General features: G+C 31.3%; 34 protein-coding genes and 1 pseudogene. 27 read left to right on the top strand and 8 right to left on the bottom strand.

Going from position 1 to position 40488, the window contains the following annotated elements; all coding sequences use genetic code 11:
- Nucleotides 1-355 precede the first annotated feature (355 nt).
- The 14 genes from H3T96_RS11735 (at nt 356) to H3T96_RS11670 (ending at nt 16903) form a co-directional block, all read left to right on the top strand.
- Entirely contained in the window at nt 356-3694 is a 3339-nt protein-coding gene (locus H3T96_RS11735; RefSeq protein WP_144092834.1) for a M23 family metallopeptidase, read from the top strand.
- A 10-nt stretch (nt 3695-3704) separates the two neighbouring features.
- Complete coding sequence (locus tag H3T96_RS11730; RefSeq protein ID WP_144092832.1) at nt 3705-4733, top strand: hypothetical protein; 1029 nt, start codon at nt 3705-3707, stop codon at nt 4731-4733.
- A gap of 60 nt (nt 4734-4793) precedes the next feature.
- Complete coding sequence (locus H3T96_RS11725; protein ID WP_144092830.1) at nt 4794-5816, top strand: hypothetical protein; 1023 nt, start codon at nt 4794-4796, stop codon at nt 5814-5816.
- A gap of 60 nt (nt 5817-5876) precedes the next feature.
- Entirely contained in the window at nt 5877-6899 is a 1023-nt protein-coding gene (locus H3T96_RS11720) for a hypothetical protein (protein WP_144092828.1), read from the top strand.
- Nucleotides 6900-6959: 60 nt separating this feature from the next.
- On the top strand, nt 6960-7991 hold the full coding sequence (locus H3T96_RS11715; RefSeq protein WP_144092826.1) for a hypothetical protein: 1032 nt from the start codon (nt 6960-6962) through the stop codon (nt 7989-7991).
- 199 nt (nt 7992-8190) lie between these two features.
- Entirely contained in the window at nt 8191-9225 is a 1035-nt protein-coding gene (locus H3T96_RS11710) for a hypothetical protein (RefSeq protein WP_144092825.1), read from the top strand.
- 149 nt (nt 9226-9374) lie between these two features.
- A complete protein-coding gene (locus H3T96_RS11705) occupies nt 9375-10397 on the top strand; it encodes a hypothetical protein (protein WP_144092823.1) in 1023 nt (340 codons plus the stop codon).
- A 325-nt stretch (nt 10398-10722) separates the two neighbouring features.
- Nucleotides 10723-11466, top strand: a complete 744-nt coding sequence (locus H3T96_RS11700) for a hypothetical protein (protein WP_144092821.1) — start codon at nt 10723-10725, stop codon at nt 11464-11466.
- A 107-nt stretch (nt 11467-11573) separates the two neighbouring features.
- Nucleotides 11574-11987, top strand: coding sequence for a hypothetical protein (locus H3T96_RS11695; protein ID WP_144092819.1), 414 nt, complete (start codon nt 11574-11576; stop codon nt 11985-11987).
- Nucleotides 11988-12404: 417 nt separating this feature from the next.
- Entirely contained in the window at nt 12405-12812 is a 408-nt protein-coding gene (locus H3T96_RS11690) for a hypothetical protein (protein WP_144092817.1), read from the top strand.
- Nucleotides 12796-13509 (top strand): tetratricopeptide repeat protein, encoded by a 714-nt coding sequence (locus H3T96_RS11685; protein WP_186279278.1) that lies wholly within the window; start codon nt 12796-12798, stop codon nt 13507-13509. The genes H3T96_RS11690 and H3T96_RS11685 overlap by 17 nt, the downstream gene beginning before the upstream one ends.
- A gap of 202 nt (nt 13510-13711) precedes the next feature.
- Nucleotides 13712-14254, top strand: coding sequence for a hypothetical protein (locus tag H3T96_RS11680; RefSeq protein ID WP_144092813.1), 543 nt, complete (start codon nt 13712-13714; stop codon nt 14252-14254).
- Between the two features lie 143 nt (nt 14255-14397).
- Nucleotides 14398-15165 (top strand): hypothetical protein, encoded by a 768-nt coding sequence (locus H3T96_RS11675; protein WP_144092811.1) that lies wholly within the window; start codon nt 14398-14400, stop codon nt 15163-15165.
- Nucleotides 15166-16348: 1183 nt separating this feature from the next.
- Nucleotides 16349-16903 carry a YbhB/YbcL family Raf kinase inhibitor-like protein gene (locus tag H3T96_RS11670; protein WP_198248655.1) on the top strand — a complete coding sequence of 185 codons (555 nt, stop codon included), beginning with the start codon at nt 16349-16351 and terminating at the stop codon, nt 16901-16903.
- A gap of 109 nt (nt 16904-17012) precedes the next feature.
- Here H3T96_RS11670 and mmuM read toward each other — a convergent pair whose 3' ends face one another.
- The 4 genes from mmuM to mfd all read right to left on the bottom strand — a co-directional run bounded on the left by mmuM (nt 17013) and on the right by mfd (nt 24470).
- Entirely contained in the window at nt 17013-17954 is a 942-nt protein-coding gene (gene mmuM, locus H3T96_RS11665) for a homocysteine S-methyltransferase (protein WP_144092809.1), read from the bottom strand.
- Nucleotides 17944-19344: an S-methylmethionine permease gene (gene mmuP, locus H3T96_RS11660; protein WP_144092807.1), complete on the bottom strand. Its 1401-nt coding sequence runs from the start codon at nt 19342-19344 to the stop codon at nt 17944-17946. The genes mmuM and mmuP overlap by 11 nt, the downstream gene beginning before the upstream one ends.
- Nucleotides 19345-19430: 86 nt before the next feature.
- Entirely contained in the window at nt 19431-20981 is a 1551-nt protein-coding gene (locus H3T96_RS11655; protein WP_144092805.1) for a DUF945 family protein, read from the bottom strand.
- A 27-nt stretch (nt 20982-21008) separates the two neighbouring features.
- A complete protein-coding gene (mfd, locus tag H3T96_RS11650) occupies nt 21009-24470 on the bottom strand; it encodes a transcription-repair coupling factor (RefSeq protein WP_144092803.1) in 3462 nt (1153 codons plus the stop codon).
- A gap of 159 nt (nt 24471-24629) precedes the next feature.
- Here mfd and lolC point away from each other — a divergent pair, with 159 nt between their 5' ends.
- From lolC to lolE, 3 genes are read left to right on the top strand one after another with little or no spacing between them, the layout of a single operon-like run.
- Nucleotides 24630-25832: a lipoprotein-releasing ABC transporter permease subunit LolC gene (gene lolC / locus H3T96_RS11645; protein ID WP_144092840.1), complete on the top strand. Its 1203-nt coding sequence runs from the start codon at nt 24630-24632 to the stop codon at nt 25830-25832.
- Complete coding sequence (lolD, locus tag H3T96_RS11640; protein WP_039126359.1) at nt 25825-26529, top strand: lipoprotein-releasing ABC transporter ATP-binding protein LolD; 705 nt, start codon at nt 25825-25827, stop codon at nt 26527-26529. The genes lolC and lolD overlap by 8 nt, the downstream gene beginning before the upstream one ends.
- Nucleotides 26530-26535: 6 nt before the next feature.
- On the top strand, nt 26536-27780 hold the full coding sequence (gene lolE / locus H3T96_RS11635; RefSeq protein ID WP_198248658.1) for a lipoprotein-releasing ABC transporter permease subunit LolE: 1245 nt from the start codon (nt 26536-26538) through the stop codon (nt 27778-27780).
- 59 nt (nt 27781-27839) lie between these two features.
- Here lolE and H3T96_RS11630 read toward each other — a convergent pair whose 3' ends face one another.
- The gene (locus H3T96_RS11630; RefSeq protein ID WP_144092799.1) at nt 27840-28574 is read right to left on the bottom strand and encodes a rhomboid family intramembrane serine protease; all 735 of its coding nucleotides are present in this window, start codon (nt 28572-28574) and stop codon (nt 27840-27842) included.
- Between the two features lie 51 nt (nt 28575-28625).
- A complete protein-coding gene (locus H3T96_RS11625; protein ID WP_144092797.1) occupies nt 28626-29120 on the bottom strand; it encodes a GNAT family N-acetyltransferase in 495 nt (164 codons plus the stop codon).
- Between the two features lie 512 nt (nt 29121-29632).
- Between H3T96_RS11625 and H3T96_RS11620 the strand changes: the two genes are divergently transcribed.
- The 7 genes and pseudogenes from H3T96_RS11620 to H3T96_RS15125 form a co-directional block, all read left to right on the top strand.
- Nucleotides 29633-29818, top strand: coding sequence for a hypothetical protein (locus tag H3T96_RS11620; protein WP_144092795.1), 186 nt, complete (start codon nt 29633-29635; stop codon nt 29816-29818).
- Between the two features lie 252 nt (nt 29819-30070).
- Entirely contained in the window at nt 30071-30850 is a 780-nt protein-coding gene (locus H3T96_RS11615) for a DeoR/GlpR family DNA-binding transcription regulator (protein ID WP_039126414.1), read from the top strand.
- A 332-nt stretch (nt 30851-31182) separates the two neighbouring features.
- A complete protein-coding gene (locus H3T96_RS11610) occupies nt 31183-32325 on the top strand; it encodes a glycerol dehydrogenase (RefSeq protein ID WP_039126369.1) in 1143 nt (380 codons plus the stop codon).
- Between the two features lie 11 nt (nt 32326-32336).
- Complete coding sequence (dhaK, locus tag H3T96_RS11605; protein WP_144092793.1) at nt 32337-33326, top strand: dihydroxyacetone kinase subunit DhaK; 990 nt, start codon at nt 32337-32339, stop codon at nt 33324-33326.
- 12 nt (nt 33327-33338) lie between these two features.
- Nucleotides 33339-33917, top strand: a complete 579-nt coding sequence (dhaL, locus tag H3T96_RS11600) for a dihydroxyacetone kinase subunit DhaL (RefSeq protein WP_039126374.1) — start codon at nt 33339-33341, stop codon at nt 33915-33917.
- Between the two features lie 15 nt (nt 33918-33932).
- Entirely contained in the window at nt 33933-34328 is a 396-nt protein-coding gene (gene dhaM / locus H3T96_RS11595; RefSeq protein ID WP_144092791.1) for a dihydroxyacetone kinase phosphoryl donor subunit DhaM, read from the top strand.
- Between the two features lie 479 nt (nt 34329-34807).
- Nucleotides 34808-34987, top strand: a pseudogene (locus tag H3T96_RS15125) (hypothetical protein); the annotation flags it as partial.
- Between the two features lie 283 nt (nt 34988-35270).
- Here H3T96_RS15125 and H3T96_RS11585 read toward each other — a convergent pair.
- Nucleotides 35271-36176 (bottom strand): LysR family transcriptional regulator, encoded by a 906-nt coding sequence (locus H3T96_RS11585; protein WP_144092789.1) that lies wholly within the window; start codon nt 36174-36176, stop codon nt 35271-35273.
- A 503-nt stretch (nt 36177-36679) separates the two neighbouring features.
- Between H3T96_RS11585 and H3T96_RS11580 the strand changes: the two genes are divergently transcribed.
- The 3 genes from H3T96_RS11580 to H3T96_RS11570 all read left to right on the top strand — a co-directional run bounded on the left by H3T96_RS11580 (nt 36680) and on the right by H3T96_RS11570 (nt 39075).
- Entirely contained in the window at nt 36680-37408 is a 729-nt protein-coding gene (locus H3T96_RS11580; protein WP_039126378.1) for a hypothetical protein, read from the top strand.
- Between the two features lie 233 nt (nt 37409-37641).
- Complete coding sequence (locus H3T96_RS11575; protein ID WP_144092787.1) at nt 37642-38277, top strand: hypothetical protein; 636 nt, start codon at nt 37642-37644, stop codon at nt 38275-38277.
- 372 nt (nt 38278-38649) lie between these two features.
- Nucleotides 38650-39075 carry a hypothetical protein gene (locus H3T96_RS11570; RefSeq protein ID WP_144092785.1) on the top strand — a complete coding sequence of 142 codons (426 nt, stop codon included), beginning with the start codon at nt 38650-38652 and terminating at the stop codon, nt 39073-39075.
- 779 nt (nt 39076-39854) lie between these two features.
- Here H3T96_RS11570 and H3T96_RS11565 read toward each other — a convergent pair.
- Nucleotides 39855-40436, bottom strand: a complete 582-nt coding sequence (locus H3T96_RS11565; protein WP_144092783.1) for a YigZ family protein — start codon at nt 40434-40436, stop codon at nt 39855-39857.
- Nucleotides 40437-40488: the final 52 nt, after the last annotated feature.

Raw genomic sequence — 40488 nt, 5'->3', positions numbered from 1 at the left:
GCTACTACTCAGAAATCAATTTTTAACTGGTATTGCGTTAATTTATTACTGTCATTACTAAGTTATCTATCTAATTTAAATTAAAAAACTTTTTTCAAAAAAAGATTGCAAATTATACGAGATAAGGTATTTTTATAAACCATTTTAGATTACTTTTATCACAAATTAATTTAAAAGAAATATAATTTATTGGCTATTCTAATTATATTCATGTTTAGTCTAAATAAAAAATAATACTAAAAATGGCATGTAAGGTATCAAAGAATAATAATCCTAGATTTAAAGATCTCCTTAGTGTTGCCATATTGTGTTTAAAAATAATTATTATAATATTTTGTAGGTTAAGGAATGAGCAATGTCATTGTCAGCAGTAAAAGAATGGAAATTTCCAGTTATTATTAATAGTAAAAAAGATCTTACAGTCAATAATTATTACAGTGCCTTATTGAAAGCGTCAAAAGGATTTTATCCAATTAGTATTAATCAGCTTATACATATGGGCATTCACTTTGATAAAACAGTACTTAAAGAATTAGGTGATGAAAACGAACGACAGGTTCATTGTATTGCCGATGGTGAAGTAGTTGCTTATCGAATTAATGATAACTATCAAAATATTAGCTATGGAGATACAGTTGCTTTCTACTCAACAGGTTTTGTTTTGGTACGTCATCTACTCGAAATGGAGCGAGTTGAAGAAAAAACAGAATCAACAGAGCCTGATACCGAAAATAGTTCAACAACAGAAAAACCTGCAGAAGATAATTCTCCCGCATCTTCTGCTTCTAAGACAAATGATACTGCAACTTCTACTAATTCAACGGCAGATAAAGCTGATACTACATCAGAAAATACCCCCACTGAACCGGAAAAAGAAAAACTGCCGCCGCATCAACTCTATTTTTATAGCCTTTATATGCATCTGGCCGATACTGCTTTTTATGATAAAAATTCTAAAACGTCAACACCTTCATTTTGGGAACAAGATATTTATCGTGTTCTACCTGACCATAAAGAATTGAATAAGGTAGAAGGATTATGTATTCGCGATAAAGCGGACAATTCAAAAAATGACAGTATATTAGCGGTATTACAAGTCGGTACCAAAGTAAATTTAAATCTCAATTTACATGACGAAAATCATAATTGGTATGCTGTTACAAGTTTAGCGGAAGGTTATTCCTCTATTCCCGAGTTAAAATCAATCAAACACACTCAAGGTGAGGCTCAAACAGACATTTTAGGTTGGATTTTTATTGGTAAAGAGATGACCTCGCAAGAATTTGAGATTTTAGAATTAAATGAGCACAAAAAACTTCTTTCAGGTCAATCTACAGAGCTTAGCATACTAACAAAAGAGTTTAATGCTACATGTGCAAGTTCTAAAGGATTAAGAGTTCGAAAAGATAAAAAAATCTTATCAATGCTACCTGGAGGAACCCAAGTTAAAATATCGGGAAATAAAAAAGCAAAACATTTTGTTGAGTTAACTGAAGTGATTCGGGATGGTAAACCCACCATTCCTTTACCAAAGGAAAACACAAAAATTTGGTTTGATTGCCTTGAAAGAATTTCCCGAGGAAAAGAATACAATGAAGTGGTTGTATTAGATACACCATCTCCAATAAAAGCTGGTGATTTGATTGGGCATATTGGGCATGACCATACCCCTAAGATATCACTTTCTCAGAACAACACTGAAATTAAATGCGAAACCAACTTGCATGTTGAATGTTTTACCTGTGATGACCTGCCTAACTTTATTGCACTAACTCAAGCAGAAGCCAGTAAGCTTCCTGAGGAAGAGAAGACCTTATTAGGTATTTCGAAACAAGCAAAACTACTTAAATCACCGAAAGATGCAGACACAGACGTGGGGCAACATACTGAGATTAAAGTAATCAGTAAAGATATCAATGTCAAATGGTTACAAATCGAAATCACCGCATCCAAAACTAAGAAAAAAACAGTATGGATAGAAAATAGTGAAGAGATATCAAAAAGCATAAATGCAAAGGGTAATATCTCTTTAGCGACTGATAAAAAAGCCTGGAGTGAATATCCATTACAGGCAAGCGCATTAGCGAATAATAGTTCGATTATTGATACTCCATTATTACTTGATATTAATAATGGAGTCTTTAAAAAGTTGAGTCATCGAGCTATTGATAAAGATGGCATATTATGGATTTTTATAGAGCATGCTCTTGATAAAAATAATGCTCCTATCCGTGGTTGGTTAGCCATAAATAGTGAAGGCGTAAAAAAAGTGAGTTGTTGGGATTGGTTTGATTTTAAGCTGATAGAAGAAAAGGCGACTACAAAAGAGTTTTATTTAGATGTTAAAAAGTCTTTATCTAGAGATAATACATCTCTTGGATCCTATAAACCGACGTTAAAAGAGACGTTAACAATTTTAGATAGGCAATATCATTTAGACCAAAAAAAATATGCCAAGATAGATGCAAAAAGTTTCAACGGAATCACGGATAAACCACAATTATCATCGGCACTTTCACGTTTACTGATTAAGAGCGAAAGTGAATGGTATAGTGAAATTGATGCACAAGGCAAAATACCCAAATGGGACGCCTTAGATAGTGAATTTAACGAGAAAGCAAAAAAAGTCTTGAGCTATTTAGAAGATGGTGATTCGGCAAAATGTGATGCTTATATAAGTACATTAGCAGAAAATGAACGAGAATCGGTAAAAAGAGGATTAGAATTAAAACGTCGAGAATTGCAGGCACAAGGAATCAATAATAATAAAACAATCCAAGATTTTTGTTATACAGAATTAAAACAAAAAGTAGCGCTTTGGGATAATGAAAAAGAAAAGATAAAAAAAATGTTATGGTGGGATGATGTTGCAAAAGGTTTAGCAAAACAAAACCAACAGAACAAATCAGAACAATCCAAAACGAACAATGAAAGTAATTCTTCAGATATCACGCTACCAGCTACTTTAAATCTTGATGGTCAGGCAAGTTTTATACACCCGATGATGTTAATTAACTATTTTAAAATTAAAGCCAGCCCTTGGCATGAACCTTTAAAAAATCCGCAACGGACTCGTTATAACAGTTCTAAAGACGATAGACCTTGGAATGGTGCTTATGGGCTTGTCAGAAATGGAGGTGAAAGAGCTCATGCTGGTTTAGATATATTTGCACGCATTGGAACCCCTTGTTATGCTTGTTTGGATGGTGAAATTGTTAAATTTGAGGATCAAGGTGATTATGGCAAAGTAATTGTGTTAAAAGTGAAAGGTGATGATTTACGTGCATCAAGAAATAATTATACATTAGAGTTTTCGGGTAAAGAAAAAAATGAAATAACTCAAGCAGTTGATTTTGATATAAATAGTGATTATTTTTATATTAGATATTGTCATGTACATGATACTAAAAAAGTACCAGGAATAAAAGTTGGCAGCAAGGTTAAAGCAGGTGATCATATTGGATATACATCTGACACAGGTAATGCAAAAAACCTTCCAAATACACATTTGCATTTAGAAATTGCTATGAAGCCTCGTTATAATCGATCTTTAGAGAAAAATGAGAAAGATAAACGAAAAATGAGTTTAGGTTATAAAATAAACCCTGCTTTCTTTGTCAACCTAAATCCAATAGATGAAGCAGATCAAAAAGACGCTGTAAAAAAAGGTAATAAATATTATAAACAAAATTAAAGGCAAGGATATGAGTATTTTAAAATCTATATTAATAATTGTTTTGCTTATTCCGCAAGTAACAGAGGCAATCTATCGAGTTTACAACGGAAATATGGGGGGGGATAAAGTTGAATTTTATTTGTTGGCCACACCTGATAGTAACTTTGATATTACTTATATTAAAGACAAAACATATGAAGTTGGAGATATAGGAGGACCTCAAAAAAAAGAAAACGATTATCATTTTAAAAACTTTACAACGATTGATACAGATAATGATAGTGATACTTTAATTATTAAAAATTTTGATTTTAGTTTAAACAAGGTAAAATCAGAAAGTAATTATTTATTTGGGTATTCAGAGAAATTTGGTGATTTTAAATTAAAAAAAGAATTTGAATATAATGTTTTTGCTGAAAACGGTTATGAGCTAACTCGAGTAGAATCTAAACAGTTATTTGATAATACTGAGTTTGAAAATATCGAATTTTTACAAAGAAGCTCAACCAAAGATTTTTATTTTAAAGTTATATTATCCAAAAAGAAAAAAGAAGATATTAAAATTACTGGCATCAATGTTTACAGTAAAAAAAATGGGGAGCTATTACAAACCATAAAGAATTCAAAAGGGTATGTTTTTTATACATTTCATGCTATACAAATTGGTGATTTTGATTTTGATGGTAATGAAAATGATTTTTTTCTTCAGGGTGCCGAGTCCCACGCCGCTAATGTCCCGCAAATATATTACGTCTATGATGAGTCACAAAATAAATATATTGAAGCGAATTTAGAAGGATATTCGATTCAGTTTGATTCAGAAAATAAAATAGCAACCAGTACAAAAACATGTGGTGATGTTTTTGTTGACCCAATGTTTTTTACCAAATTAAATAAACAATATCTTTTTAATAAAAACAAAAAAAAATATTATTACCAAGATCAATACTGCATTTCTTATGAAAATTCTGAGGAAAAATCTATTCATAAAAAATGTACTAAAAAAGAAAGATTGGATTGCGAAAAAGCTGTGGTAGAGGTTGGAGAGGAGCCTTAAACAAAATATTTAACTTGTTTAAGGTAGATAACTTATTAAAAAACTAAGACAAATATCATAATGAATACAATAAAATATATACTGATGATAGTTTTTCTTATTCCGCAAGTAACAGAAGCGGTCTATCGTGTCTACAGCGGAACTATGGGAGATAATAAAGTTGAATTTTATTTGTTGGCCACACCTGATAGTGACTTTCATGTTATTTTTATTGAAGATAAAACAAAGAAAATTGAGTATATGGGTGGGCCAAAAAAAATAAAAAACGACTATTATTTTGAAAATTATACAACGATTGATACAGTTAATAATAATGATACCTTAATTATTAAAAACTTCGATTTTGGCTTAAATCAGGTGAATTCAGAAAGCAATGAATTGTTTGGCTATTCACAGATATTTGGTGATTTTGTATTAAAAAAAGAATTTGAATATAATGTTGTTACTGAAAACGGTTATGGGATAAATCAAGTAGAATCTAAAAAATTATTTGATAATATTGAATTCAAAAATGTTGAATTCTTACAAAGAAGCTCAACCAAAGATTTTTATTTTAAAGTTATACTTTCCAAAAAGAAAAAAGAAGATATTAAAATTACTGGCATCAATGTTTACAGTAAAAAAAGTGGGGAGCTATTACAAACCATAAAAAATTCAAAAGAGTATATTTTTTATACATTTCAAGCTATACGAATCGGTGATTTTGATTTTGATGGTAATGAAAATGATTTTTCTCTGAATAATAGTGAATCTTATGCCGTCAATGTCCCACAAATATATTACATCTATGATGATTCACAAAATAAATATATTGAAGCGAATTTAGAAGGATATTCGATTCAGTTTGATTCAGAAAATAAAATAGCAACCAGTACAAAAACATGTGGTGATGTAATTACTTATTCATCTAATGTTTTATTAAAAGAATTATATTATTTTAATAATAAAGAAAAAAAATATACTTATATAGATAAGTATTGTGAAGCAATTCCAGATGGTGTTAATTATTATTTAAGACAATGTACCAAAAAAGAAAGACTGGATTGTGAAAAAGCTGTAGTAGAGGTTGGAGATGAGCCTTAAACAAAATATTTAACTTGTTTAAGGTAGATAACTTATTAAAAAATTAAGACAAATATCATAATGAATACAATAAAATATATACTGATGATAGTTTTTCTTATTCCGCAAGTAACAGAAGCAGTCTATCGTGTCTACAGCGGAAATATAGGGGATGATAAAGTTGAATTTTATTTGTTGGCCACACCTGATAGTAACTTTGATATTACTTATATTAAAGACAAAACATATGAAGTTGGATATATAGGAGGACCTCAAAAAAAAGAAAACGATTATCATTTTAAAAACTTTACAACGATTGATACAGATAATGATAGTGATACTTTAATTATTAAAAATTTTGATTTTAGTTTAAACAAGGTAAAATCAGAAAGTAATTATTTATTTGGGTATTCAGAGAAATTTGGTGATTTTAAATTAAAAAAAGAATTTGAATATAATGTTTTTACTGCAAACGGTTATGAGCTAACTCGAGTAGAATCCAAACAGTTATTTGATAATACTGAGTTTGAAAATATCGAATTTTTACAAAGAAGCTCAACCAAAGATTTTTATTTTAAAGTTATATTATCCAAAAAGAAAAAAGAAGAAATTAAAATTACTGGCATCAATGTTTACAGTAAAAAAAATGGGGAGCTATTACAGACCATAAAAAATTCAAAAGAGTATGTTTTTTATACATTTCATGCTATACAAATTGGTGATTTTGATTTCGATGGTAATGAAAATGATTTTTTTCTTCAGGGTGCTGAGTCCCACGCCGCCAATGTCCCGCAAATATATTACGTCTATGATGATTCACAAAATAAGTATATTGAAGCGAATTTAGAAGGATATTCGATTCAGTTTGATTCAGAAAATAAAACAGCAACCAGTACAAAAACATGTGGTGATGTAATTACTTATTCATCTAATGTTTTATTAAAAAAATTATATTATTTTAATAATAAAGAAAAAAAATATACTTATATAGATAAGTATTGTGAAGCTATTCCAGATGGTGATAATTATTATTTAAGACAATGCACCAAAAAAGAAAGACTGGATTGTGAAAAAGCTGTAGTAGAGGTTGGAGATGAGCCTTAAACAAAATATTTAACTTGTTTAAGGTAGATAACTTATTAAAAAACTAAGACAAATATCATAATGAATACAATAAAATATATACTGATGATAGTTTTTCTTATTCCGCAGGTAGCTGAAGCAATCGATCGGGTCTACGTTGGAAATATGGGGGATAGAAAAGTTGAGTTTTATATTAGTGCTATATCCGAAAATGACTTTGATATAATTTATCTTGATTATAAAACAAAAACAATTAGTTATTTAGGTTTGGCTAGAAAAGGAGATGATGGTTATCATTTTAGATACAACATAAATGATAATTTGGATACAAAAGATGAAATGTTTATTAAAGATTTTGATTTTGGTGAAAACCAAATAAACTCTAAAAATAATTATTTAGTCGGTTCATCGCAAACATTTGGTGATTTTAAGTTGGAAAAGAAATTTGAATATAATTTATCTTGGCCATTAATTGATAATTCGGATAAAAAAAAGCTTAATGAGGCAAAACAGCTTATTAAAAATACTGAATTCAAAAATGTCGAATTTTTACAAAGAAGTTCAACCAAAGATTTTTATTTCAAAGTATTATCATCTAAAGAGAAAGAAGATTATATTAAAATTATTGGTATCAATATTTACAGTAAAAAGAATGGCGAATTATTGCAAAGTATAAAAAGTTTAAAGGGATATCCTTTTCAATCTTTTAATGTCCTACAAATCGGTGATTTTGATTTTGATGGTAATGAAAATGATTTTTTTCTTCAAAATGCCGAATCTCATGCCGACAATGTCCAACAAATATATTACATCTATGATGAGTCACAAAATAAATATATTGAAGCGAATTTAGAAGGATATTCGATTCAGTTTGATCCAGAAAAGAAAACAGCAACCAGTACAAAAACATGTGGTGATGTTTTTGTTGATCCAATGTTTATCAAATTATATAAACAATATCTTTTTAATAAAAACAAAAAAAAATATGATTATCAGGATCAATACTGCATTTCTTATGAAAATTCTGAGGAAAAATCTATTGATAAAAAATGTACTAAAAAAGAAAGACTGGATTGTGAAAAAGCTGTAGTAGAGGTTGGAGATGAGCCTTAAACAAAATATTTAACTTGTTTAAGATAATTAAGTTATTAAGAGCTCCATTAAAATTGTGATTGATCAGATAAATACCTAAGAGATAAAAGAAAGATATGAACGAACTACATAGCAGTGGAGTAATGAAAAATATTCCAAACTGGAATCACAAAATAAACTTTGTCCCGTCGAAAAAATAATCTCATATGGAATTATTTAAATGATAAATTTAAAAAAAGTTTTATTTATTATGATGGTGTTTTTTTCTAATTTTGCATTAGCTAATTACACTATTTATGAGGGTACAATTGGAAAAAATAAGGTGGAGCTTTATTTTGATGCCTTTTATGACAATGATATAAATATTATTTATCTTAATAATGATTCTTTTGAGCCAAAGCAACTTGATAATATTCATAATGCTCAAATTGAAAATGGGTTAGTTTTCAACGTTCCTAAAACTAATTTTGGTGAAGATTTTATAGATACCATAGTAATAAAAAACATTGATTTTAATAAGGATCGCTCAATAATCTTGAATCAAAATTTAGAAGGTTATTCTAAAAAATATGGTGATTTTAAATTAGTTAGAAAATTTGATTATGAATTTACATATAATGATGATAATAATTTAAAATTAAAGAATAATATTGAATTTGAAAAAGAAGAAATTATACAAAGAGAATCAACCAAAGATTATTATTTTAAAACACTTGTTTCAAAGAAGAAAGGAGAGTTTCTAAAAGTTGTTGGAATAAATGTTTATCGTAAAAAAGACGGTAGCTTACTTCAAACAATCAATGATTTGAAAGATTTTGGTTTTCTTTCGTTTACTAGTATATATACAAATCGCGATGCCAATTTTGATGGGAAAGATAACGATTTCTATATTTCTAAATCGAAAGAGAGTATCAACGATAGTAATGTAATTGATGCGTATTTTTCCTATGATGAAAAACAAAACAAATTTGTTTATCTAAATTTGACTGGACGATTTATTACCTTTGATTCAGATAAAAAAACCGCAAAAAAAGAGAAAATATGTCCTATAAAAACGGCAATGACAAGGGCTACTATTACAGATTTGTATGAATATTCAGATGATAAAAAATACACTCTTACTAATTCAAAATGTGAATTAATTAAATACTCGGAAAACGGAGAAAAAATTCTACTTTCACGCGCCTGCAATAAAAAGGAGAAACTTTTTTGCCAAAAAGCTAGCGAATTACTGATAGATGAATATGCGGATTAAACACCATATTATAGAAATGCCTATTTTAAAATAGGCATATTAGAGAACAATCAAATTGTTTAAAGGTGTTAATTATAAAAGATGAATAACAACAATTAGTTATCTTTTGTGCTGTTTAAGTAATTTAATAAGTTAAGATGAATTAAATAATGAAAACAATAAAATATATAATGATGATGGTTTTTCTTATTCCGCAAGTAACAGAGGCCATCTATCGTGTCTACAGCGGAAATATGGGAGATAATAAAGTTGAATTTTATTTGTTTGCCACATCTGATAGTAACTTTCATATTATTTATATTGAAGATAAAACAAAGAAAATTGAGTATATGGGGGCTCCTAAAAAAATAGAAAACGACTATCATTTTGAAAATTATACAACGATTGATACAGTTAGTGGTAAGGATACCTTAATCATTAAAAACTTTGATTTTAGCTTTAACAAGTTGAACTCAGAAAGCAATGAGTTGTTTGGCTATTCACAGATATTTGGTGATTTCAAATTAGAAAAAAAATTCGAATATAATGTAGAATGGGAAAATGGTGATGATAGAAATTGGAAAGATTCTAAACAATTATTTGATAATATTGAATTCAAAAATGTTGAATTTTTGCAAATGAACTCAACCAAGGATTTTTATTTTAAAGTCGTATTATCCAAAAAGAAAAAAGAAGATATTAAAATTACTGGCATCAATGTTTACAGTAAAAAAAATGGGGAGCTATTACAAACTATTAAAAGTTCAAAAGGGTATATTTTTCATACATTTCAAGCTATACGAATCGGTGATTTTGATTTTGATGGTAATAAAAATGATTTTTCTCTGAATAATAGTGAATCTTATGCCGTCAATGTCCCACAAATATATTACATCTATGATGATTCACAAAATAAATATATTGAAGCGAATTTAGAAGGATATTCGATTCAGTTTGATTCAGAAAATAAAATAGCAACCAGTACAAAAACATGTGGCGATGTAGTTATTTATTCATCTAATGTTTTATTAAAAAAATTATATTATTTTAATAATAAAGAAAAAAAATATACTTATATAGATAAGTATTGTGAAGCTATTCCAGATGGTGTTAATTATTATTTAAGACAATGTACTAAAAAAGAAAGACTGGATTGTGAAAAAGCTGTAGTAGAGGTTGGAGATGAGCCTTAAACAAAATATTTAACTTGTTTAAGGTAATTAAATTATTAAGAACTTCATTAAAATTGTGATTGATCACATTATTAACTAAGTAAATATCTAAAAAATAGAAGAAAGGTATGGATGAACTGCATAGCAGTGGAGTAATGAAAAATATTCTAATCTTGAATCAGTTAATAAACTTTGTTCCGTCGATAAAAATAATCTTATATGGAATTATTTGAATGGTAGAAATTGAAAATAATTCGTATAAAGTATTTTTTTAAAATAAATAAGCTAGGCAACTATTTAACTAAAAAAGGATTAGTAAATACCTTAATCAAGGCAAAATACAATAATGAAATTTAAATTAATATTAACTATCTTTTTGATGATTTTTTTTGGAAATTCATATGCTGAAAAAGTCACATTTAATATCGATCATAATGTGGTTAACCGCGCAAAATTTAATCCCGAAATCGAAAAAGATTTTATTGAACTTTATCAAAATAATAAATTAATTACAAAAATTCCAAGTTTTGATGAGGATGCTGGAAATCATGTCGAGAAAATATTAACTCGATATGATGAGGATAATATCATTAGGGTGATTACTCATTTCCCTGATCGAGGTCATTTTAAAATATATTATGATATAGGATTTAATAAAAATAGAAATTTATTTACGCTAAATAAAGTAAGTTTCGAATCACAAGTGTGGTCATCGGATACAGATGTTACCACTATTTATTGTTACCATCAAATCAATCAAGAGCTAAATGAGTTAATGAATGATGATGATTGGTTTCATAAAATACGGCCTACCTATTATGGATGGGAAAATGGTACAGTAAAAGGGAATTGTATTGTAAGCAATAAAGTAGTTGATTACGAAAATTCTTACAATATTATTATGAAATCCCACCTATTTGATAAACCCGATAAAAATAATATGACAAATATGTATTTGATCAAGGGAGATATCGTTGATTTAGTACGATCACAAAATAATTTTTATGAGATTAATTATACAACAAAAAAAAATAAGATAATTAAAAAATGGCTTCACTGTTCTGCTATTGATGCTTGTATCAAAGATTAATAAAACAACATACACGGCACGAAAAAACATTTGAAACTAAAATTGACATTGTTGCCAATCCTGAGTTGACTAAATAGAGTTGATGATTGTTTAAAGGTAAAGATTGAATGAAAATTAATTGTATATTCAAAATACTTTTTATTTTATTGTTTCTGTTTAACTTTAATTATTTACATGCATTACCTAAAGAAGGCTGTTGGACTGAAGAAATCTATACAGATAATAATGAAATACCCTATAGTATTTTCTCAATAGAGTTAAAATTTGAGGATAATGACAAAGTTAATGGCGAAGTATGTTCAATTATTCAGTATGGTAATAAAAATGATTGTCCTATTCTTTTTTCTTCTACCTTAATTGACAATAAAATTAAAGTTCATTTTGATAGTACTTTTGGCGGTATAAATGGTTTAGCGGTTATAACAATTCAAGGTAATAATTTAAGCTGGGATTTAATTAATGCTCCTGAAGGTGAATATTATCTTGTTAAAAAAGCATTATTACTTCCAGAAAAAAACTAATATTAGAAAAGCTTTAGAGTAAATCGCTAAGGAGATATTCACTTATTGTTGCGATTTTTTATTTCAAAAGAATTTACAACTTTTACAGTATTAATTGCTAACAAATTGGTTTAACAGTTATATAACATAGTACAAATTTAATATTGATATCGTAAATAACAGATTGTTTATTATAATTATTTTTAATGAAAACTATTGTTTAAGTTAAATAATAATCTATTGATTCTGTTTTATAAAATGGTTACCTATCCATCCGTGAGCTGACTAATCACCTCGATGTGGATAAATTCATTCTCGATAAATGGACATGAACGGGTATCAAATAAAATTAGCTATTTAAAACTAGTAATTTAATACTGTCAGATGATAGTTATTTCCCAAAATATTTTATAAGGAAGATTATAAGGATATTACATAATGAAAAGAATAATTTTTTTATCACTCATTCCACTATTCTTGTTTGACAATGTTTTTGCCAATAATCAAAAAGAACACATTGATATTCGTGCAGCACGGTCAGCCGCTAATCATAGTGGTCCTTTTTGTTACTCTTTACGCATTATTTATTATCCAAATGGTCAAACTAAAGAACAGGGTTGCCAAGGGCATTATAATGCGACAGGTATTTCTGTAGGTAATTGGTATGAATATGATTTATTAGGTATGCCTGTTCGCACGAATTATTATCATCCTGATGAGTTTGGCAAAGATTATAAGATTATTACAACTTATGATAAAAATGGTAAGGTATTAACTAAAAAAATATATAATTATGATGATTTATATGAAACAGAGGAAGAAGAACTTAATGAAATACCTCAATAAAAAATTTATTACAGCAGTCGGATTAACTTGCATTTTGTTGGTAATAAATCTTGCAAAGGCTGATATCGATAACGAAAATAATTTAATCATTAAAGCAGAAAATGGAGATAAGGTTGCTCAGTATCATTTAGCAAATTTGTTGTTATCGAAAAACGTTGATGGAAAATATAATGATAAAATTTTTTATTGGTATCAGCAATCAGCAGAACAAGGATATGCTGAAGCTGAATTTGCTTTATCTGTTATTTATTCAGAGCGCGGTGATTCTAAACAATCGCTTATTTGGTTAGAAAAAGCCGCAAAACAAAATCATACAAAATCTCAATATAAATTAGGCATAGATTATCTATTTGGATTTGGTGTTGAAGTAGACAATTCAAAAGCATTATATTTTTTAGAAAAATCGGCTCAACAAGATTATATACCCGCCCAAGTTGAATTAGGTAATTTATATTTAACAACTGGTGGATTGGGTTCAGATTTAGATAGCTACAAAAAAGGGGTTTATTGGTATGAAAAAGCAGCGCAAAAAAATAATGCGTTTGCTCAACTTAACTTAGGTATTATTCAAATGGCTCAATCAAATTACCAGCAAGCATTATTGTGGCTTAATCAAGCTTGCAAAAATGATTTAACCGATGCTTGTCAACTGGCTTCTAAGATTAAGACCAAAAAAATACGCTCTAAAAATAGATAATTGCCTATTTGATTTTCAGAGAAAGGTAAATATTTCTAGAGATTTATCCAAGTTGATAAAAAAATATTTATAAATAATCATTAACAATTTAATTATGAACGTTGTTGGTGACAAGGCTGAATCTAACAAATTATATACAAAGGATAATTATCTATATTCCCTTGTTTTAGATGGTAATCCTCATAAAAATTAAGGCAATTCTATGAAATTTCTAGTTTTAATTTTATTGATTTTCCCTAAATTACTATTAGCCCAAGAGGTATTTATTGATTCTTCAAATAAGGAATATTTATATTTAGGAAGTACACAAAATAATGAACAGAGTTTTATGGATTTAAACACAGGAACGATAGATTGGATAAATAAAGCCAAAGTAGAACAAATGCAACAGATAGATATGTTATCACCAACAGAATTTTGGAATAAAGTTACCAATAATTCAATCGGGTTTTATGCAAGTGGCTATGAACCATTTTGGAATGCAAAAATAACTAAAAATAGATTACAGTTTCTTCATTTGAAAGAAGACAACATAGCAATAAAAATCGATATAAAAAACTCTGCTATAACAGATAATTTTGTCGCTTTTTTTCATTCAAAAAATGGTGTTATTGGATTAATCCGAGCTCTTAATAAGGAATCTAAATGTGAAATCAATATTGATGAACCTGATTCAATATATGAAATTTTTATAAACTATAAAGGTCAAGTTTTTGAAGGCTGTGCTTATTTAGATAAATTATGAGAAATATTTTAAATATTATACCTAATGGATAAAATATTGAGATCAAAAAAACTTTTTTGTAATAACATTATATCGTTAATTATAAAAAACAATAAACAAAGACAAGTAAGGATTTGTTCAGCAAGGATTTATTAGGAAAGCATATGTTTCGTTATTTTTATTTATTAACTTTTCTATTTTTATCATTTATTTCATTTTTAACAAAAGCCGATCATACTAAAACTTGGATTGTATCAAAAGTATACATTAGCGATACAATCCATACAAAAAAAGTAACTTCAGATGATCCAATATATCTTTATAGAATATTTGAATTAGATGAACATAGTATAAAAACGAATATTTTTTCAGATAGTAATATTGAAACTTGCTTAAATTATAAGATTAAAAAATTTAAGATTAATTTTGATGACTTACTCAATAATAATATGGCAAGAAATAAAGATGAAATTTTAACAGCAAAATCTTTTGATATTGAAATAGAGCAACCAATAAATCAAATAGATATTTTTTGTCCCAATATCAATGAAACTTGGACACTTTATGAGAAAAAAAAGAATGAATATTTAATAATAAATACTTATGATTCAATCTTAGAGTTAAAAAGCATAGAAAAAGAGAACGTTAAACCTAGTTTTTCTTGTCATAATGCCAAAAAATTATCTGAAAAACTGATCTGTCAAAATATGTATCTTTCTGGGTTAGATAAAAGTATTCATGATATCTATTTCAATATAAGAAAGGATTATATCTACAATGATTCTTTACAAGAGTTCGGGGAAATTAACAACAGACAGAAAGAATTTATCAGAAAAAGAGATTTATGTACTGACGAAAAATGTTTAATAGATATTATGTCTGAATACACTATTGAGTTACATAATGATATGCCTTTAATCACACCTTATTAATACTAAGCAGGGGAGCTTTTAAAAGATCAGCAAATTATCTGGTAGATTGGGTGAATTTAGATTACATATTACCTAATAAAATAATCAATGGATTAACAGAATCAAAAACTAGAACATCGAGCTAGAATATCACTCTACAATCATATTATTTTATCTCTGTTCATAATTAAATTTAATTCTGTCAATTATGTTTTTGCAAAACAAGATAGCGAAGATTTGACTAAAAATCTTAATTCTTTTCCTGTTCAATTGAATTGAAGAATGGAAAATGTAAATTTTGCTAATCATTTTAAACTAGATGATTATGGATGTGGTTCAACATTTTGTTGAAAGATAACCAAGCTATTAACGAATGAAGTTATGGAATTATCCAATATTTATTTGATTGAAAATGATTATAGTGAAAATCAATTTTCAATTGAATATCATTTGAATTTTAGTTTAATTGTTAGTTACGAACTTTTAGAAAATTATATTAAAAATCAAAATGATGATGCCTTTGAAAAAAGTATTATAATTCCACTAATAATAGATTAAATTTGTTAATAGTATTTAAATTCATTACACTGAAGTTTATACTAAACCATAATAATAATTATGATGACACTTTTATTATTTTTGCCTTATTTCATTAAGATGCAAGCGTAAGGAAAAATAATACAGCTATCCTATTGAAAAGCAAAACAATAAACCTTTATTTATTCTATTAATGCGATATGAATTTCAAGATAATGCTTATTGGTCTTTCATTCGCGATGATGCTTTTTAAATCTATCATAATAAGAAAACTACATTACAAACTTCATTATATTGGTTACAACATTAGTTAAAAAGTACGTATTATCATTTTAATATCGTAAATAATAAAATTTTAACAACATAACACTATGTTTTTAAAAAATAAATTAATACAAACGATTTATGCCAAAATAGAAAATATTAAATAATAAAATAAGTAATGATAAAAAATGAAACGGTATAGACATCTGAATATTTTTTACAAATATACCGTTGTAATTAATATGTTTATCTAACGCAAATAATTATATAAATATTAAAATAACAAACTAATTATTATTTTAAATAAATCAAAAAAATAATATTTATCTTTTCATAAACAACGTTTATAGTATCCACAAAATTTAATTGTATTAATTTAATAAAATAATATATAAGGATTCATATGAATATGATTAATAAACTAAAACCGATAATGTGTTGTGCCTTAATGTTAGGGTCTGCGAGCTGTTTAGCATCCGAAATGCAGTTAGCTGTTCCTGATCTTGTCAAAGATGGTTTTACTAATAAATTTATTTATAATCAATTCGGTTGCCAAGGAGAAAATATATCACCCAATATTTCGTGGCATAATGTACCTAAAGATGCAAAAAGTTTAGTAGTAACTATGTATGATCCTGATGCGCCGACGGGCTCTGGCTGGTGGCATTGGACAGTAGTTAATATTCCTGTTGATGTAACTGCACTTAAGCGTTCTGCTGGTAATAACCCTGATCTATTACCTAAAGGTAGCCAAGTGGTGCGTAATGACTTTGGGGTAGCGAGTTACGGCGGCCCATGTCCTCCTGAAAAATCTGACCATCGTTATCAATTTACATTATATGCACTTGATATTGATCATATAGACGTAAATGAACAAACTACACCAGCGTTAATTGGATTTATGGTTAATTCGCATTTCATTTCTAAAGCAACGGTAACTTATAATTACTCACGATAAAAAATTTAATTAATTATTGAATAACAACTACCGAATTAATATAAATTCGGCAGTTGTTAGGTTGTTTTACATAAGTACTTATATAGGGATAGTTGTGGACAAAATAAAGCTATTTTTTATTTAATAATTGATGAATTTCAACAATATCTTCTGGGGTTGTTTGGCAACAACCGCCGATTAATTTGGCACCTAATTTTATCCATGTATCTAACTGATTGGCAAAAGTACAGTTGTGATGATGATTTTTATGCCATTGTTTGGTGGTAGGGTCATACTCCTCGCCTGAATTAGGATAAACAATCAACGGTTTACTGGTTAGTTTACTTAGTACTCCTAAAGCAGGTGTAACTTTTTCTAGGGCGATGCAATTAATGCCAACACTGACAATTTGCTCAATGCTATTTAGATATTCAATAACCTCTGTTAATGGTGTTCCGTCGCTAATATGTTGTTGATCTTTTAATGTCAATGAAAACCAGCAATTAACCATTGGAAATTGTTGTATTAATTTAACCAAAGCTTTAATTTCCAAAAATGATGGCATCGTTTCACAGGCTAAAATATCTACACCTGCATCGATAAGTGCTGTAACCCGATCTTTATGAAATGCAATAAATTCACTCTCGCTAAGCTGATAATCGCCCGTGTATTCCGAGCCATTGGCAAGATAAGCGCCATATGGACCAACGGAACCGGCAATTAAGAGAGCTTTATCCTGTTTTATATCGTTTAGATATTGCATTTTTGCTTGTTGGGCTAATTTTACGCTGGTTTTAATTAATTTGATGGATTCTTCCAGCTCAATCCCTTTTTGGGCGAATCCCATTGGCGTTGCTTGATAGCTCGCAGTAATGGCGCAATCGGCACCAGCTTTAAAATAATCATAATGTACTTGTTGAATTAATTCAGGCTGTTCAATTAATACTTTGGCTGACCATAGATTGTCATTAAGATCGCAGCCACGACGTTGCAGTTCACTTGCTAACGCTCCATCAATGATCATGTATTTTTTCTGTTCTAAAATCAGTTTTATAGGATTATTATCTTTCATGATTTCTAACTTGTTTTTTCAATGCTTGGGTTAAATGATGAACAATAAAGCAAACAATCACAAACGGAATGCCACAATATAGCGCAATACGTTGTTCAGGATCAAACGCTAAACCGATACAAGCAACTAGACAAAGAATAAAACCTAAAATTGGCACAAATGGATATAATGGAGCTTTAAATTTAAGGTTTTTTTGCTCGGATGTAGATAATTGTTTTCTATAAAAATAGTGAGAAGCACAAATACTTAACCATACCGCTACAACTGCAAATCCAGAAATTGCCGTTAAAGCAACAAATACGGTATTAGGAGCAATGATACTTGAAAATAGAGCTAATAATCCTCCTAACATACTGACAGCAATAGCTGTTGTTGGGATTCCTTTATTGGTTAATTGAGCAAAGCATTTTGGTAACGTACCTTGATTTGACAGTGACCACAACATGCGGCCTGAAGCATAAAGTCCAGAATTTGCTGCGGATAAAATCGCAGTTAAAATTACAAAGTTAAAGATATCAGCAGCATAAGGAATGCCAATATTTTCAAATACCATCACAAACGGACTAGTCACAACGCTAGCTTGTTCCATTGGTAAAAGTGCAGCTAATACAAAAATGGTGCCAACAAAAAAGATGATTAATCGGAAAATAGTGGTTTTTATGGCTAACGGAATTGATTTTTCAGGGTTATGGGTTTCACCCGCAGCAATACCAATAAGCTCTGTTCCTGAAAATGCAAAGTTTACCGATACCATTGTCATGACTATTGGGATTATGCCATTAGGGAACCAACCATGATCAGTAATGTTGTGTAAGAATGGCGCAGGCATATCATTTTTCATTGGAATAAAACCAAATATAGCCGCCGTACCAGCAATAATAAATACGACAATGGTGATGACTTTAATTATTGAGAACCAAAATTCACTTTCAGCAAAAAATTGTGCTGTAATAATATTTAGTGCAAAAATCACTAAACAAAAAATTAAACACCAAACCCATACTTGAATATCTGGGAACCAGTATCGCATACACATGCCCGCAGCAGTTAAGCTTGAACCTAATGCAACAGTCCAAGTTAACCAATATAACCAAGCAACTGTATAGCCAGTAGCGGGACTGATAAAGCGCGAAGCATAAGTATGAAAGGCCCCTGTTTCAGGCATGGCAACAGCTAACTCACCCAAGCATAACATGACCAAATACACCACTAACGCACCAATTAAATAGGAGATTATTGCACCAACTGCACCAGCAGTGGCAATAATGTATCCAGTATTAAAAAATAACCCAGTACCAATTACGCCACCTAAAGATAGCATAATTAAGTGTCGGGTTTTCATGGTGCGTTTGAATTGATTTTTATTTTTGGGTATAGAATGAGTATTCATAAATATATTATTTTTAGCGTTTAAAGGTTAATATTCCGTCAGTGAAACTGACGGAAAAGGCTAATTGAATTGTTCACTTTAATTTATTAAAAATTATAAAAGAAATCTTTCTTTGACATGATTTCACCATTGACTTGAACTTCATCACTATCTTTGGTGAGACTGATATCTGAAAAAATACCGTCGGTTTGACCATTATTGAAAACAAAAAATGGTATGTTACCCAAAAACATTTCAGTACTTAACTTAATGTTTGATTTGACGCTTCTAACATGTTGTTCAGTAACTTCACTGTATTGAGGGTTTTCGAATTGTGCATAAAATCGAGCCATAACATCAAATGGAGCTTCAACTTTTAATTTAAATGTATCTATTCTTTCATCAGTATCTTTTCCGGTGTCATCTCCACTGTTAAGAATATAATTTAAATCGTTAATATCTAGAACAAAATTTATATTAATATCACCCGCATCATTATGCCAGTTGAACTTATTAAGTGTGAGGGTTGTATTAAATGGCATGTCCTCAACAAAGTCTTCTAAATCATCTAAATAGTCCATATAAAATCCTTTAAAAATATCTTTCTTGTCGAAACCTTTAAAGTTTAAATCTAATGAACCATTACCTAAGTTTTGTTTGCCATAGATAATTGAATCAACACTTGTGAATAATGATCCATCAACCGCGTGGTTTTTGGGGTTTAATTCCATTTGCTGGTTTAAAACGAATTTATTCAATTCAATGTTATTAACTGCATTAGATGTACTTCTATTAGTTGATACAGTTAATCGATTAATTTCACTTTGATCACTGATCTTATAGTCTTTATAATTAACATTTCCTTTGGAAGTTAAATCATTAAAATCAATATCGGTATAGGAACCATATTCAATACTTTTCATTTTTAAACTACTTATATTTATATCATAGTCAACAGTAGTTTTATTTTGTTCTGGTTTAAATGACATATTTAAGCCATTGAAAGAAATCACGTTATTTGGATCTATTACAAGATTAAGTTTATCAAGAGATGCTTGCATCGTTAGGTCAGATTCATTATTTTGCTTTTCAAATACAATATTCCATTTACCTAATTCAAATATACCGTCATCCTCAATAAGATCAAAGTCGGAATGGGTTAGTTTGATGCTTTCAGTTGCTAATTTAACGGTAAGATAATCGCTGTAACTTAAACCAGCATGACCAGAAATATAAGGTTTATTGCCAGCTAATTTCCATAGTGTTGGATTGGTTTTTTCGGTTATAGCAAATTCTAACCAAGCTAACTGAGGGGAAAATGAACCATTAGCAAGGGCGGCTAAAGGGAAAGGTCCGTGATGAATGGTTGCATCATCATCATATAATACAATAACAGAACCATCATCATCATTAATTATTTGGTTTTTTTGTGTCAAGGTGACTTTAAGATGTGTTTTGGTCGAAAATATCCCTTTTTCATCATTATTATGTGAAATTTGTAGATTAAACATTTGTTGACTACTGTTAACCTGCTGGGCAAACACAGCTAAGTCAGTGTCCAGGTTTTCTTCGATTAAGTTTCCGGTATGCATTGAGGTGCCAATATATCCGAATGCTAATATTGCAATAACTCCTGTCGCTACTATACTTTTTTTCATCTTAATTCTCTTTTTATAGTTTATCCATTATAATTCTTGGTGGTTAGAAAAATCAGCCAACAAATTTTTAATATATTCAATACGATTACTTCGTTCTAATTGTGAACTCAGCAATTTTAATCGATTTGCGCCCTCAAGGCGATAATTTTTTGGTGATTTTTGAATCATTTCAATTAAATAATCCACAGAAATTTTATTGTTTTTACCAAATTCAATAAAACCACCTTTTTCACCAAATTCAATTTTAGTGATCCCTAATTTGCTTGCCTGATAACGAATTTTAGTTGTTTCTAATAAAAATAGTACGGCATCGGGTAGCTTACCAAACCGATCACGCATTTCGATTTGTATATCTGTTAATTCGTCAATTGCTTCAATGCTAGCAATCCGTTTATATAACGACAGTCGGGTATTAACATCAGGAATAAAATCGTCAGGGATCAAAGTTGGTAAACGTAATTCAACTTCGGTTTGCTGGTTATTAAGAAGCGATTCAAGGGTTGGTTCTTTACCTTCCTTAAGTGATTTAACCGCATCATCAAGTAATTCAATATATAGATTAAAGCCAATCGTTTCTATTTGACCACTCTGGTCACTGCCCAATAATTCTCCCGCACCCCGAATTTCAAGATCATGTGTTGCTAAAGCAAAACCTGCACCTAAATCTTCAAGTGATGCAATAGCTTCTAGACGTTTTTTAGCATCTTTACTAAGTAGTTTTGGATGTGGCGTTAATAAGTAAGCATAAGCCTGATGATAAGAACGACCAACACGACCTCGCAACTGATGTAACTGCGCCAAACCAAATTTATCAGCTCGTTCAATGATGATCGTATTTGCATTCGGAATATCAATCCCCGTTTCGACAATTGTGGTACAAACCAGTAAATTAAAGCGTTGATGATGAAAGTCATTCATGACTCGTTCCAAGTCACGTTCGTGCATTTGACCATGACCAATGGCAATACGCGCTTCTGGAACCAATTCAGCAAGTTTTTCACTTACTTTTTCAATGTCTGAAACATCATTATGTAAGTAATAGATCTGACCGCCACGTAAGATTTCACGTAAAATTGCTTCTCGAATCACCAGATCATCGTATTCGCGTACAAAGGTTTTAACCGCTAAACGACGAGCGGGTGGGGTAGCAATAATCGAAAGATCGCGCATACCGCTCATTGCCATATTAAGCGTACGCGGAATTGGCGTTGCAGTAAGGGTTAATATATCAATATTGGCACGCATCGCTTTAATTCGTTCTTTTTGGCGAACACCAAAGCGATGTTCTTCATCGACGATCAATAAGCCAAGATCTTTCCATTTAACATCTTCTTGCAGTAGTTTATGAGTACCAATTACGATATCTACTTTACCTTCACCTAGAGCTTGAATAATCGCTTGTTGCTGTTTAGCTGTTTTAAAACGGGACAAGCTTTCAATACGGATTGGCCAGTTAGCGAAGCGATCACAAAAGTTTTCGTAATGTTGTTCAGCAAGTAGAGTGGTAGGAACTAAAACTGCGGTTTGTTTATGATTTATTACCGCCAAAAATGCGGCTCGAATAGCAACTTCAGTTTTACCAAAACCAACATCACCACAAACCAATCGATCCATCGCATAAGGCGAACACATATCGCCAATTACTGCACCGATTGCGTTTTGTTGATCCTCCGTTTCTTGATAAGGAAAAGCTTCACAAAAAAGTTCATATTGCTCTCGATCTTGCTTAAACTCAAAACCGGGTTTGCTTTCTCGCTCAGCATAAATATCGAGTAATTCGGCTGCGACATCTCGTACTTTTTCGGCCGCTTTTTGTCTAGCTTTACTCCATGCATCCGTGCCAAGTTTATTCAGTGGAGCATTTTCTTCATCCCCACCTGAGTAGCGACTGATTAAATTTAAAGATGATACGGGCACATATAGCTTAGTCTCATTGGCATAAAGTAAGATCAAATATTCTGCATTAATGCCACCTGTTTCAAGCGTGGTTAGACCCGCATAACGTCCCACACCATGCTCTAAATGCACAACAGGTTTACCGGGTGTTAATTCAGCTAAACTTCGAATGAGTGTATCGGTATTAATTGCCTGTTTATTTTCTTTTTTACGTCGAATAATTCTGCGACCTAATAATTCATTTTCAGTGATAAAGGCAAAATTATCGGATTGATTAATAAAACCTTGCTCACTTGCACCTAGAATTATACAGAAGCGATCATCAACATGATGTATTTCACCAAGTTGGTTAATCGTTGTTGGATGAATACGAATTCGTCCTAAAATTTCTTGTAACGCTTCTTTACGACCTTCTGATTCAACCGAAAAGACAATCTTACCTGTGAAATTTTCGATGAATTGATGGAATTGCCAATAGGGATCTTTTTGTTGAATAGCAATCGCAAGGTCAGGCAAATTTGAATAAGCCAAATTAACATTTTTACTAGATTCACTGATAACTTCGTGCGATAAAACCAGTCTTGGGTATTTTTTAAAATCGGCAAATATTTCGTCGGTTTTTGACCAAATGATTACAGGCTCTAATAATGGTCGCATAGGATCGACTTTACGACTATCATAACGTTGTTTAACATCTTGCCAAAATTTATTGGCATGAGCCTCAATATTGACGGTGTTAATAATGAGTGTGTTAGTTGAGAAATATGAAAACAGAGGCGTTAATGGCTCATTAAAAAAGAGGGCCTGCCAATACTCAATACCTGTTGGTAAAATATTTTTGCTGACTTGTTGATAAATACTTTCTGGCTCTAATCTGACCGGAAATCTTTCACGCCATTGGCTTCTAAAAAGTTCGATAGCGGTTTTATCAAATGGAAACTCATGGGCTGGCAACAATTGTATTTCAGTTATTTCATCAAGTGTGCGTTGAGATTCAACATTAAATGTGCGAATACTATCTATTTCGTCATCAAAAAAATCGATACGATAAGGCTTATCACTGCCCATAGGATAAATATCAAATAGAGCACCACGAGTTGCATATTCACCATGTTCCATCACTTGACTGACAGAGCGATAACCTGCATTTTCAAGTTGCAAACGTAAGTTTTCACGGCTAATTTGCAGACCTTTTTTCATGATAAACACATGCCCGCCCAAATAGCTTTGTGGGCAGACCTTTTGCATTAAGGTATTTATCGGTAATATCAAAGCACCCTTAGTCAAATGTCCTAAATGATAAAGGCAAGAGAGACGCTCAGAGACAATGTCTTGATGCGGTGAAAAACTATCATAAGGCAGTGTTTCCCAATCAGGAAAAAAGATAGCAGGATGTGGTGAAAACTGTCTCAGTTCTTCATGAATACGTGTTGTTTGTTGCATATCATCTGTAATAATCACCACTAAACCATCGTGTGCATCAATGGCTTGAGCACAAAATTGGGATAGAGATGATCCGATTAACTGCCCAATTTGTTTGACTTCACCTGATTTTTTAGGAATTAATGTTGAAATATTAAGAGTTTTTGACATGTTGATTTTGCATGGTTTCGCTGAATAATTAATGTTAGATTATAACGTAAGTATGAGGTTGTTTTCTATAACTGTTTAATCCTGTATGATAGGCACTTTGCAATTAACTCGTTAAACTTTGTCAAAAAGTTTCAGGTAATATATACGTTTATGTCAAAAATATTTCGTCCATTAGTATTTTTTATCGGTTTGCGTTATGTCTATGGGCAAAAGACTGATGGTTTTGGTCGCTTTGTGTCATGGTTATCAATGCTCGGTATTATGCTTGGCTCCATTGGCTTGATTGTTGTGTTGTCGGTCATGAATGGACTAGAAGATCAAATGCAGGGGAGCATACTAAAATTCTTGCCTCAGGCTCAGATAACCACATCGCAAGGTCGCATTGATCCTAATAAGATTGCGGGCGACCAATTTAAGAAAATTAACGGTGTTAATCATGTGGCACCTTTAGTTACAGGCGATGTCGTTTTGCAAAGTGAACAAGGTATTATGGTCAGCACGTTAATGGGAATCAACCCAGATGATGGTGATCCAATTAACGATTATGTCTATAGTGGTTCAGTATCGGATCTTGTGCCTGGGCAATATAATGTCATTATTGGATTAACCTTAGCCAATCAACTGGGTGTAACCGTTGGCGATAAAATTCGCTTGATGGTAACTGATGCCAGTCAGATCACCCCAGTTGGCCGTATTCCCTCACAAAGGTTATTTAATATCGTTGGACTGTTTTCAATCAATCATGACATCAATCAAGCCTTAATTTATGTTAACCAGACTGATGCACGTCATCTGCTTCGCTATCAAGAAGGAATAATAACAAGTTGGCGTTTGTTTTTAGATAAGCCGTTAGAGATTACCTCAGTAACAAACACTCCATTACCAGAAAGACTAGTCTTTAATGATTGGCGAGCAAAACGAGGAGAACTATTTCAAGCTATCAAAATGGAAAAAAATGTCATGGGACTATTAATCAGTTTGATTGTTATTGTGGCAGCTTTTAATATTATTACCTCGTTAAGTTTATTAGTGATGGAAAAACAAGGTGAAGTGGCGATTTTAAAAACCCAAGGTCTATCTCGATTTAAAATCATGTTAATTTTTATTATTCAAGGCGCTAGTTCAGGAATTATTGGAACACTATTAGGTAGTGCTATAGGGTTGTTACTGGCTTGTTACTTAAATGAAATCATGCAACTGTTTGGATTATCGTTTGCTGGTATTCAATTGCCGTCGCTGGTTGAACCTACACAAATTATCGTTATTGTTATTGGATTACTTATGTTATCGCTCATTTCAACTATTTACCCTGCCTATCGTGCAGCCAATATTCAACCAGCCGAGGCGTTACGTTATGAATAATTCACAAATCTTGCTTTCAGCAAAAAATCTTTGTAAAACTTATAATGAAGGCAAAATGGTCACCGAAGTTTTAAAAAACGTATCGTTTGATATCCATTCGAAATCTCTATTAGCGATTATTGGGAGTTCTGGATCGGGTAAGAGCACATTGTTACATCTTCTTGGTGGACTGGATAAACCAACTTCGGGTGAAATCATTTTTAAGTCTCAGCAATTAAATCAGCTTTCTGAAAAAGAAAAAGCTCACCTTCGCAATCAAGAGATAGGGTTTGTCTATCAATTTCACCACTTATTACCCGATTTTTCTGCATTAGAAAATGTTGCTATGCCACTCTTAATTAGTGGTGCAAAGCCTAATGATGCCAAAAAACGAGCTATGGCAATGCTGGAATCGGTTAATTTAGTTAAACGAGCAAATCATAGGCCATCCGAACTGTCTGGTGGGGAGCGCCAGCGTGTGGCAATAGGGCGAGCGCTTATCAACAATCCAGCACTGGTCATGGCTGATGAACCTACAGGTAATCTGGATAAAACCACGGCTGATTCCATTTTTGATTTATTGATAAGTTTGAATCGTGATCATGGCACGGCTTTTTTAGTGGTCACACATGATCTGGAACTCGCCAATAAACTTGATAACCAATTAATTATGCGCGATGGACAATTGTCTAATCGTTCATTAACTGAAAAAATTTAATGGATAATTACAATGAATTTATCATTAAACACTGCCATTAAGTTCCGCAAAGGACGCCGTAAAAGTGGAATGGTGTCCTTGATATCAATTATTTCCACATTCAGTATTGCCATAGGTATTGCGGCTTTAATTATTGGGTTAAGTGCAATGAATGGTTTTGAGCGTGAACTGCATAATCGAGTATTGTCCGTTGTTCCACATGGCCAGTTTTATCCCGAATATGGTTTTCTGGATAATTGGCGAGATGTTCGGGACGAATTAAAACGAAATAGTCACATTGTCTCAGCTACACCTTTTGTTAATTTTACGGGTTTAATTGAGAATGCGAGTAAACTTGGCGCGGTTGAAGTAGAAGCGATCGATCCCGATCAAGAAAAATCAATAAGTACACTTCCTAATTATGTATTAAATAATCAATGGCAAAACTTTAAAGCAGATAGTCAACAAATTATTATTGGTTCTGGTTTAGCCAAAACGCTAGCTGTAAAAGAAAAGGATTGGGTGACTTTATTAATTCCAGTATCCAGCGACTCTAATCAACTTAAACCTCCGAAACGAGTGCGTTTGCAAGTTGTCGGTATTTTGGATTTAAGTGGAAGCCTTAGCAATAATGTTGCTTTGCTCCCATTAGCAGATGCACAAAAGTTACTGAATATGGGTGACAGCGTCACAGGCATTATGGTCAATGTAGATAATGTTTATCAGGCTAGGTATATTATAAGCCAGGCAGCGTTAGCTCTGGATGAAAACTTGTCGTTTAATAGTTGGGAACAAACTTACGGCTTTATGTATCGTGACATTCAAATGATCAGACAGATTATGTATTTGGCTATGATTGTTGTTATTGGTGTCGCTTGTTTCAACATTGTTTCGACATTAGTAATTGCCGTTAAAGATAAACAACGTGACATTGCCATTTTAAAAACACTCGGTGCAACTAATCGTTTAATTAAACATATCTTTATTTGGTATGGAGTCATTTCTGGATTAATTGGAAGTTTAATCGGGGTGATTTTAGGGGTGATTTTATCATGGCAGCTATCAAATATCATGGAACTTGTGGAATCTTTGATGGGGCATAAAATCCTTAACAGTAACATCTATTTTGTTGACTTTTTACCGTCTGAAATTCATCTTTTTGATGTTGTGATTGTGTTTATTACAGCAATGTTGCTAAGTTTGGTTGCTAGCTATTATCCAGCTCAAAGAGCTTGTAAAATCGATCCTGCACGAGTCTTAAGCAGCTATTAATGAAAAACAATACCTAAAACATAAAAAAGGCGCACCATTTGATGCGCCTTTATTTTTTATTAATACCTATAACCATTTATCAAATAATCATATTGATAATGCTGATAACCCCAATATAAAATTAGACTTGCAGTGGCAAAGATTAGGACTGTTAATATTGTACAGATTTGGCTTTGATATCGAAATTTTCTCAAACAAAGCGTGATTAATCCTCCTAAGATAAAACCGGTTATTGCACCACCAATATGTGCCATATTATCAATAGAAGGTAATAAACCCAATCCAGCAGTGAGTAATAAACTCACCACAATGGATTTGATAGGCATCTCTTGTAAATCAGTACGATTAATCAATGAGTAAGCAAGTAGGGCGGTGATGATACCTAAAATTGCCCCTGAAGCGCCGCAGCTAATCACATTAATATGTATTGTGGCAACATCACTTGCTAAACTTCCAAATAACCCCGATAGCAAATAGATTCCAATAAAGGCGAATGGAGTTATTAATTTTTCTAAAATAACGCCAATACTCCATAGTGCTAACATATTCATAGCAAGATGTGCTAATCCTACATGCATGAAAATATTAGTCAAAAGGCGCCAATATTCACCAGAAAATGTGAGTTGGGCAACATCAGCACCCCAGTCAATTAAAAACTTACTTTGACTAAAATCTGATAATCCTCGCATATCAAGAAGTCGAGAAATAATAAACCATGCAACATTAATTACGACTAAAATGCTGGTAATTTTGGCTTGATGATATAAAAATTGGAAATATTTTAAAAAGCTCATGTGTTGAGTTTTCCTATAAAAAAACAAAATAGATAAAAATAGATTGGTGATTTAATCCAGATGCTTTCCTAAAATAACTAAATCACGTTTAACGCCATCAAGTTCGGCAATTTTAGGTAATAATGCCCATTGTTGATAATTCATTTTTTTAAATAGATTCATGCTAGGAAGATTATGTCCAAAAACATAGCTGAATATGGATTCAATACCAGCTTGTTTGGCAAATAATTCAATGCGTACGATGGTTGTTTGACCGATTTTTTTCCCTCTAAAATCCTCATGTAGGTACAAACTAATCTCAACTGTTTTTTCAAAAGCTGCACGACCATAAAAAGAGGATAAACTTACCCAACCACATGGTTGATTTGAATATTTGATTAACCAAATGGGTCGATTTTTAGGATTATGCTGATTAAACCAAACTAAACGACTTTCAACTGACACCGGCTGCAAATCGGCTGTAATTTGACGGCTAGCAATGGTAGAGTTATAAACATCAACAATAAAGGGCAAATCGTCTAAAGTGGCATCAGTATAGGTAATCATAAAAATAAAAATAGTGGTTAATTATAACTCATTGTAATGGTTTTAATGCTGGCAAGCAATATTTGTTAAAAACGATCTAACTCTGAAAAAATCATAAAGTCATTCAGAATGATACACCGAAATGTCGTCTAAAATTTTATGTAAAATAACGTTATAATTACTCTCATTAATAACTTATACAATTTAAATTAATTCTTTTAGATAATCAGTTTGTTTCACACAATTACATCCGTATTTCACCTGATAATGTTTTATTGCTTGGAAGTATATAAAAACTCTTGCTGGAGTGGTGTTTTGCTATTAATGGTATCTACCCATAGGGCTTACCGCTTGACCAAAACCAATGAAGCCAATATTTGCTATTTTTCACTTCTTAAAGTTCGATTTAGTTCTCTTGGTATTATATTTGTAATTTTTATTGAATGGAGTGATCTCGATTACTTTCGCTAAAATTTCTTTAAATTAAAATTAAACGAATATTTAAGAATGTAAACGAATATTAAGAATGTTTTATGATTAAAATTGTTTGCTTAGATTTAGCAGTACAAAATGGTATTTATTATATTAATGATATTCCGAAAGTTAATGGCAAATTTATTGCGAGTAATTACAAAGAAATAGATGGAGGATCTACAGCAATTACAGTTGTTGTCATGACTAAACTTAGTGATAAAAATTGTATAGGGTTAGAAAAGTAAAATTTACATTGCAAAAAAGCATTTAAAGTTGATGTAGTAGATATAACTAGAGTTTGAGATGTTTTCCAATCCACATTTGCTTTTGCTCTTGTTAATTGGATATTCAACCTTTAAAGTAGTAAAATTCTCACATGCTGTTGTAGCACTAATATGTAATAAAGCTGGTGGTTGTGCAGTAATACCGTCAATTAAACAAATAAATGAATTTTTAACTAAACATCAAAGATAAATATAATTAAGGAGTAGTCTGTGGTGGAATATGTAGAATTAACTGGAAATCCAAGACATGACAAATTGATTTCTCTTGTTATGTCAAAAGGATACATTAGTAATGAAGAACTAGCCAAAATTCTAAATGTAACACCACAAACTATACGACGAGATATTCGTCAATTGAGTGATGCAGGTATAGTTTCTCGACATCATGGTGGAGCAGGAAGAATTTCAAGTCTCATGAATACTGAATTTTCTAAACGTGAAACAGCATACAAAGAAGAAAAAACGATTATTGCCAATGAAGTCGCTAATTTTATTCCCGATGGTGCTACTTTATTTATCACTATGGGGACAACTGTTGAGTTTGTTGCGAAAGCCTTAAAAAATAAACATAATTTGAGAGTAATCACTAATAGTATAAGGGTTGCTAATATTTTATATCAAAATAAAGGATTCGAGGTCATAACATTAGGGGGTATTTTACATTCGCATAATGGCGGTATCGTAGGTCCAAGTGCACTTTCATTAGTGAGTAGTTTTCGTGCTGATTACCTTATCACAAGTCTTGGCGCGGTTGACTACGATGGTGTTTTATTGGATGTTGACATAAATGAAGTTGCTGTCGTCAAGGCAATGATTGAACATTCACGTAATTTTATTTTAATCGGTGATCATACAAAATTTCATTCATCAGCCGCTGTCGAAATTGGCAATTTAAAACAAGTTTCAACGTTTATCACTGACAGTAAACCCCCCGCTAATATAATTAAAATATTAAAAGAAAATAAAGTAGAATTAAGAATCGCTAAAAAGTAGCGATTTTTTTCATAAACACCAATATCGTTCTTCTGCTATAACTTCACCTCTTATTATGAGTTAATGAAAAGAATATTAGACGCTTCCATTCATATTCATAAAGTCTAAATCATTTTTCTTTCAGGTTTTTATTTTTTAATTTTCCTTTTCTTACTGTGATTCTTTTCATACAAAAACAATTTTTAGAGATCAATATTATTCTTTTTTGATTAAAAGTTTGCGCTAAATCACAGATCCGGCACAATTATGTTGCGTTTATTTTGGTTTTTATCATTAATATAACAAGTTTGTGATCTTATTTGTTTGGTATGGTTCGTTGTTTGGAGGCAATTATGAGAAAAGCATTTATATCACCGTCTAAATATGTTCAAGGTGAAAATGAATTATTAAATTTAGGTTATTTTGTAACAAGTTTTGGCAAAAAAGCTTTATTAATTGGTAATCAATCAGATATTGATCGAGTTCGTAAACAACTTGATTATACGGCAGAAAAATACAATTGCTTGTTTGTTACAGCTGGATTTAATGGTGAATGTTCACGTATAGAAGTAGAACGTCTAAAAAAATTAGCTATCACAGAACAATGTGATTGCACAATAGGTTTAGGGGGCGGTAAAGCTATTGATACAGCTAAATGTGTGGCAGAAGGTAATGCCGTTATTATTGTGCCAACGATAGCTGCAACTGATGCTCCAACCAGTCATTCAGCCGTTTTATATACTCCTGATGGGGCGTTTGATGATTATGCTTATTTCAAACAAAGTCCAAGCGTTGTACTTATTGATACTCAAATTATTGCTCAAGCACCTGTTCGGTTTTTAGTATCAGGAATGGGGGATGCACTTTCAACATATTTTGAAGCGAGAGCAAATCAAAAATCTTATGCCAATATTAATGCGGGATTACCATGTGGAGTAAGAGAACAATTGTGCGATGGAGCAAAACCAACTTTAGCTGCTTTTGCTCTTGCTACGCTATGCTATCAGACTTTATTAAAAGACGGTAAAAAAGCTAAAGCTTCTTGCATTGATAAAGTAGTCACTCCTGCATTGGAAAATATCATAGAGGCTAATATTTTGCTTTCAGGACTTGGTTTCGAAAGCGGTGGTTTAGCTGGTGCTCATGCTGTTCATGATGGATTAACCATCCTTGAAGAAACACATCATTATTATCATGGTGAAAAAGTTGCATTCGGTACTTTAGTTCAACTTATATTAGAAAATTCACCAGAAGAAGAGCTTAAAGAAGTTTTAGATTTTTGTTTATCAGTTAATCTTCCAGTTTGTCTTGAAGATATTGGCGTAAAAACCATTTCAGACCAACAGCTCACTGAAGTGGCAGAAAAAACCATTATCCCTGAAGAATCAATTCATTCTATGCCATTCCCGGTTACAGTTGAAGGAATTAAAGCGGCAATTTTACTAGCCGATACTATTGGTAAAAACTACAAAACAACTGGCAAATTTGTGAAATAGGAGCTAATACAATGAAAAAATTGATCAACAATCCCTCAGATATCGTTAATGAAATGATTGATGGTTTAATTGCTAGTAGTCCTACGTTATTAGAAAGAGTGGCTGATTCTCAAATAGTCATTAGAAAAAATTTAGGAATTGATAAAGTAGCAATTATAAGTGGAGGAGGCAGTGGTCATGAACCTGCTCATGCTGGTTTTGTTGGTCAAGGAATGTTAACTGCTGCTGTCTGTGGTCAAGTATTTACCTCACCTACACCCGATCAAATTTTTAACGCTATTAAAGCCGCTGATTCAGGACAAGGGGTATTTCTTGTAATAAAGAATTACTCTGGTGACATTATGAATTTTGAAATGGCAAAAGATATGGCTGAAATGGAGGGTATCAAAGTCGATAGTTGTATCGTTGATGATGATATTGCTGTTGAAAATAGTACTTATACCCAAGGTAAGCGCGGGGTTGCTGGTACTATTTTAGTTCATAAGATTTTGGGGGCGGCCAGTGAACAAGGTGCCAGTTTAACTGAAATCAAACAACTTTCAGAAAAAATTATTCCAAATATTAAAACAATTGGGGTGGCATTTTCTGGCGCAACCGTTCCCGAAGTTGGTAAACCCGGCTTTGTTCTTGCTGATGACGAAATTGAATATGGTGTTGGAATTCATGGTGAACCGGGATACAGACGAGAAAAACTACAATCTTCAAAATTTTTAGCTCAAGAACTCATTAGTAAATTAAAAGCAGCATTTCCATTTCAAGAAAATGACCAATATGCAGTTTTGATTAATGGATTAGGTGCCACTCCATTAATGGAACAATATGTTTTTACCAATGATGTGTTACGTCAATTAAAAACAGAAAAATTGAATGTAGTATTTACACAAGTCGGTAATTATATGACAGCAATTGATATGGCTGGCGTTTCTTTAACTTTAATGAAGATCGTAGATGACGAATGGCTCAAAAATCTTAATTACCCTGTAACGACATTAGCTTGGTAAAAGGAACAAATCATGCTTGATACAAAAAATGTTTTAAATTGGCTAAATGATTTTGCTAATGAAATTCAAAAAAATAAAACTTATTTAACTGATCTAGATACACCAATTGGCGATGGTGATCATGGCAATAATATGAATCGTGGCGTAATCGCAATGCAAGCTGAACTCGCAAAAGCGTTGCCTAATTCAGTTTCTGAGATTTTTAGAATAACAGCGATGGCACTCATGGGAAATATTGGTGGTGCTTCAGGTCCGCTCTATGGCTCTGCATTTATGGAAATGGCTAAAGCTGCTAAAGAAACCGATGAATTACCTCTCATTATTCAAGCAGGACTTAATGGCATTCTCAAACGAGGTAAAGCCGCATGTGGTGAAAAAACGATGGTTGATGTGTGGACGCCTGTTTGCGAAAATCTTTTATCTAAACAATTAACGCAACAAATTATTGATATTGCCGTTGAATCAACAAAATCAATGATAGCAACAAAGGGACGAGCCTCTTACTTAGGAGAGCGTTCAATTGGTCATCTAGATCCTGGTTCTGTTTCAAGTGGGTATTTGTTCTCATCGATGCTAAGAAATATTCAGTAAACAAGGAAATTAATAATGATAAGTTTCATTCTTGTATCTCACAGTAAGAAAATAACGGATGGTTTGAAAGAGATGATTGATCAAATGGCGTTGAATCAGGAAAACGTGACTGTTTTTTCTCTTGGTGGAACGTCAGATGGAAATCTAGGAACAGATCCAATAGCAATATATGAAACTTTTCAAAAGCGCAAATCCGATGATGCCATTCTCGTATTCACTGATATAGGCAGTGCCGTAATGAGTTCAGAAGCAGCCATTGATATGCTTGATGATGATGCGATTAAACAAAAAATTCATATTGTCAATTGCCCATTGGTCGAGGGGGCCTTTATGGCTGCTGTTCAAATTGAAAATATTGATAGTCTTGAATCAGTTTTTGAAGAATTAAAATCAATAAATAAAGAATTTTAAAATGATTTGGTAATGAATGTAATTAGAGGTAAATCAGAATAATGAGTTAGATTAATACCAAAGCACATAATCGTTGTTTAGAAACTGACCAAATCTTTGAATATGGCAGAAAGGCTGTTATACCAATAGGTTTTGGATGGATAGGTAATAATGGTAATGATCGAGAAGAGATGAATACTTGACTTCGAATTACCGCTCAAATGATTCATTTGTATTATCCCTTAAATCCGCTTCGTTTCAATTGGTTCGGTTTTTATTGGCACTATTATTGTCCCAAACCTTGTTAAATATATCGATAAAGTTTGGTTATATATTATTGGATGCGTAATTTAGGCTGCTGCTGATTTAACGGCTTTCTTTGTTGTCAATTCTCCTTTTGCATTTGTTGCTTTTGCACTTTAGCTTACTTAGGTAGTTCTTTTATTTATACTCTCAATTGGGCTTTAATATCTGATGCTGTTAATTAAGGTGAATGGAAAACAGGAATTCGTGCTGAATGTCTTGTTTATTCATCTTATCCTTTTTGGGGTGAAATGTTACAAGCTGTAGCTGGGTTTATACCAAGAATTGTTTTAGCTTTAGTAGGGTATGTGCCAAATGCAGAACTAAGCGAAAATGCATTATTTGGAATTCGCAATCTTATCTATATTTACTCTTAAGTATTAGCAATATTGGCAATTGTCTTTATATATTTCTTCTATCCTCTTTAGAATGATGAGTACGAACAGATTATTAATGAATTATCTAAAAGTAATGCCTGAATATAAAGAACTTTTTTGATTATTTATACTATCAAATTGAAGCAGGAGAACTTATTTAATAATCCTGCTTTTATATGTTTTTGACTGTATGATTTAATATTAGTTGTATTATCTAACTAACTCTAAAGATTATTAAGAATAAAGCGGGAAGTAATTTGTTTAAATTAGCCTGTACTATGGTTTAAACTTGAGTGAAAAAATCAATAATGGCTTTATTTACCGGCGTGATTTTCAGGTTTTTTCGCCAAATAAGGTAAATATTAATTTTTAATTTATCATTTTGTTGGTTAATTAATTTTTTGTAGGATACACCATCAACTTTCGCTTGTACCATTGATTGTGGTAAAAGCATCATTCCGTTACCTAAAGCAACTTCAAGCAACATAGAAAGATTATCTGCAAGTTCTGCCCGTCTGATTATTGGTTTACCTAAACGATTGAAAACATCTTCACATTGTTCGTAAAAAAAAGGATTTAAATATTGTTTAAACCAAAAAAGGGGTAAATCAGTTACATCTCTAAGATTTACTTTGTTTTGTTGACTGCATGGATGATTTGTTGGTAATACTAATGTCATTGGTTCTTGATAAACGAGTAGTGAGTTTTCGCTAAAATCTCTACCTGGATAGTCAGAAACAATTGCAAAATCAATATTCCCTTTTTGTAATTCAAACAAAAGTTCTTTCGATGTATAGTCATGTTTATAGATCTTAGTTTCATCTCTAAACTCTGACAAAAACAATTTAAAAAAAGGAATATAGTCAAAACTTAAAGTTTTGGTTGTTCCGATAATAACTTCTTCATGACAGTTAGTTTTTGTTGATTTTACTATAGCGCAAAGGTCACTTAGTAATTTTGATACTTTAGATTTTAGTATTTCGCCATCTTTGGTTAATACGATGTTATGTGAGTTTCTTAAAAAAAGTGTACTTTGTAAGGTCTCTTCCAAATTTTTTATTTGAGTGGAAAGCGGGGGTTGACTTATGCCCAGTTTTTCAGCTGCACCAGTAAAACTAAGTTCTTCACAGACAGCGATAAAATATTGTAATTGTTTAATTGTTGGTAATCTTTTGCTATAGATGTCCATAAATTTACTATTCCTAATAAGCTTGTTGGCTGATTCTCAAGTCGCTTTGACGTTTATCTACTTCAATTATTATCTTGTTATTATGAATGAGATATTTGTATTTTGCATTTACTTATATGATTTTTTTGTAATACGATTTTCGTATAACAAAATATGTATTTTTCAACTCATATTTTGTTAGTTAACCTTTCTTAAACTTAAAAAAACTTTAATTGTTATTGTGTTCATGGAATCAATATCTAATTTTTTTGTTTGGCGGATGGCAGTATTGGTACTTATCTATCGGGTATCGTTTATCAAAACTTGGCTTGGATTGGAGTGATAGCTATTTGTGTCATATTGACCATGGTTAGTCTAATTCTAGCTATTTTTGGTATTCAATACATTAAAAATAGTCATAAACATTAAAGTGTAGCAGTTATTTATTAAGGAAACTTGTTATGAAAAAAAGATTATTACATTTCTCTCTATTTATATTTTGCTTCTTTTATACAGGATTAAGTATGGCAAATTTAACAAAGTTAGCTTCTGGTTTTAATGCTCCCACAGGCATCGCCTTTGATAGTTCAGGTGTAATGTATGTGACAAATTGGTCTGGTGATTCAATCGTAAAAGTTAAAAACAATGGTGAAAAGGAGACCGTTTATACTGGTATCGCTTCTCCTGCAGGAATCGTCATAGATACACAAGATAATATCTATGTTTCATCTTACAGTGATGACTATATTTTAAAAATTACGCAAAATGGTCAATCTCAAAAAATATCAGATGGCTATCATACACCTACGGGTATCGCTTTTTCTAACAATGGACAATTATTGATCACCAATCGTTCAACAGGTGAAATTGTGTCACTTGATTTAGACACGAAGCAAAAGACTATCATAGCTAAAGGTTTGACTACACCAGTTGGTGTAACTCAACTACCTGATAATAGTTTAGTTGTTTCTCAATATAGCGGTCGTTTGACTATGATCCAACCTAATGGTGATAAAACTGAATTAGGTGATCAATTTGATCGTCCCGGCGTGGGTATTGCAACAGTTTCGTCAAATATTGTGGCAGTTATTGATAATGGTGCTGGAATGGTGCGACAAATTGATGTAAAAACCAAAAAAGTAACAAATTTAGCCTCGTCCCTATCGGGAGCAGTCGCATTAGCATATTATAAAAATCGTTACTATATTGGAACTTGGGGAGACGGTTCAGTCTATGGGGTGGATAGTAATTAAAATTGGATAAATAATCACAATTACTTCAACAGGCTAGTTGAAATAAAGTTCTATATAAAAATATAAATATAAAATTTATAAGTAATAGGATTACCCTATTTAATATTTTCGATAGGGTAATTTGCATTATTTCTATCTAATATTAAATAAAATAATAAGTTTAATTTACAATTAATCATTGTGTTTTATAATACTGACGTCCGCCATATACAAAACAATATATAGGAATATCAATGAAAGAAAGAATTAAAAAACCTTATTATGCTTTCGATCCTAATGAAGCTCATTTTCTATTTGAACGTACGATTATACTTGATTCTCAATCGGAGCTATTTGCAAAAATTCCACGTATTATTCATCGTCTCTATTTTCCTAAATATGCATTCATGGTATTGGCGGGTTCAATCATTGCTTTTATACTGGTCTGTTTTCTATTTTCCACGTTTTTCACTTTAACTAAAGCATTAACACAGGTTTTTGCTTTAATTCCATTATTTGGAATCGTTGCTATAATCTATCTTATTAGACACTATGTACAGATTTATTTAGAAATACGCTCAATTAAAAAACTTTACAAAAAAGCTACATGGCCTATTGAATGTTATTGTGCTTTTTTTGAAGAAGGTATTTGTATAAAATCGATCGACATGGAGGGGGTATTCTATTGGGATGATTTTATGGCCTTAGGATGCTGTAACGAGGCTTTAGTTTTTCATTTTTGTCCTGCAGGTACAGAAAGTGGAAAATTTTTCAAACAATACTATCCTCGTTTAGACAATGTCTACATCTTTATTAATGGTGATGAGAAAATACTTGAACTTATAAAATTAGTTGATGAACAAGTTGGTGATCTAGTTGCTTTTACATAATGATCTACAAAGGATACATTTCAGCCTTTGGTTCTAATTTTATTTTTTAAACTTATTTATTTAATTAAATTGTTTTGGTATATCAGGCATAATTTGCATTATTAACATATCACTTAATTATAGTAGAAAAAGTAATTGTTACAAGTAAATTATGTGTATAAAATTTAGTCACTAATGATGATGTTATATAAGAAAAGTTCGAAAAATTATAGAGTTCGAAAAAGATAAAATGACTCCCGTAATTAATTGATTTTACATTAGTTAACAAATCTTTCTAAGATAAGTTTGCTAATTTTTTTTAAAATATTATACTTCGCAACATAAGATTGTACTTATTAAAAAAGCAATCATTTATAGAGAGGAAGTAACAATATGTTAAAAGACAGTTGGTTTTTAGGGGATCATAATTTAGATTCTTCTTTAAATCCCCAAAAGTGTTTTCAGTCAGTCTTTAATCTTGCATCGGGCTTATCTAAAATAATGTTAGATAAATCTTTCTATTGCAAGATTTTGTTGATCAGTGCAAGTATTTTTGTGGGGTTAAGTATTAATGATGTAACCGCATTAAATGTCAGGACAGCAAATGTAATTCAGGCTAATCCTACGTACTTAGTTAATACTGAAGAAGCTGAAACACAATCAAGTTCAACTTTATCAGATGAAAGCGTAAATTCAGAGAGTGAAGATGAATCAAATACAGACGATGAACTTGAAGATGAATCTGAATTAGATGATGACCAAATGATTGAGGTAACACCTGTATCGGGCTCAAATCACTTGATTAAATCAATAAACTAAACCGTTATTGTATTAATATGCTGGCACTGAGTTCGGCATGGTAGTTTATACTTAAATAAAAAGGAAAGTTAAAACGATTGAAAGCATATAAAGAAATTATGCTAAAGATTAAAATACATTTTAAATATCATATAAATCAATAGTAAGTCTAACTTACTGTCAATTCAAGATCTAATATGAACCACTCAATACGAGTGTCTTTTTTATATTGGTAGAGCTTACCATGTAGCATTAAATAATGGATTAGTTAATTCAAATATAAAATTTTATGATTTGAAAATACCTGTTTTGTCTAGATAAAATATTATATTTCAATAAATTTTTTTGTGAAAATTCTAATTTAAAGGTAAAAAATTTCTAATTTTAAGTAGGATTATAGAAGCTATAGGTAGATACCAGCAAAATCAATTGTGCGTCTTGCACCAGTCATCATTTTATATTTGGCTGAATGGTTGTTTTAAATGTTTAATTCAATAATGAATCTCATTTCAATTACCAAAATTTATTGTTAAAAAACTTAACTATCCATTTAACCACATTATTGATCGAAATTAGCATTGTAAAATCAATTCCAAACAGATCAATCATCAACCCAATTACTTAAAATAATAAAAATTGTATAACGATTGCAATCGCTGTGAAATCAAAGTTAACCATAGTAGAGTAACGGTCTAATCTCTTTGGACATCAATTAAATAATGCATTTGTTCAATATCTCATTTTTTACTAAAACGTATAGTTAACCTCAAACTTTTTCACAGTATAATCGGGCATAAAATTTATAATGTTATATTGACTCGTCCACGGGTAATATCACTGATATTTTTCTGTAGTATCACTGAATTATCTTTAGTAATGGCTACACTTACTTTTACTCCTTCGGCATCAAATTCTTGATTTTCAATAATAGCATTAAGTTCTTTAAGGCGATTTTCGATAATAGGCCATTCGTTATAGTAACAATGAAATTGCAACGTAATGCGTGCTATAAGTTCAATCAATGTTGCTTGTTGAAGGCAGTGACTTGCAGAACCACCATATGCACGAATTAACCCCCCAGTGCCTAATTTTATACCACCAAAGTAACGAGTAACGACTACTACAACTTGATCGCAATCTTGTCCTTCAATCGCTGACAAAATAGGGCGTCCCGCTGTACTGGTCGGTTCGCCATCATCATTAAAACGGTATTGCTGTCCAATCTTCCATGCCCAGCAATTATGAGTGGCATTAGGATCACTGATTGAGTCAATGAATTGAGCAGCTTGTTCGGCCGAGGTTACTGGCGCCGCATTGACAATAAAACGACTTTTTTTGATTTCTTCGGTGAGTTGGGTGGGAATTGCTAATGTATATGGCATTCGTATTCTGGTAAAATTGTTTCATAACTGATAATGATACTGATCATAATTA

Origin of the sequence: Gilliamella sp. W8136, from assembly GCF_016101285.1 — a bacterium.
Lineage (GTDB): Bacteria > Pseudomonadota > Gammaproteobacteria > Enterobacterales > Orbaceae > Gilliamella > Gilliamella apicola_N.
This window is presented reverse-complemented; position numbering and strand designations above follow the sequence as displayed.

Coding starts and splice junctions, on each gene's coding strand:
- mmuM (WP_144092809.1), bottom strand. CDS start 17,954: ATGAAAGATAATAATCCTATAAAACTGATTTTAGAACAGAAAAAATAC.
- H3T96_RS11680 (WP_144092813.1), top strand. CDS start 13,712: ATGAAATTTCTAGTTTTAATTTTATTGATTTTCCCTAAATTACTATTA.
- H3T96_RS11565 (WP_144092783.1), bottom strand. CDS start 40,436: ATGCCATATACATTAGCAATTCCCACCCAACTCACCGAAGAAATCAAA.
- H3T96_RS11580 (WP_039126378.1), top strand. CDS start 36,680: ATGGCAAATTTAACAAAGTTAGCTTCTGGTTTTAATGCTCCCACAGGC.
- H3T96_RS11720 (WP_144092828.1), top strand. CDS start 5,877: ATGAATACAATAAAATATATACTGATGATAGTTTTTCTTATTCCGCAA.
- mmuP (WP_144092807.1), bottom strand. CDS start 19,344: ATGAATACTCATTCTATACCCAAAAATAAAAATCAATTCAAACGCACC.
- H3T96_RS11710 (WP_144092825.1), top strand. CDS start 8,191: ATGATAAATTTAAAAAAAGTTTTATTTATTATGATGGTGTTTTTTTCT.
- H3T96_RS11675 (WP_144092811.1), top strand. CDS start 14,398: ATGTTTCGTTATTTTTATTTATTAACTTTTCTATTTTTATCATTTATT.
- H3T96_RS11690 (WP_144092817.1), top strand. CDS start 12,405: ATGAAAAGAATAATTTTTTTATCACTCATTCCACTATTCTTGTTTGAC.
- H3T96_RS11575 (WP_144092787.1), top strand. CDS start 37,642: ATGAAAGAAAGAATTAAAAAACCTTATTATGCTTTCGATCCTAATGAA.
- H3T96_RS11625 (WP_144092797.1), bottom strand. CDS start 29,120: ATGATTACCTATACTGATGCCACTTTAGACGATTTGCCCTTTATTGTT.
- H3T96_RS11715 (WP_144092826.1), top strand. CDS start 6,960: ATGAATACAATAAAATATATACTGATGATAGTTTTTCTTATTCCGCAG.
- lolD (WP_039126359.1), top strand. CDS start 25,825: ATGAATAATTCACAAATCTTGCTTTCAGCAAAAAATCTTTGTAAAACT.
- H3T96_RS11725 (WP_144092830.1), top strand. CDS start 4,794: ATGAATACAATAAAATATATACTGATGATAGTTTTTCTTATTCCGCAA.
- H3T96_RS11585 (WP_144092789.1), bottom strand. CDS start 36,176: ATGGACATCTATAGCAAAAGATTACCAACAATTAAACAATTACAATAT.
- H3T96_RS11655 (WP_144092805.1), bottom strand. CDS start 20,981: ATGAAAAAAAGTATAGTAGCGACAGGAGTTATTGCAATATTAGCATTC.
- dhaL (WP_039126374.1), top strand. CDS start 33,339: ATGCTTGATACAAAAAATGTTTTAAATTGGCTAAATGATTTTGCTAAT.
- H3T96_RS11630 (WP_144092799.1), bottom strand. CDS start 28,574: ATGAGCTTTTTAAAATATTTCCAATTTTTATATCATCAAGCCAAAATT.
- H3T96_RS11610 (WP_039126369.1), top strand. CDS start 31,183: ATGAGAAAAGCATTTATATCACCGTCTAAATATGTTCAAGGTGAAAAT.
- dhaM (WP_144092791.1), top strand. CDS start 33,933: ATGATAAGTTTCATTCTTGTATCTCACAGTAAGAAAATAACGGATGGT.
- H3T96_RS11685 (WP_186279278.1), top strand. CDS start 12,796: ATGAAATACCTCAATAAAAAATTTATTACAGCAGTCGGATTAACTTGC.
- mfd (WP_144092803.1), bottom strand. CDS start 24,470: ATGTCAAAAACTCTTAATATTTCAACATTAATTCCTAAAAAATCAGGT.
- dhaK (WP_144092793.1), top strand. CDS start 32,337: ATGAAAAAATTGATCAACAATCCCTCAGATATCGTTAATGAAATGATT.
- H3T96_RS11670 (WP_198248655.1), top strand. CDS start 16,349: ATGAATATGATTAATAAACTAAAACCGATAATGTGTTGTGCCTTAATG.
- H3T96_RS11695 (WP_144092819.1), top strand. CDS start 11,574: ATGAAAATTAATTGTATATTCAAAATACTTTTTATTTTATTGTTTCTG.
- H3T96_RS11700 (WP_144092821.1), top strand. CDS start 10,723: ATGAAATTTAAATTAATATTAACTATCTTTTTGATGATTTTTTTTGGA.
- H3T96_RS11735 (WP_144092834.1), top strand. CDS start 356: ATGTCATTGTCAGCAGTAAAAGAATGGAAATTTCCAGTTATTATTAAT.
- H3T96_RS11705 (WP_144092823.1), top strand. CDS start 9,375: ATGAAAACAATAAAATATATAATGATGATGGTTTTTCTTATTCCGCAA.
- H3T96_RS11730 (WP_144092832.1), top strand. CDS start 3,705: ATGAGTATTTTAAAATCTATATTAATAATTGTTTTGCTTATTCCGCAA.
- H3T96_RS11570 (WP_144092785.1), top strand. CDS start 38,650: ATGTTAAAAGACAGTTGGTTTTTAGGGGATCATAATTTAGATTCTTCT.
- H3T96_RS11620 (WP_144092795.1), top strand. CDS start 29,633: ATGATTAAAATTGTTTGCTTAGATTTAGCAGTACAAAATGGTATTTAT.